Origin of the sequence: Arthrobacter sp. Soil761 (assembly GCF_001428325.1) — a bacterium.
In the GTDB taxonomy this organism is placed as follows: Bacteria; Actinomycetota; Actinomycetes; order Actinomycetales; family Micrococcaceae; genus Arthrobacter.
Genome location: NZ_LMSF01000029.1, coordinates 56,319 through 113,989, shown reverse-complemented (window position 1 = coordinate 113,989; position 57,671 = coordinate 56,319). Strand labels below are relative to the sequence as shown.

The window sequence follows — 57,671 nt, the reverse complement described above, 5'->3', positions numbered from 1 at the left end:
GCCGCCAGCTGCTCAAGGACGGACGCGGAAACGTCCCAGTCCATGCACGCATCCGTGACGCTTTGCCCGTACACCAGCTCCGCGCGTCCGGCCGCGTGCTCGGCAACATCCAGGTTTTGCGCGCCGCCCACCAGGAAGCTTTCCAGCATCACGCCGGCCACGGCCCGCGCGGCAGCCCCGCCCTGCTCCAGCTGCGCGCCAATCTCCAGGGCCACCTCAGCCTGCCGGTGGTGGCTCTTGCCGCTGTTGGCATGGCTGGCATCCACGATCAGCCGCGGGTTCAGCCCCTTGCCTGCCAGTTCACCGGAGGCGCGTTCCACATCGGCCGCTGAGTAGTTGGGTCCCTTGCGGCCGCCGCGCAGGATCACGTGGGTGTCCGGGTTTCCAGCCGTTGCCACCAGCGCAGCCCGGCCGTCGCCGTCGATCCCCAGGAAGGCCTGCGCCGCCGCCGCAGCACCGCATGCATCGATGGCCACCTGGAGGCCGCCGTCGGTCCCGTTCTTGAAGCCGATGGGCATGGACAGCCCGGACGCGAGCTGGCGGTGGATCTGGCTCTCGGTGGTGCGGGCACCGATGGCACCCCACGAGATCAGGTCCGCCATGTACTGGGGGCTGATCGGTTCGAGGAACTCCGTTGCCGTGGGGAGGCCCAAGGCGGTGACCTGCTGCAGGAACAGCCGGGCGGTGCGGAGGCCGGTGACCATGTCATGGGTGCCGTCCAGCCGTGGATCGTTGATCAGGCCCTTCCAGCCCACGGTGGTGCGCGGCTTTTCGAAGTACGTCCGCATGACGATCAGCAGGTCTTCCTTGTGCTTCTCCGCCTGGCTGACCAGCCGGCGGGCGTATTCCAGCCCTGCCTTGGGGTCGTGGATGGAGCAGGGACCCACGATGACCAGCAGGCGGTCGTCCACGCCGTCCATGATGGCGCGCACTTCATCGCGGCCGCGTTCGACGACGGCAGCGGCCCGGGCGTCCAGCGGCAGTTCCGCGAGGAGGTCGGAAGGAGTGGGCAGCGGAGTGAACTCGCTGACGCGCAGGTTGGACGTGGACTTGGTGTCGCTGGCGCGCTGGTTTGAGGTGGTTTGTGCCGGTGCTGTTGCGGTGCTCATGTTCGGGTCCTGTTCCAGATGGGAAGCGGGCCCGGATTTCAGAACCCGCCGGAGAAACGGCGAAGGGCAGAGAATAATCTCTGCCCTGTTGGCTCTGAAGGAATGCTGGATGCGTGTCAGTTAGACGCGGGCCCCTCCAGAGCCAACGAAAAATACGCATACCAACGGTTAGTCATGGAAAAGACCATAAACCCGGGCCGCCGCGGGAGCAAAATCAGCTTCCGTCACATTCCATCCCGGGCTTGTTCGCGGATCCGGACGCACAAGGTGCGGATCCGCGAACAAGCTTAGGCTTTACCGGCCCGCTGCCCGGGCTCAGCCGAGGAGTTTGCGGAGGTACTGGAGCTGCCGGATCCAGTGATGTTCCTGGCCCCCTTCATGGTTGTTGAACCGGTACACCTCGATCTCCTTGTCCGCCCCGCTGGCGGAGGAGGCGCCCGATCCGGAACCGTAGGCGTTGAAGCTGGCGAAAACGGTGGACGGCGGGCAGATGTCGTCCATCAGCGCCGCGGAGTACAGTGCCGGGGCGGTGGCGCGGCCGGCCAGGTTGACGCCGTCGAAGTAGTTGAGGACGGCAAGGGTGGACTCATAGCGGTCCCGGTGGCGTGCCAGGAACTGGGCAATCTCCGGGTACGGCCCGCGCGGGGTGATGTCGATGGCGCGGGGAAAGTCCTGGAGGAAGGGGACGTCGGGCAGCGCGGCGATGACGCCGTCGAGCCGTCCCGCGGTAAGCCCTGCCGTGGCCACCACCAGGCCGCCGCCCTGGCTGACTCCGGCCAGCACCACCTTGGACGGATCGACCGCGGGGTGGGCCTGGGCCGCCTCCACCGCCCGGAAAGCATCCACGTAGACCCGGCGGTAGTAGTAGTCCTCCCGGGCCGCGATGCCCCGGGTCATCAGGCCTGCGTGCGCCACATCCCCCGCCGAGGGGTGGGGATCCGCGGTGTGGCCCAGGGTGCCGCCGTACCCCTGGCCGCGGGTGTCCATGATGAAGTGCGCGTACCCGGCCTGCGCCCAGCGCGTGTCCTGGTTGACCAGGCCGCGGCCACCGGAATAGCCGATGTAGTTCACCACCACCGGTAGCCGGGCCCCCTCGTCCCGGTTGGCAGGAAGGTGCAGCCAACCCTTGACCGGTGCCCCGCCGAAGCCGGCGAACGTGACGTCGAAGGTGTCGATCAGCGTCAGGTAGTTCTCCACCGGCTCAAACGCGGGGTTCAACGGGAAGGCACGGGCCTCCGCCAGGGTGGCATCCCAGAACGCATCCAGGTCTTCCGGCGGGGTGACGTCGGAGGTGTAGCTGCGGAGCTGGGCCAGGGGTAGGTCGAAGAGGGGCATCGTTGTCCGTCCTGCTTTCGGTTGTTGGCGCCCCAGCGGGACGCTCCTCTATTTCTAGCGCACGATGACGGCATCCCGCTGCCTGGGCCTGTGGACACCCAGGAGTTCAATTCCTGGCGGCGTTCAGTGTCAGCTCCTGGGGTTCGTACCGTCGAAGGTCCGTTCCGGCGGCGATGGTTCCGCGCAGGAGTGGCAGGCCCCCGGTGGCAGCCCCGGCGGCGCGGGCCTGGATGAGCACGTTTCCCAGGGCGGTGGCTTCGACCGGACCGGCGATGACCGGGCGGCCGGTGGCGTTGGCGGTGAGCTGGCAGAGCAGGGTGTTCTGCGAGCCGCCGCCCACCACGTGCACCACGTCCACCTCACGGCCTGCCAGGCGTTCGGCCGTGGTGATGGTCCTGGCATAAGCAGCTGCGAGGCTGTCCATGATGCAGCGGGTGATCGCCGCGGGCTCGTTGGGCAGGACGTCCCCGGTTCGCCGGACTGCTGCCCGGATGCGCTCGGGCATATCGCCCGGGGCGATGAAGTAGGGGTCGTCGGCGTTGACCTGGGGACCGCCGGCAGGCAGGGCTGCGGCAGCGGAGAGCAGCGCGGCCAGGTCAGGCTGGAAACCCTCGCCCGCCCAGGTCCGCTGGCACTCGCTCAGGAGCCAGAGTCCGCCCACGTTGCGCAGGTAGCGGATGGTGCCGTCCACGCCGCGTTCGTTGGTGAAGTTCGCTTCCCGGCTGGCCTCGGTCAGGACGGGCTGCTGCAGCTCCAGCCCCACCAGGGACCAGGTGCCGGAGGAGATGTAGGCAAAGTTTTCGCCCTGCGCTGGGACTGCGGCGACGGCGGACGCAGTGTCGTGCGAACCTACCGCCACCACCGTGGTTTCACGCGGCAGTCCCAGGGCCGCGGCGATGTCCGGCAGGAGGTACCCGTAGGGTTCCCCGGGCTGGATCAGCGGCGGGAACAGGTCCTTCCGCAGCCCGAGCGCGGTGAAGAAATCGGTGGCCCACTCCCCCGCGACGGCATCGAACAGCCCTGTGGTGGAGGCGTTGGTGGCCTCGGTCCGGCGCACCCCGGTGAGCAGGAACGCGATCAGGTCCGGGATCAACAGGGCCTTCAGCCCGGCCAGGTTACGCTCGGCGGCCAGCTGGTAGATGGTGTTGAACTGGAGGAACTGCAGCCCGGTGGTCCGGTAGAGCCGTGCAGGGTCCAGCTTGGCGTGCACCGGCGCGACGGCGGCCCTGCTCCGGTCATCGCGGTAGCTGAAGGGCTGTGCCACCAACTCGCCGGCCTTGTTCACCAGGCCGTAATCCACGGCCCACGTGTCGATGCCGATGCTGGCAATTGTTTCGCCCTGCGCCGCCGCCGCCGTAGCCGCGGCGCGGAGGCCCGCAAGGACCTCCGCGAACAGGGCGTCGAAGTCCCAGCGGAGGCCGCCGTCGAGCTCCACTACACCGTTGGGGAACCGGTGGACGGTCTCCAGCGATACCCCCGAGTCCGGGGAGACCCGGCCCAGCATGACCCGCCCGGAGGAGGCACCGATGTCGACGGCGGCAAACACAGCCGCACTCATCGGAGGAAGGCTGCGGCTACTCCGGCGTCCACGGGGATGTGCAGGCCGGTGGTGTGGGACAGTTCGTTGCTGGTGAGGACGGCGGCCGCGTTGGCTACGTGCTCGGGCAGGACTTCACGTTTGAGCAGTGTGCGCTGGGCGTAGAATTCGCCCAGTTTCTCCTCGTCAACGCCATAGACCGCTGCGCGCTTGGCGCCCCAGCCGCCGGCGAAGATGCCGGAGCCGCGGACCACGCCGTCGGGGTTGATGCCGTTGACGCGGATGCCGTGCTCCCCCAGTTCGGCCGCGAGGAGCCGGACCTGGTGGGCCTGGTCTGCTTTGGTGGCGGAGTAGGCGATGTTGTTGGGGCCGGCGAACACGGAGTTCTTGGAGGAGATGTAGATGATGTCCCCGCCCAGGCCCTGGGCGATCATCACCCTGGCGGCGGCCTTGGCCACCAGGAAGGAGCCCTTGGCCATGACGTTGTGCTGCAGGTCCCAGTCTTTTTCGGTGGTTTCCAGCAGCGGCTTGGAGATGGACAGTCCGGCGTTGTTGACCACCAGGTCCACGCCGCCGAAGGCCAGCACGGCGGCGTCGATCGCCGCGGCGACCTGGGCTTCGTCGGTGACGTCGGCCTGGACGCCGACCGCGACATCCGGGCCGCCGAGTTCCTCAGCGACCTTCTGCGCGTTCTCCAGGTTCAGGTCGGCGATGACCACGCACGCGCCTTCCGCGGCGAGGCGCGTGGCGATGGCCTTGCCGATCCCGGATGCCGCGCCGGTCACCAGCGCAATGCGGGTGGCGTGCGACTTGGGCTTGGGCATCCGGGCCAGCTTGGCTTCCTCCAGCGCCCAGTATTCGATCCGGAACTTCTCGGATTCCTCGATGGGTGCGTAGGTGGAGATGGCCTCGGCGCCGCGCATGACGTTGATGGCATTGATGTAGAACTCGCCGGCAACCCGGGCGGTCTGTTTGTTGGCACCGAAGGAGAACATCCCCACGCCGGGCACGAGCACGATGGCCGGGTCGGCGCCGCGCAGCGCCGGCGAATCGGCATCCGCGTGGCGGTCGTAGTAGGCCTGGTAGTCCTCGCGGTAGCCGGCGTGGAGCTCCTGCAGCCGGGCAATCGAATCCTCAATGGAGGCGTCGGCCGGAAGGTCCAGGATCAGCGGCTTGACCTTGGTGCGCAGGAAGTGGTCCGGGCAGGAGGTGCCCAGGGCGCCCAGGCGCGGGTGCTCGGCGGCTTCGAGGAAGTCCAGGACGACGGCGTCGTCACTGAAGTGCCCCAGCTGCGGCTTGTCCGTGGAGGCCAGGCCGCGGATCACAGGCGCCAGGGCTGCGGCCTTGGCGCGGCGCTCAGCTTCCGGCAAGGCCGCATATCCGGGCAGCTTGGCACCGAAGGGCTCGGCCGTGCCGTTCTCTGCGATGTACTTTTCGGCCTGTTCGATGATCCACAAGGAATTGGCTTCCGCTTCTTCGCTGGTAGCGCCCCAGGCGGTGATGCCGTGGCCGCCCAGGATGGTGCCGATGGCCTGCGGGTTGGCGTCCTTGATGGCGGCGATGTCCAAGCCCAGCTGGAATCCGGGACGGCGCCAGGGAACCCAGACCACCTTGTTGCCGAAGATCTTGGTGGTCAGTGCTTCCCCGTCAACGGCGGTGGCAATGGCGATGCCGGAGTCCGGGTGCAGGTGATCCACATGCGCGGCGTCCACCAAACCATGCATCGCCGTATCGATCGACGGAGCGGCGCCGCCCTTGCCGTGCAGGCAATAATCGAAAGCCGCCACCATCTCGTCTTCACGCTCAACACCCGGGTACACGTTCTTCAGGGCGGTCAGCCGGTCCAGCCGGAGCACCGCCAGGTTCTGTGCCTTCAGCGTGCCCAGGTCACCACCGGAACCCTTGACCCACAAAAGCTGTACATCCTCGCCCGTGACCGGGTCCTTCTCCGTGCCCTTGGCGGAGGTGTTGCCACCGGCGAAGTTGGTGTTCCGTTTGTCCGCACCCAGGCGGTTGGAACGGGAAATCAGGTCTTCAACAGTCTTGTTGCTCATGGCTGGTTATGCGCCCCATCCGGCTTGCTGGCCGCCAAGGCGGTCCTCGTTGATCTGTTTCTGGTAGCCGCTGGCCTTGAAGGCAGCGATCGGGTCCGCGGGCAGGCCGCGGGATTCACGCCACTCGGCAAGGACCGGGCGGACGTCGGTGTAGAACGCATCGTTGAAGATGCCGTTGGCGGCCAGCACATCGCCGGCGCGCTGCGCCTCGGCCAGCGCCGCGGTGTCCACCAGCAGGGCGCGGGCGGTCATTTCCTGGACGTTCAGGACGGAACGGATCTGGCCAGGAATCTTCTCCTCCAGGTTGTGGCACTGGTCCAGCATGAGGGCCACACCGGAATCCTTGCCGAAGCCGCCACCGCGGATCACCTCGCACATGATGCGGAAGAGCTGGAACGGGTCCGCAGCACCCACGATCAGGTCGTCGTCGGCATAGAAGCGCGAGTTGAAGTCGAAGGAACCCAGCTTGCCCAGGCGCAGCAGCTGCATCACGATGAACTCGATGTTGGTGCCCGGCGCGTGGTGGCCGGTGTCGAGGCAGACAAACGCCTTCTCACCCAGGGCCAGGGTCTGGGCGTAGGAAGTGCCCCAGTCCGGAACATCGGTGTGGTAGAAAGCCGGCTCAAAGAACTTGTACTCCAGTACCAGCCGCTGCCCATCCCCCAGGGCCGCGTAGATTTCCTGCAGGGACTCGGCCAGCCGGTCCTGGCGGCCGCGCATGTCGTCCTGGCCCGGGTAGTTGGTGCCGTCCGCCAGCCAGATCTTCAAGTCCTTCGAACCCGTGGCGTGCATGATGTCGATGCAGTCCAGGTGGTGGTCGATGGCCCGGCGGCGGACCGACTCGTTGGAGGAGGTCAGGGAACCGAATTTGTACTCATCATCCTGGAAGGTGTTGGAGTTGATGGTGCCCAGCCCCACCCCCAGTCCGGCGGCGTAATCCTTCAGTGCGGCGTAGTCGTCCACCTTGTCCCACGGGATATGCAGGGCCACGGTGGGAGCCAGCCCGGTCAACTCGTGGACCTTCGCGGCGTCGGCCAGCTTTTCCTGGACCGTCCGCGGCGTACCGGGTGTGCCAAACACCTTGAACCGCGTGCCTGAATTTCCATAAGCCCACGATGGGACCTCGATGGCAAGCTCCCCGAGCCTGCCCAGCGCCTTTGCTACGTCATTCATGATGGTTCTTTCCGGTGTCTGAGCGTCTGTCTGATGCGTTGTGGATGGGTGCCCCGCTGCTGGAGCCGTGCTGGTGGTGGTGCCCGACGGATTCGACGGCGGGCTGCCTGCTTCAGCCCGTCAGCCCGCCGAGGGCTGTGCGGCCAACTGGCTGTCAAGGTTGAAAACTTCTTCCAGGACCTGGAACCCTTCGTCGGGCGCCTGGCCGGAATCTGCAAAGAGGGTTGCCATTTCCGCCTGCCAACGGGCGTTGACTTCGGTCAGGGCCATGCGGGCGCGGACGGCGTCAAAGTCGTCGCACTCCACGTAGCCCACCAGGAGGCCGTCCTCCGCCAGGAAGAGGGAGTAGTTATGCCATCCCGCTTCCTTGAGCGCATGCAGCATCTCCGGCCACACCGCGGCGTGCCGGCGACGGTATTCATCGATCAGCGCCGGCTGCACCGAGGAACGGAAGCACACCCTCATTGGGACTCCTTTTTCAAACGTTGATCTTTGAATCGTTTCATTAATACGATTCAAAGTACTCTTGGACTTGAGCAGCTGTCAAGCAATGACAGGAACTTTTGATCTCCCGCACGGAACCTCCTGCAGCGGGCAAGTCAGCACGGAGAATCGATGAACCGCACAGCCAGTATCAAGGACGTGGCCAACCATGCAAGCGTGGCCGTGGGGACGGTGTCGAACGTCCTGAATTATCCGGACCGGGTGTCGGCACGGACCAAGGAACGGGTCCTGCGCGCCATCGATGAACTTGGCTTTGTCCGAAACGACGCCGCCCGGCAACTCCGCGCGGGCCACAGCCGCACCATCGGACTCATTGTCCTGGACGTCGGCAACCCCTTCTTCACCTCCGTGGTCCGCGCCGCCGAGGACGCCGCCGCACTGCAGGGAAGCGCCGTCCTGCTGGGCGACAGCGGCCACAACGCCGGCCGGGAGGCCAATTACATCGACCTCTTCCAGGAGCAGCGTGTCCAGGGCCTGTTGATTTCGCCGGTGGGGGACATCACGGAGCGGCTGGACCTCCTCCGCGAGCGCGGGGTGCCCACGGTGCTGGTGGACCGGCTGGCTGACGAATCAAAGTTCAGTTCAGTCGCTGTGGATGACGACGCCGGCGGGTACCTCGCAGCCCGGCACCTGCTGGACACCGGCCGCCGCCGGCTCGCCTTCGTTGGCGGCCCCACCTCCATCCGGCAGGTGGCGGACCGCCTCCAGGGTGCCCGGCGGGCCGTGAAGGAGGAGCCGGACGCCACGCTGGAGGTGCTGGATTCAAAGGGGCAGACGGTCCTTGCGGGACGCAGCGTGGGCGACATGCTGGTGCAGCGCGGCCGGGCGGAACTGCCGGACGGGATCTTCTGCGCCAACGATCTTCTGGCCCTGGGTGTCATGCAGTCACTGACCATGACGCACACGTTCCGCATTCCTGAGGACGTGGCCTTGATCGGCTACGACGACATCGATTTTGCCGTCTCCGCCGTGGTGCCGCTCTCCTCCATCCGCCAGCCCACCGAGCTGCTGGGCCGGACAGCCATCGAGCTGCTGGCCGAAGAAGTGGAGTCCCAGAACCCCGTCCATCGGTCAGTGGTCTTCACGCCTGAGCTTGTCATCCGGCAGAGCACGGCAACGACCGCCGGCTGACAACCCCACCGGCCAGGCTAGTTTCCGCCCTGCTGCAGCCACTTCATGGACTCATCCCGCGAAGTGAAAAAGCGGGTGGGGCAGGGTGGGATGTGGACGCCGAGGAAGAAGTTGGCGATGATCCGGTCCACCGGACTTGCCCCGAGCAGCGCGATGCGGTTGGCCGCACATGGAATGGAGAAGACCGACCGCGCATCCCTGCTGACGGCCTCCGTGGTGGCCATATCCACCAGCATGGGGTAGCTGCCATCCCCGGCTATCCGGTTCACCGTCGCCATGGCCGCCTGCGCATCCTGGAGTTCTATCCGGACACGAGGTTCCCAAATGAGATGGATGATGCCATCGGTGCGCAATTCCACGGTGCCCTTGCCACCGTCGACCGTTACGGGCTCCATGACGCCGCCTCCCTCCAGTGGGCAGTTGCTGAACCCCTCTATCTTGCCCCACGCATGGACAGCCAGGCGCGCGCCACTCCCCGGACCACGGGCCTGCCCTCCGACGGGCTTGACTGATCAGCATGCTTACTAATAGGTTGGTCGACGTGCCCGTGGCCTGGATCACCAGTCAAACGCCACGTGTCGCGGCCCGTCAGGGCTGCATTTGAAATGAACTGCATTTGAAATAAACAGTTCCGCCGGGGTTCTCCATGGGGGCGGAGCCTCGGAGGATTCATTGCGCCGCCACCCGGCGCTGAAAGGATTTACCGAAAATGCGAACCAAGGTCTCAGCTTCAATCACCGCTCTCGCCCTCTCCGGCGCCATGCTCTTTGGCATGGCAGGCCCGGCCACGGCAGCAGCACCCGCGGCTCCTTCTGCCGCCTCCCAGTCATCAAAGGTTGCCGGCGTTACGGGCACCATCAACCAGACCATCGAGGGCGTAGGCAGCTTTGCGGGCTCCTTCACCCCCACCGGCTTCGATGCCCAGGACGGCCAACTCATGGTGACCGGCCTGGTGCAGGGCACCTTCACCGACCTCGCCGGCAAGGCCTCCCAGGTGAGCCAGACGGTAACCACAACCGCCGCTGCTGCACCCACCACCATGGCCGGCGGTGGCGGCTGCGACGTGGTGAACCTTGTCCTCGGCCCGCTTCACCTCGATATCCTGGGACTCAACGTCGACTTGAACCAGGTGGTATTGGACATCGTGGCGCAGTCCGGCGCAGGCAAGCTGGTGGGCAACCTCCTGTGCGCCATCACCGGACTCCTGGACGGCGGGACCGGCCTGAGCGGCCTGGCCAACCTGCTCAACCGGGTCCTGGGACTGTAGTCTGCCAGCACTCCAACAACCAGGTATTGCCAAGAGCGGGCGGCCCTTCGAGGCCGTCCGCTTTTGCGCTGTCCCCCAAGTTCTTGCGCTGTCCCTAAAGCCTCTCCACCACCAGGTTCCGGTAGGCAGCCCGGAGCGGAGCCATCTGCCGGAAGCCGATCCGGCCGCCGCCAAGCACCCTTCCCGAGGGATCGTCCCACTCAAAGAGGAGCAGGCCGTTGATGGAGAATGCCACCCGGGGCCCGTCCTTCACCACCTCCAGCCGGTAGAAGCCGGCGGCATCCTCCGCGGGCGGCAACGGGTCCGCACCCTGCGCCACCAGCTCAAATCCCGCGCTCTTGCGCAGGTTGCAGATACGGAAGGCACGCTCGGACGGGTGCTTGTGCCGGAAGTAGGAGACGTGCAGGGTGTTGATGTCGCCGGAGTGGTACTGGGGATAGAAGCCCGTCCGGGGCGCAAGGGCCGGGCTGAACAGGTCCAGCCCGGCCTGTCCTGTGGCTGCAAGGAACAGCATGGCCAAGCCGGGCTCCGCGAGCGGCCGGAAGTCCCAGCTGATGCGGATGCCGTCCGGGAAGTCCCGGGGGCACCAGACCGTCCAATGCGCGTGGTCGCCGAACTCCTGGTCGTCCAGTGCGCCGGACAGCTCCAGGGCTCCTTCATGGCTCCCCATCCGCAGCGGCCCTTCCGCCACCCAACCGGCCACGTCATCCGGTCCTGCCAGCGGGTTGCTGTAGAGGATGCCCGTCTCCAAGCCCGTCGTGCCCACCTAGCCGCGTCCCGCCGTCGTACTTAACTCTTTGGTGCCGGCCGCGCCGTATCCCAGCGAACCAAGCTGCCGGGCCACTTCCCCCGCCACCAACGCAGCCCCGGACTGGGAAAAATGGGTGTTGTCCGCCAGGCCGGCAGGCCAATGTGCGTGCTCCCCGGGCCCGAAGTGGCAAAAGAGCTCCCGGGATCTGTCCGGCCCCAGCCGGCGGTACAGGCGCCGGGTCCAGGCATTCAGGTCCACGACGGGGACCGCCAGCTCCAGGCCGAGTTCGCGGACCACCTCCGGATAGTCCTCCAGGCTTTCGGCCAGGACAGCGTCCGACGACGGCGCGTCCAGGAAGTGCCGCCGCTCCACGGAGGTGCACAGCACCGCAGCCGCGCCCCGGTCCCGGACCTCCCCCACCATGGCGCGCAGGTTGGCCGCGTAGCCGGTCCGGGCGGCCAGGTGCTGCTTCTTCTGGTCGTTGTGGCCGAACTGGATGAGCACCGCGTCGCCTTCACCGGCCTCCGCCAGCAGCGCCGCCCACAGCCCGTCATCGCGGAAGGACTCCGTGCTGGCCCCGCCCTTGGCGAAGTTGTGGACCGCTCCCCAGGTGTACGTGAGCGGAGGCAGGTGTGCACCCCAGCCGCTCATGGGGAACTCATGGGTGGGACAGTTGGCCACGGTGGAATCTCCGGCCAGCAGGATCTTCATGGTGTCTTTCCTCAACGGGCGGATCAGCCTTTCACGGAACCGATGAGCATGCCCTTGGCGAAGTGCTTTTGCAGGAATGGATAGAAAATAAGGATGGGCAAAGTAGCCACGACGATCACGGCGAACTTGATGCCCTGTTCCGGCGGAATGTAGTTGGGGTCCACGTTGCCGGTTCCCAGCAGGTCCGAGGCGGCGGTGACCTGGCGGAGGTACATCTGGAGCGTCCACTTGGAGTTGTCGCTGAGGTAGAGCAGGGGCGACATGAAGTCATTCCAGATGCCCACGGCGTAGAACAGCGCGAACGTTGCCAGAACCGGTTTGGACAGCGGCAGCAGGATCCGCCAGAGAATCCCAATCTCGGTGGCGCCGTCCATCTTGGCTGATTCCTCAAGCTCCGCGGGGAGTTCCTGGAAGAAGTTCTTGATAATGATCAGGCTGAACGGGTTGATGGCCGCGGGCAGGATCAGGGCCCAGTAGGTGTTGAGCAGGCCCAGGTCCTTGACCAGCAGGAAGGTAGGGATCATGCCGCCGGAGAAGACCATTGCGAAAACCACCAGGGACAGGATGACGTTCCTGCCGCGGAGGGTTTTCTTGGCCAGCGGGTAGGCCATGGTCACGGTGAAGGCCAGCTGGACCAGGGTGCCCACCGCGGTGACCAGGATGGTGGTCACCAGAGCGCGGATGAACGCCGGGGTGGCAAAGATGTATTCGTAGGAGCCCAGGCTGAACTGCTCCGGCCACACGAAAAAGGCCCGGCGGGTGATCTCGGCTTCGTTGGCGAAGGACCCGGCGAAGACGTAGACGAACGGCAACAGCGTGATGATGCCGATCAGGGACAGGAAGACGTAGTTGACGGCATCGAAGACGCGGCCGCCGCGGGTGTTGTGGATTTTCATGGCTAGAACAGTCCGCTCTGGTTGAATCGCTTGGCCAGGGCGTTGGTGCCGAAGATCAGCACGATGCCCACCAGGGATTTGAACAGGCCCACCGCGGTGGAGTAGCTGTAGGCACCCTGGGTGATGCCCACGAAGTAGACGTAGGTGTCAAAGACATCCGCCACTTCCCGGTTCAGGGCATTGGTCATCAGGTAGATCTGCTCGAAGCCCGTGTTGAGCATCTGCCCGATGGCCAGGATCAGCATCACGATGATCGTGGAACGGATCGCGGGAAGGGTGATGTGCCAGACCCGCCGAAAGCGGCCGGCGCCGTCGATGATCGCCGCCTCATACTGGTCCTGGTCCACGGTGGACAGAGCCGCCAGGAAGATGATGGTCCCCCAGCCCGTGTTTTTCCAGATTTCCTGCAGCACGATCAGGGGCCGGAACCACGCGGGGTCGGACAGGAAATCAATGTGGGTGCCCAGGACGGTGTTCAGGAGCTGGAACAGCGGGCCAATATCCAACGCGAACAGCAGGAAACTCAGCGATGCCACGATGGTCCAGGACAGGAAGTGCGGGATATACACCAGCGTCTGGACCGTACGCTTCAGGATGGACAGCCGGACCTCGTTGAGCAGCAGCGCCAGGATGATGGTCAGCGGAAAGGCCACGCCCAGGTTCAGGAAGGCCAGGATCAGGGTGTTGCCCAGCAGCCGGGGAAAGTCGGGGTTCGCGAAGAAGTCCTCGAAGTTCCGGAACCCCACCCAGGGGCTGCCGTTCACGCCAAGGAACGGGACGTAATCCTTGAACGCGATGGACACCCCGTACATGGGGGCGTAGCGGAACACCGCGAAGTACACCACTCCGGGCAGGAGCAGCAGGTACAGCCACTTGTAGTGGGCGAAATGGACAGAGAACCTGCCCCCGGTCCGGGGAGCGGTGGCATTCCCGCGCGTCTGCTCCCCGGCGAGGGTGTCAATGACAGGGGCTGCCATTTACTTGTTGTCCTGCCACAGCTTGTTGATCTCTTCCTTGACCTTGTTGCCGCCGCTGGTGCCCCACAGCTTGATGGCGTCCTTGAGGCCCTGCTCATCGATCTGGCCGGCGAGGTACTTGATGCGCGCATCGGCCACAATGTTGTCCAGCTGCGCACCCTTGGCAACGTAGGTTTCTGAGACGTAGGGGGCGGCCGGGTTGTAGACGGCGCTCTTCAAGTCTTCCGCCATCACTTCGGTGCGCTTGTCGAACACCTGCTGCTCGTAGCCGGTGGGCTGCTTGACCGGGTAGAACTGGTTGCCCGCCACATTCATGCCAAGCTGCGCGTAGCTCTTGATATCGGTGGTCACAGCCTTGCCCTCAGGGGTCTCGGGCTTGATGGTGGCCGCTTTGCCGTCCTGCACCGTGAAGTTCACGCCTTCGATGCCGTTGTTCAGCAGGACGGCCACGTCCTTGCCGTTCATGGTGTTAAGGAATTGCAGGACCTTGTCCAGCTCGGCCTCGCTCTTGACACTGGCCTTGGGAATGGCCAGGAATCCTGAGTAGCCGTCGGTGGGGTGCGCGTGCAGTTCGCCGTCGGGTCCTTCGAGGTTGCCCACGAAGCCCACCTTGTTCTGGAAGTTGTTGGGGTCTGCCTGCTTGAACAGGTTGATCAGCACGCTAACCCGGGAATCGACGTCGACAATGATGCCGCCCTTTCCGTTAAAGAACGGTTCGTTCCACTTGGTGCTGTCAAAGGTGGCGAAGTCCGGGTTGATGAGTTTTTCGTCCACCATCTTCTTGATGAACCGGTCCGCCTCGAGGAATTCGTCCGTTTCGAAGCTGGGGATGAGTTTCCCGTCCCGCTCCGTCCAGCGGTTCCCCGCGCCGTACCACTCCTCAATCACGTCGTAGGGGCTGTTGGTGCCCAGCGCACCCCACTTAGGGATGGTGATGCCATAGGTGTCGTTCTGGCCGTTGCCGTCCGGGTCCTGCTCGGTGAAGGCCTTGGCCACCTTGTACAGGTCCTCCACGGTCTTGGGCGGCTGGAGACCCAGCTTGTCCAGCCAGTCCTGCCGGAACATGACGGCCGTACGCATGGGGGCGCGGCCCCGGAATACCCCAAAGACCTTGCCGTTGACGCTGGCGTTCTTCTGGATGTCCGGAAGAGTTGTCTTGAGGTTGGGGTACTTGTCCAGCTTGTCCGTGAGGTCCCAGAAGGCGCCGGCCTGGGCGTTTTTCACAAAGCCGGGTGTCTTGCCCTGGATCACCATGACCTGCGGGATGTCGGATCCGGCCAGCGTGATGTTGGTCTTGTCCTCATAGGAGGCGTTGGGGGCCCAGTTGATCTTGACCTGTTTGCCGGTCAGTTCTTCCAGCTTCTTCTGGACCGCGCCGTCCGCTGCTGGCGGCTGCGCCTCCAGGAACGGGGCCATGATGGAGACCGAGGTGAGGTCCGCAGCGGGAGTGTTGCTCCCGCTGCAGGCCGTGAGACTCAGTGCCGTGGCGGTGACGACGGCGGCGGCCAGGGAAAGTTTCCTGCGGATCATATTCTTCCTTTTCCACTTCGTTGGGGTACTTGGGGGTTGTTCCGCCCCTTGTTGATACGTTTCAGTCACGCGTCCGGGCAGGTCTGGGCCACATCAATGCAAGCGGCCGGCTGCCCGGGGGAAGTCAGGCAGTCGAGGCCTGCTGGAGGGCTGGCGGGACGGCTGGTTCCGCCACAGCGGCTACGGCCTCGTCATTGGCGGTGAAGAAGCGGTCACACAACCAGCCGGTGAGGTAGAGCCAGACGCCGATACTGAAGAACGGGATCAGGCCCGGAAGGCTGCCGCTGGCATAAACCACCGCGGCCGAAACAAAGAGCAGGATCACCGTTCCCGCCAGGTGCCGCACCGCAAACCGGGAGGACACCAGCAGGTACTGCGCCATTGGGAGCTCATACCGCGCATACATGGGGAACACGTAGCAGGCGGCACCGGCCACGAAGATCGCCGCAACGAAAATGCCGGCCGCCATGAGCTGCGAAAAGAGGCCTGCGCCCCGGGAGAAGTAGTTCCAGTTCAGGACAAGCGCCGCTGCGATGGCCATGACCGGGAGTGAAAGCATGTTCGCCCTGGGGAAGCTCCGGAAGTATGCGGCGGTGAAGCCACGCAGCAGAGGAGCGGCGTCCCCAGCGGCCCGCTTGCGCACCGCAATCTGGGCGGCGGCAGTAGCCGGTCCAGCACCGAAGACCCCCAGACCCAGAACGGTGAAGGCGATCCACAGCAGATTGAGGCAGGCTATCCATACGAGCGTGTCAAAAAATGAGTAGGCGCGCGCACTCAAGGTTCCGGACAGCATGCCGCAATCCCCCTTCTCCATCGTTGCAGAGGCGAAGCGGAAAGTGGTCCGCATCACGCCAGTAATCGGTTCCTCGAAAATCTAGCCCTCCCTCCACACCCGGGTCAAGCGGAATTTTGAATCGTTACATAGCTGGACGGGGGACGCCTGCATACCGCACACTAAAAGGTGGAAAGCGCTTGCTGGACTGCTGCGCACCTCGATGCTGGTACCCGCAGGCCGGTGCCCGGGCAGAACGGAGAACCATTGGGAACAGCAACGGAAGCCGCCGGCGGCGGCGCCGGGACAGTCACCGCACCTGCTGCGGCAAGGATTGCCCTGGTGGGGGTGCACGGCTTTGGCACCCATCACCTTCGGAACCTCGAACGCCTCCAGGCGGCCGGGAGCGTTGAACTGGTGGCCGTGGCGGACCCGCAGCCGCCGGCACCCGGCGCCGTCCCGCCGTCGGCCGCTGTTTACCAGGGGCTCGATGACCTCCTCGAGGCGACCCGGGACCTGGACCTGATCATTGTGGCTACGCCCATCCAGACCCATGCCCCGCTGGCCCTGGCCGCCCTCTCAACGGACGCTGAGCTGTACCTGGAGAAGCCTCCCGTGGCCTCCCTCGTGGACTTCAACCGGCTGTGTTCGGCGGCATCGCAACCGCGCCGGGAGGTACAAATCGGCTTTCAAAGCCTCGGCTCGCACGCCCTGAAAGCCATCGAAGAACTGGTTGCCGCCGGAACCATCGGAACCCTGGAAGGCATCTCCGCCACCGGCCGCTGGGTGCGGGACAAGGCCTACTTCAAGCGCTCCCGCTGGGCGGGAAAACGGAGCATCAATGGGGTGGACGTGGTGGATGGTGTTGCCACCAATCCACTTGCGCACGCCGTGGCAACCGCGCTGCGGATTGCCGGGGCGCGCACCACCGCGGACCTCGCTTCCGTGGAGACCGACCTGTACCGTGCCAACGACATCGAGTCGGATGACACGTCCGTGATCCGGATCCGCACCGCTACGGGCCTGCCGATCACCTGCGCCCTGACCATCTGCGCGTCGGAATCCGTGGAGCCCTATGTCACCCTTCAGGGCTCGGCCGGCAGTGCGGTGTTCCACTACACCGAGGACCGGCTCACCATCGAGACGGCGTCCGGGCGCACGGAGGAGACCTACGGCCGCGACGACCTGACGGAGAACCTCCTGGCCCACCGGGCCCACGGCGTTCCGCTGATCAGCAGCCTGCTGGACAGCGGGGCGTTCATGCTGGTGCTTGAGGCCGTCAGGACAGCACCGCGTCCCGTTCCCATCGATCCAGCGCATGTCCGGTGGGAAGGCGAAGGCGATGCAGCCCATGCCGTGGTGGTTGGCATCGAGGACGCCCTGGAGCGCGCCGGCCGGCAGCATGCCACGTTCAGTGAGCTTGGCCTCCCCTGGGCTGCCGCCAAACCAACTTCCTTCGAAATCCCGGCCTCATGAGGGGCGTGGAGGAAGCCCCAGACCGCGAGGCCGCAGCGATTTCGGAAGACGCAGGGCAGCTCCACGCCATCAACCTCCTGACGGACGGGCTTGCCTCGTGCCTGACCGCCGCACTGTCACCTCAGTTCAGCTGGCAGCTGGGGCAGGACGACGACGGCGACCCCGCCCTTGCGCGGCAGACCGGCTACGAGCTTGAGGTCCAGGATGCCCCGGGCGCCGTGCTGTGGAACTCGGGGCAGGTGCCGGCCTCCTCCCAGCGTGGCGTTCCGTACGGCGGTTCCCGCCTTGACGAGGACAGCGACTACGCCTGGCGCGTGCGCATCCGGGACGCCACCGGTGTCCCCGGTCCCTGGTCCGCCCTCCAGCCCTTCAGCACCGGCCTCACGGACAGTTCGTGGCGGGCCGGCTGGATGGGACGGGCCCCGGGTGGACGGGCCCCGCTGGAAGTGCTCGACCACGCACTCCGGGTGGCAGGTTCCCCCTTCCTCCCTGTTCCCTGCCCTGCGCTGCCCAGCTTCCGGATTGACGCCCGAGTACGCCCCGTGATGGGCCGGGCCGGCCTGCTCCTGCGCAGCAGCGGCCCCGGCACCGGCCTGCTGCTGGAACTGGGCGCCACGGGGGAAGTGGTGCTCCGCCACGCCCCTGCATGGGAGATCCCCTCCCCCGCGGCTCCGGAGACGGAATTAATAGCCAGCGCCCAGGCCACCAACGCGGCGTCCGGCGCCTGGCGGAACCTTGCGGTCAGCGATGATGGCCGGATCATCCGCGTCGCCGTGGACGGCGCCGAACTGCTGGCGGTTGACGTCCCTGTTGACGAGGGCGGCGCAGCCATGCTTGCGCTGCACCAGGGCCCGCGGAGCCAGGCCGAGTACGCCTCCCTGCGCGTCGCCGGGACTGCCGGCGGACGCGAAAACCTGCTGCTGGACCACCGTTTCGACACGGACGCTGACCAGGCCCTGGCATGCCTGGCGCACTGGCCCCGAACCACCCTTCACCGCCAGCCGGATGAGTGGACCCTGTTCCGGACCACCTTCACACTCGGCGGGACCGTGCGGCGTGCCCGGCTCTACGCCGCAGCCCACCATCACGCCCAGTTCTCCGTGGCAGGAACGCACTGCCTCAGCACCACCTCGTTCGGCTACCCCGGCGAGGGCTATTACGACGCCGCCGACCTTACGGAGCTCCTCGCCGGACACCCCACGGACACGCCCGTGCCGGTGACGGCCCTGCTTCACTGGTACGGCCCGGGCCAAGGCCGCGCCGCCGGCATCCCCGGCCTCCTGGTCCGGCTCACCGTGGACTACGACGACGGGCGCCGGGAAATCCTTGCCTCGGGCCCTGGCTGGTCCGCCGGCGAGGCGCCGTACCGCCAGGCCGGCTACCGCAACGACGAGGGCGATCCCGTCGAGCACCTCGACGGACAGGCAGCCGCGTCCCTTGACGCGGCTTTTGACCTGCCGGCCGCCATCCCCATTGCCGGCCACCCGTCGTCGGACTTTCCCCGGCTGCACCCCCGCAGGACCTTCCTTGCCGGCGGGTTCGTGGCGCCACGGCAGTTCCTGACGGCCGACGACGGCACAATGGTTGCCGACTTTGGCCAGGTCATCGCCGCGCGGCCGGAGGTGGACTTCCTGGACGGGGTGCCCGGGCGCACCGTGATGCTCCGGGCCGGCTACGTCCTGCGCCCCGATGGCAGGCTGGACGCCGGGAAGACCGCCAGCCAGAACACCGACATGTCCTTCCCATACACCCAGGCTTCCGGGCCCCAGCAGTACCGGGCCTCAGTGCATCTGGGCTTCCGCTACCTGGAGCTTCCCGGCGTGGATGCCGCGGAAGTCTCACGCGTTGGCGCCGCCATCGTCCATGCCAGCCACCCCGCCGAGGGCAGCTTCAGCAGTTCGGACCCAACCCTGGACGCGGTGTTCGGCCTGCTCCGCGATTCTGCGCTGCATGGCATCCAGGAACAGTTCGTGGACACTCCCACCCGGGAAAAAGGCCAGTTCCTGGCCGACGCCGCGAACATTTCCTATGCCACCATGGCGCTGTTCGGCGAACACGCCTATACGGCGCAGGCGCTCCGGGAGTTCGCCTGGTCAGCCTGGCGCTACTGGCATGACGGGGAGGGGAAGGGGCGCTACAACGCTGTCTATCCCAACGGCGACGGGAAGCGCGACATCCCCGATTTTTCCCTGATGCTGCCGGAATGGGCGGAGGAGTACCACCTGCGCACGGGTGACCTTGCCCTGGTCCGGGAGTTGCTGCCGCACCTGCGCGACACGGCCGACTATGCGCTCCGGTACATTCCTGCGGAGGGCCCGACGGCGGGACTGGTCACCAGGCTGGGCGGCGGCTCCGGACCCTACCTGCACGGCATCGTCGACTGGCCGGCGCCCGGCCGGTTCGGCTACGACATGCACTGCGCGGCCAAAACCACCGTCAACGCCCAGGCCTACTCGGCCCTGGTGTCCACCGCCCGGCTCTGCGGCGCGGCCGGCGAACAGGACGCGGCGGCCCACTATGCCGGCATGGCCCGCACCCTGGCCGGCGCGATCCGCAGCCGGCTGCGCGTTGGCGGGGTGATGGTGGACGGGCTCCACGAGGACGGGACACCCAGTTCCCACGCTTCCCAGCACGCCACGTCCTTCCCGCTGTCGCTCGGCATCACTGACTCCGCCTATGCGGCTGCGGATGCCGCCCGGATTGCCGGAATGGGAATGCGGCAGGGACCCATGACGGTCCACCGACTGGTCCGCGCGCTGGTGGACCAGGGCATGACGGACGCCGTGCTGGACCTGCTCACCGGCAAGGGGCAGCCCGGCTGGGCACGGCTCCTGGACCGCGGGGCCACCTTCACGTGGGAGGCGTGGGACCTGGTTGACGGCAGCGACTACAGCCAGTCGCATGCCTGGTCCGCGTCCGTGCTCAAGGAGATCCTTGAGCACCTGCTCGGCATCCGGTACGCCGTGGCCGGCGGCACCGAAGTAGTGGTCGAACCACCGCTCTGCCGGCTGGAGCATGCCCGCGGCAGCGTCCCTACCTGCAACGGATACGTTCAGGCCGGCTGGCACCGGCGCGGCGGCCTGGTGGAACTGGAATGCACCATTCCACCCGGAACCACGGCAATCGTCCGGCTGCCCGACGGCGCCTACGGGGTGAAGGGGCCCTCCGCGGATGCCGTCGTCGTACCTTCCGTCCCGTTGCGCGCAGCGGCCGGCGCCGCCAGGGAATTCCGCGTGCACACCGGCACCTGGACGTTTACGGCCCGGTAGTTGCCACGGGAGGACGGGTGCGCCGCCCGTGCCGCCAGAGCAGGAAGCCGATGACCACGGCGGACAGCATGCCCAGGCAGCCGGTGACCACCAGCCCGGCCCGGACACCGAACTGCTCGGTCAGCCAGCCGGCCAGGAGGCCGCCGCAGGCATGGCCGCCCAGCAGGAGCGGCAAATACAGGGCCATCACCCGGCCGCGGATAGCGGGACCGGCTTCGAGCTGGACGGCCGTGGCGGCGGAGGTCAGGAACAGCAGCGTCATCACACCCACCACCAGCAGCATCGCCACGAACAGCACCAGGGTGGGCATGAGCGCGGCCACCAGCTGGGACAACCCGAAGAGGGCCGCCGCGGCCACGATGCCCTTTCGGCCCATGCTGCCCAGCCGTGCCGCCAGGAGTGCGCCTGCCAGTGCGCCCAAGGCGCTGACCGTGTTGAACAAGCCAAAGCCTTCCACCCCGTTGTGCCACACCCGCTCGGCAAAGGCGGCAAGGACCACCGGCCCGTTCATGCCAAAGGCGCCCAGCAGCCCGGCCAACACAATAAGGAGCAGCAGGCGCGGCCTCTCCCGGACATACCGGAAGCCGGCAAGGACCTGGCCCCGGCCCCTTTCGGCCGGTGCGCCGGGGTGCAGTTCGTGCAACCGGATGCCGGCAATCAGGCCGAGCACCACAACCCCGATCAACGCATTCAAAGCGAACGCGGCCGCCGGTCCTGCCTGCGCAATCACGATGCCGCCCAGCGCAGGCCCGGCCATGGCGCCCAGTTGGGACAGGGCGTTGTTGAGTCCGATCGCCGGGCGCAGGGCGGCATCGCCCACCACTTCATTGACGAAGACCTGGCGGGTGGGCTGGTCCACTGCGGCGGTGACGCCCAGGGCGATACAGCTGCCGTAGACCACCCAGACGGTCAGGGTGCCGCTTGCCGCCCATGCCGCCAGCCCAAGGCCCAGGAGCACGATGACGGACTGGCACACCATCATGATCCGGCGCTTGGGGAAGAGGTCCACCACCAGTCCGGCCAGCGGGCCCACCACCAGCATGGGCAGGAACTGCAGGGCGACGGCGGCCCCCACCGCCGCGGGGCTTCCGGTCAGCTGCAGCACCAGCCAGTCCTGCGCCAGCCGCTGCATCCACACGCCAAGGCTCCCGGCCAGCTGCATGGCCAGGAACAGACGGTAATTGTGTTGGCTGAGGGGGTGGTACCAGCGGGCCCGGGTGGTACCGGGACTGGCGGCGGGTTCGGAACGGGTTCGTCGGGAAGCCACAGCTACCGGAGGGTGCGGTGGGAACGGAGTTTGACTGCGGCCGCGGCGAGGATCAGGGTGCCGGGGACTACCACGAAGAGCGCCGCGAGCATCCAGACGAACACCACGGCGCAGAACAGCGCGGCCGCGAGGAGCAGCGAACCGGTCCAGTCGCGCAGGGAGATGTCCTTGCCGGTACGGAGGGCCTGGTGCCACATGTTGTTGCCGGTGGCGCCGGTGGGCTGTCCGTCGGACCAGGCGGAGGCGGTGCGGAGCAGCACGATCGCCGCCCCGGCCGCCAGGACCAGGGTGGCAGGCAGCACCACACCACGGCCGGGAAGCTGCCCCACCCAGGCCAGCAGGAGGTTGAGGACAATCACGACGGCGGCAGCCGCCGTCGTGAGGCCCAGCTTCCAGCTGCCCGGCAGGGCCTCCTTGAAGAGGCTCCAGAGTCCGCGGACCGAATCATCCCGGCCCGCCAGGTGGCGTTTCAGGTGGGCGATGCCGGCGGCGTAGGCGGCGGGGATAGTGACCAGCGGGATGGACAGCACCAGCACCAGCAGTCCTGCCAGGAGGGTTTCGGAGAACAGGGCAAACCTGTTCACCGGGATGGGCTCGTGCTGGTGGGCTGCCGGTGTGGTGCTGTCCATGATGCTCATTTTTCTCTCCGTTGACCGTTAGCCCTTGAGGCCCTGGGTGGAAACGCCTTCGACGATGTACCGCTGGAAGATCAGGAAGAAGATCAGCACGGGGAGCAGGGCCAGGACGGACATGGCGATCATGGCGCCGTAGTCCGAAGACTGGGTTTGGTCCACGAAGAGGCGCAGGGCCAGGGGCAGCGGGTATTTGTCGGGGGTGTTCAAGTAGAGCAGCGGGCCCAGGAAGTCGTTCCAGCTCCAGATGAAGGAGAAGATCGAGGTGGAGATCAGGGCCGGTTTCATCAGGGGCAGCATGATGGAGGTGAAGATCCGGACGTGCCCTGCGCCGTCGATGCGGGCTGCTTCGTCGAGTTCGGCGGGAAGGTTTCGCATGAACTGGACCATGAGGAACACGAAGAACGCGTCTCCGGCGAGGAACTTGCCGATGAGCAGGGGAACGTAGGTGTCCACCAGTCCGAGCTGCTGGAAGATGATGTACTGCGGGATGATCACCACGTGGAACGGCAGCAGCAAGGTGGCGATCATCATGCCGAAGAACACGCTGCGGCCGGGGAACTTGATCCGGGCGAAGGCGTAGGCGGACACGCTCGCTGAGAGGATGGTGCCCACGACGGCGCCGACGGCCAGGATCAGCGAGTTGGTGAAGAACTGCAGGGTGGAGACCCCGCCGATGCCGTCCATCGCGGTGGCGAAGTTGTCAAGGCTGAAGTTGTTGGACCACAGCGAGGTGTTCTGGCCGCCGATTTCCGAGTTGGGTTTGAACGCGGAGGCGATCATCCACAGGGCCGGGTAGAGCACCACGCAGGTCAGCACGAGCGCTGCGGCGTGGAAGATGGTGCTCTTGGCGCGTTTTGCGCTGCTGGATTCGGATTTCGGGTTGTAGGCCGGGGCGGTGGCGCCCGGGGCCGGCTGGACGGGGGTTGCCGTGGTTGTCATTTTGCATCACCGCTGTAGTGGACCCAGGACTTGGACGTGCGGAAGAAGATCAGGGTGATGATGCCTACCACGATCACCAGCAACCATGCCATGGCTGAGGCGTAGCCCATCCGGAAGTCGCTGAAGCCCCGCAGGTACAGGTAGAGGGTGTAGAAGAGGGTGGATCCGGCGGGGCCGCCTTCACCGTTGGAAATGATGTACGCCGACGCGAAGATCTGGAACGCGTGGATGGTTTCCATCAGGAGGTTGAAGAAGATCACCGGGGAGAGCATGGGCCAGGTGATGTTGAAGAACTTCCGCACCGGACCGGCACCGTCCATCGATGCTGCTTCGTAGAGTTCGCCCGGAATCTGCTTCAGGCCGGCCAGGAAGATCACCATCGGGGCGCCGAACTGCCACACGGTCAGCAGGATCATCATGGGCATGGTCATGGACGGATTCCCCACCCAGCCGCCGATGTTGATCCCGAAGAAGGACAGGCCCTGGTCAACGGGTCCGGAATCGCCGAACATGGCCTTCCAGACGATCGCGATGGACACCGAGGCCCCAATCAGGGACGGGGCGTAGAAAGCCGACCGGTAGAAGCCCTGGCCGCGGCGCTTGCTGTTCAGCAGCATCGCCACCGCCAAGGCCGCGGCGAGCTTGAGCGGGGTGCCGAAGACCACGTAGGACAGGGTCACGCCCACGGACTGCAGGAACCGCTCGTCCTGGAAGAGGGTGGCGTAGTTGTCGAAGCCGATCCACTTGGGCGGCTCGAACAGGTTGTAGTTGGTGAACGACAGGTACAGCGAGGAGATCATCGGCCCGACCGTCAGGGCGATGAAACCCAGCAGCCAGGGCAGCAGGAAGGTGTAACCGGCGCGGGCATCCGCCCCGCGCTGCCGCGACTTGCGCGGCAGCGCGGTACCGGAGTGCCCCTGGCGCCTGCTCAGGGTTGGGCTTTGAGTCACGAGTTCAATCCGTCAGTCGTGAACACTCGATCGGCACTGGCCGGATCAGGCATTCTGCTTGATGAGGTCTTCGGCTTCCTTGAACCACGCGTCGACGGCACCGTCAACGGTGAGCTTGCCGTAGTTGAGGTCGGAGGCGATCCGGCCGAACGACGCTTCGAGCGTGCCGAAACCGACGATGGGCGGCTCGGGTGCGTCCTTGAGGTACTGCTCGATGGACTTCTCGTAATCAACCACCAGCTTGTCGGCGCCATCGAACGTGGTGCCGTCGCGCTGGGTCTTGGAGGCCGGAACGCCGCGGGAGGTCTTGAAGATCTGGCCCACCTCGGGGTCGTTGACCATGAAATCGATGAAGCGTGCGGCAGCGTCCTTGAACTTGGTCTTGGCGCTGGCCACCATCAGCATGGACGGCTTCAGGAACAGGCCCAGGTTGTTCGGGTCGTCCGAGGGTACCGGTACCAGCTTGAGTTGCTTGGCACCGCTGTCGGCCAGGTATCCGGCCATGAAGTTGTCCCAGGTAACCTCGGCGGCACTGACGTTGGAGCCGAACGGCGACTTGGGCTTGAGCTGGGTTACCCGGTCTTCCGGCACGAGGGCCTGGGTGCCGCGCAGCTTCGAGTTGAGGTTCCACCAGGTCTTCAGGTCGTCCTTGCTGAATCCCAGCTTCCCGTCGCTGGTGAAAGCCTGGATGTTCTTCTGCCGGAGCCAAATGTTGAACTGCCACCACACGCCGGTGAAGTCCGTGGAGCCGTACAGGGTGCCGTTGCCTTTGTCCCCAACTTCCTTCAGGAATGCCTGGAATTCGGACCAGGTCCACTTACCGGTGGGTTCGGCGATGCCCAGGGAGGCCAGCTTGGCGGGATCGTAGTAGACCGCGAAGGCGTTGGTGCTGGTGGGGATGCCGTAGGTCTTGCCCTTGATCTGGCCGGACGGCAGGAGTGATTTCTCGAACGCGGAGGTATCGATCTTCACTGTGCCCAGGTCCAGGAGCTGGTTGCGCTGGCCGTAATCGCGCAGGTAGGACAGGTCCCACTGCATCACGTCAGGCAGGCCACCGCCTGCCGCTTCGGTGGCGCGCTTCTGCCAGTAGCCGGCAAAGTCCGTGAAGTTGCCGTTGACCTTGATGTCCGGGTTCTTCGACTCGAACAGGGCGATGGCTTTGCGGGTCCGCTCGGCGCGGTCGTCGTTGCCCCACCAGGTGTAGTTGATGGTCACGGGTTTTTCAGCGGATCCGGTCTGGCCGGACGAGCTGCCTCCGTTCCCACAGGCTGCCAGGGCTGCGGCAGATGCGGTGCCGATGGCCACGGTTGTGAGGAAATGCCTTCTGTTGATCACGGGAGCCTCCTTGCTCTACGGGTGCCTGGCCTGGCTCGGTCTACAACGTAAGTAGTGAGCTGGCTAACATGGCGTCTGAAACGATACAATAGCTGCATTAGGATCAATGGGCAAGCGTTTTCCAGGCCCTCAGGCAAGCGTTTTCCAAGAAAGCGTTTCCTTACTGTAAGGCAGCACCTCAGTCGACAAAGGAGTCCCATGACACAGCAGGAAAGCACCCGCCCGTCCAAAGTTTGGAGCAACGTCGGGGGCATCGCATTCGGGGGCGACTACAACCCCGAGCAATGGCCCGCGGGTGTCCGGCTGGAGGATCTGGAACTCATGCAGGAAGCGGGCGTGAATTTCCTCAGCGTCGGCATCTTCTCCTGGGCCCTGCTGGAACCCGCGGAAGGGCACTACGAGTTCGGCTGGCTGGACGAAGTCATGGACAACCTCGCCGGGGTCGGCGTTAAAGTGGCCCTGGCCACCGCCACCGCCGCGCCTCCCGCCTGGCTGGTCCGCAAACACCCGGAAATCCTGCCGGTAACGGCTGACGGGACCGTGCTGGGACCAGGCTCACGGCGGCACTACACGCCGTCGTCGGCCGTGTACCGCCGCTACGCCGCCGGGATCACGCGCGCACTCGCCGAACGGTACAAGAACCACCCCGCGCTGGCGCTGTGGCACGTTGACAACGAACTGGGCTGCCACGTCTCGGAGTTCTACGGGGAAGAGGACGCAGCCGCCTTCCGCGCCTGGCTCGAACGCCGGTACGGGAGCATCGATACCTTGAACGCCTCCTGGGGCACGGCATTCTGGTCCCAGAACTACGGCTCCTTCGACGAAATCCTGCCGCCCGCCGTCGCCCCGTCCACCCTGAACCCGGGCCAGCAACTGGATTTCCAGCGGTTCAACTCGTGGGCGCTGATGGACTACTACCGGGACCTGGTGGCCGTCCTTCGCGAGGTGACCCCGGACATCCCCTGCACCACCAACCTGATGGCCTCAAGTGCCACCAAATCCATGGACTACTTCAGCTGGGCCAAAGACCTGGACGTCATCGCCAACGACCACTACCTTGTGGCCGCGGACCCGGAACGCCACCTGGAACTCGCGTTCAGCGCGGACCTCACCCGTGGTATCTCGGGGGGCGACCCGTGGATCCTGATGGAGCATTCGACGTCGGCCGTTAACTGGCAGCCGCGCAACCAGCCCAAGATGCCCGGCGAGATGCTGCGCAATTCACTGTCGCACGTGGCACGCGGGGCCGACGCCGTGATGTTCTTCCAGTGGCGGCAGAGCTATGTGGGCTCCGAGAAATTCCATTCAGCGATGGTCCCGCACGGCGGACGGGACACGCGGGTGTGGCGTGAGGTGGTGGAGCTCGGTGCGGCACTGAAACGCCTCGAACCCGTGCGCGGTTCGCGGGTCCAGTCGCGTACCGCCATTGTGTTCGACTACGAGGCCTGGTGGGCCACTGAGATCGACTCCAAGCCGAGCGTCGACGTGAAGTACCTGGACCTGCTGCGGGCGTTCCACCGGTCGTTGGTCCTGCGCGGAGTCTCCGTGGACCTGGTGCATCCGTCAACGTCACTGCAAGGCTACGACCTGGTGCTGGTGTGCACGCTGTACGCCGTGTCCGATGAGTCCGCTGACAATGTCGCCGCTGCGGCCGACTCCGGCGCAACGGTGCTGGTCAGCTACTTCAGCGGGATCGTGGACATGCAGGACCATGTGCGGCTGGGCGGCTATCCGGGCGCCTTCCGTGAGCTCCTGGGCGTAAGGGTGGAGGAGTTCCATCCGCTGCTGGCCGGGGCGCAGCTGAAGCTGGGCGACGGCACTGTGTCATCCGTCTGGAGCGAACACCTGCACCTTGCCGGCGCCGAGGCCATCCAGACCTTCACCGAATACCCGCTGGAGGGCGTCCCTTCCCTCACCCGCCGGCCCGTGGGTTCCGGGGCTGCCTGGTACTTGGCCACGTTCCCCGATGCCGACGGGATTGAGGCCCTGGTTGACAAACTGCTGGCCGAATCAGGCGTATCCCCCGTTGCCACTGCCGATCCCGGGGTGGAAGTGGTGCGACGCCGGTCCGCCGACGGGCGCAGCTTCCTCTTCGCGATCAACCACACGCGGGCGGATGCCGCCGTCACAGCCGCCGGTGTGGACCTGCTGACCGGTGAGCAGTTTCCGGGTACAGTTCCTGCCGGCGGCGTCGCAGTGGTGGCTGAAAGCCAGGCGCAGCAAGCCGGCAGCCGTACAACTGCGCTTTAAACAACTCCGCCCCGGAAAGGAACCATCGGTTCCCGCCGGGGCGGAGCTGCCACCCGCCGTCGGACATCCGGGTGGGGAGGCACCCACCCATGTTGTCCGGAGCCGTGTTGGCGGTGTGGAGTCCTACTTGCTGATGGCCGACTTCATCTCGTCGGTGGCCTTCTTGCCGGCATCATCCGGGGACAAGCGCTCGAAGAGGACCTCAGAGGTGTAACGCTTGATGATCTCCTGGATGGCACCGGCTCCCTTCGGCGGCGGCGCCGGCGCCTCGCCGAGCTCGTCTTTGATCTGGTCGATGAACTTGACCACCTTGACATCGGCCGGGGTGAGTTTCGGCTGGATCGCGGCCCGCACGTCGGAGTTGGGGTAGACACCCCGGTCAGCGAGGAGGGCCTCGCCGGCTTTGACATTGTTGGTCAGGAAGTTGATGAACTTGGCCGTTTCCTGCGGGTGCTTGGTGCGCGAGGAAGCTGACCAGAACTGCGACGCTTTGTACCAGAGGCCTGCATCAGCGGCAGAGCCGGTCTTGGTGGGGAACCGCAGGATCTTCAGGTCCCCGCCGCTTGCCTTTTCCAGGGCCGGCGCCTGGTTGGACCACCAGAAGGCCATGCCGTTCTTGCCTGTTGCCAATCCGCTCTGGTCAAGCGGGGCAGCCTCGGCTTCCACTACCTCGGACGCGGATGGGACTGCTTTCTTCTGGCTCAGCTGCTTCAGGAATGCCCACCACTCGGCGATATCGCTCGGCTCGAAGCCCAGCTTTCCATCGGAGGTATACAGGGATTTGCCGTTCTGCCGAAGCCAGACACCCAGGGACGCCTCGTCAGTTCCATAGGCTGCAGCGCCGTAGGTCCCCTTGGGCGACTTGGCGGTGATCTCAGCGGCAATGCGGCCAAAGTCGTCCCAGGTCCACTTGCTATCGTCCGGGAGCGGAACCCCGGCCGCCTGGAAGACGGCAGGATTGGCCAGGATGGTGGCCGCGTTAATGCCGGCGGCAATCCCCGTCAGCCCCTTCTCGCCCTTGCCTGCGTTGAGTGCTGCCTCGTCCAGCTTGGAGGTGTCGATGTCGTACTTGGACAGGTCAAGAAGGGCGCCGCGGCTGGAGTACTCCGTGATGTACTTCTCGTCCATCTGAATGATGTCCGGGGCATCGTTGGCTGCCACCTGCGTGGCCAACTTGTCCCAGTAGCCGCTCCAGTCCCCAAACTCCGGCTTGATCTTGATCTTGGGATTTTCGGCTTCGAACTGCTTGATGGCTTCCTGCGTCAGTTGGGCGCGTTTGTCGCCGCCCCACCAGGAGAAGCGAAGCTCAACGGTTCCGTCAGCGTTCTGCGGAGCGGCTCCCGCGCCGCAGGCGCTGAGGGCAAGGACGGCGGCGACGGCAGCGGCGACCGCACCTGCTGTACGGGTTCGGCGCAATGGGCGTGAAGGTGGTACCCCTGCCGGCTGCTTGGCAGCGGATGCAGGACGGGGAAATAGCGGCACTGTGTAACTCCGATCTTCTTTGATCCAGGTGCGGTGATGTTGGGGCTGGCCGGTGGCATGGCCGTCGAGGTTTCGAAGGCCGGCCACAGTCCGCGAAAGCGCTTTCTGTACCTAATGCTACAAGTTCATTACTTGTATTACAAGATGCGAACGAAATGCGCCCGTCCCGTGACACACGAACGGCCCGTCGCTGGCGACGGGCCGTTCGAACAGATAGTGCAGGGTGGTACCGCGGCGACGGGCGAGGCCTGCCGTTATTTGATTCCGGTGGTGGCGATGCCCTTGATGAGGAACCGCTGACCGAAGAGGAAGACCAGGAAAACCGGCAGCAGGGACACGATGGACATGGCAAACAGGGAGCCCCAGCTCGTGGCCGACTGCGAATCCACGAAGGCCCGCAGGGCCACCGGAACCGTGAACATGTCCGGGTCCGTGAGGTAGATCAGGGCGCCGAAGAAGTCGTTCCAGGTCCAGATGAAGGTGAAAATGGTGGTGGTGGCCAGGGCCGGCACCATCAGCGGCAGAATCACGCGAAGGAAGATGCGCGGGTGGCCGGCTCCATCGATTCTGGCGGCCTCGTCAAGCTCCTTGGGGATGCCGCGGATGAACTGCACCATGAGGAAGACGAAGAACGCATCCGTGGCGAGCAGTTTGGGGACGATCAGCGGCCAGAAGGTGTTCACCCAGCCGATCTGCGAAAACAGGATGTACTGCGGAACGATCACCACGTGGAACGGGAGCATGATGGTCAGCAGCATGATGCCGAAGAACAGCTTCTTGGCGGTGAACTGCAGGCGGGCGAACGCGTAGGCAGCCATCGAGCATGAGACCAGGTTGCCCAGGATCGATCCAATCACCACGATCGCGGAGTTGATCATGTAGTGGCCGAACGGATGGGTCAGGGCCGACCATCCGGACGTGTAGTTGCTCATTTCCAGGCCGTTCAGCCACAGGCCCGGTTCACGGAAGATCATCTCGTTCGGGCGCAGCGAGGACACCACCATCCACAGCAGCGGGTAGATCATCAGCGTGCCGGCGAGGATCAGAATGCCGTGCTTCATCAGCGATTTGCTGCGCTGGGCACGGCTGAAGGCCAGGGTTCCCCGGGACTCGCGGACCCTGGGCTTGCGGTTCGTAGGCTTGCCGGCGCCCCCGGACTTCTTCTCCGGGGTGGGCAGCGTCTCAAGCTTAGTCGTCATAGAAAACCCAATACTTAGAAGCGATGAAGTTGATGGCGGTGAAAACGCCGATGATAAGCAGCAGCACCCACGCCATGGCTGAGGCGTAGCCCATGTCGAACTGGCCGAAGCCCTTTTGGTAGAGGTACAGGGTGAAGAACATCGTCGAGTCGGAAGGTCCGCCGTTGCCGCCGGAGACGATGAACGCCTGGGTGAAGGACTGGAACGAACCGATGATCTGCAGCACCAGGTTGAAGAAGATAATCGGGCTCAGCATCGGCATGGTGATCCGCCAGAACTGCTGCAGCGTGGTGGCACCATCCACCCTGGCCGCCTCATAGTACATATTTGGGATCTGTCGCAGCCCCGCGAGGAAGATGATCATGGGAGCGCCAAAGGTCCAGACGTGCAGCAGGATGATGGATCCCAGGGCGGTGCTGGGATCCGAGATCCAGCCGGGACCCTGGATCCCGAACATGGCCAGCACCTGGTTGACCAAGCCCGTGGTACCGAAGATCTGCTTCCACAGGATGGCGACGGCCACCGAACCGCCCAGCAACGACGGAAGGTAGAACACCGAGCGGTAGAACGGAAGGCCGCGGAGCCCCTTATCCAGGACGAGCGCGATCAGCAGTGCAACAGCCAGCTGCAGTGGAACACCCACCAGGACGTACGTGAACGTAACCCGCAACGAGTTGTGCAGCCGGGCATCGCTGAGCATCCTGGTGAAGTTGTCCAGCCCCGTCCATTCAGGCGGCTGCAGCAGGTTGTAGTCCGTAAAGGACAGGTAGAGGGACATCAACATGGGGCCGATGGTGATGGCCACCAGGCCCACCAGCCACGGGAGCAGGAAGATGTAGGCGGCCTTGTTGTCCCGCCTGTTGGCCTTCTTCTCCTCAGCGGTGGCTTTGCCCTTCCGCCGGCTCAGCGAAGACAGTTCGCTGATGGCGCTCACGGTTGCTGCTCCGTCACGGACAGCAGGCACGCTGCGGCCGGCAACTGGGCCGGACGGCGCGTCCTGGGAATATGTTTTGCGGCCATGTGGTCTCCTTCGGTCATCGTGGCCTCCACGTTTCGGTCATCGCCAGGCGATGGGGGATCGGGACTCCCTTTGCGTGCCCGCTGCATGCCCGCCAGGGCTGGAGCGGTTCCGCCCGCCGGGAGCGTCGTTTTAGAAAGCGGCTCCGTACCAAAGTAAACGGTTTCTTGACTCCTGTACAGCCCTTTGTTAGTTTTTGAGAAAACGTTTTCTGTTACATGTGGCAGGGGGACGTGACTACCAAATATGAGGGGACAACAATGAGGTTTGGTCTCAGGAAACCGGTAATGGGAATCACCGGCGCCGCCGCCGCACTGGCTATGGTTCTTACCGGCTGCGGCAACAGCCCGCAGGCCGGGAAAGTAGGGACTGCGGAGGATCCCGTCACGATCCGGTTCGCATGGTGGGGCAACGACTCCAGGGCAAAGACCACCATGGAGGTCATCAAAGCCTTCGAAGCCGCCAACCCCACCATCAAGGTCCAGGGCGAGAACACCGAATTCAGTTCCTACTGGGACAAGATGGCCACCCAGATCGCCGGCGGAACCACCCCGGACGTGATCGCCATGAGCGGCGCCTACCCCAGCGAATACTCCAGCCGCGGCGTCCTCCTGGACCTCGACAAGGTCAAGGACCAGATCGACACCTCGAAGTTCGCCGACGGGACCGTTGACCTGGGCAAGATCAACGGAAAGCAGTACACCATTACGGCGGGCGTCAACTCCATGTCCATGGTCCTGGACCCCAAGGTCTTCGAGGCCGCCGGGGTGCCGCTGCCGGACGACGAAACCTGGACCTGGGACGACTACGCGCGGATCGCCGCGGAAATCACCAAAAAGTCGCCCGCCGGCACCTTCGGCACGACCCCCATGGCCAACGACTCCTTCCTTGCCGTCTGGGCGCGCCAGAATGGCCAGGAGCTCTACACGGACGACGGCAAGAAAATGGGCATCAGCGAGGACACGCTCGCCAAGTGGTTTGAGCTCAACAAGAAGCTGATGGAAACCGGAGGTGCCCCCTCCGCGTCCCAGACCGTTGAGGACGGTTCCGCGCAGCCGGAACTGACGCTGATGGGACAGGGGAAACAAGGCATGAAGATTTCCTGGAGCAACCAGATGACGTCCTACTCGGGTGCACCCCTGGTCATGGCCAAGCTGCCGGGTGAGAGCAAACAGCCCGGCGCCTGGCTGCGGTCCTCGATGGAATACGCCATCTCGTCCAAGTCCGCGCAGCCCAAGGAAGCGGCCCTTTTCATCAACTACCTGGTCAACAACATGGATGCAGCGTCCAAGATCAAGAGCGACCGGGGCATGCCTGCCAACACCGAACTGAAGGCGGTCATCACTCCACTGCTGAAGGAAACACAGCAGAAGGAGGCAGCGTACCTGGACCGCATCGCCGCCCTGAAGGTCGAGGCCCCCAAGCCCTTCCCTGCGGGATCGTCCGCAAGCCTGGAAGTTTTGAACCGTTACAACACGGATGTACTCTTCGGGAAGATCTCCCCAAGGGACGCAGCCAAGGGCATGATCTCCGAGGTTAATCAGAACCTCGCGTGAACCGGACCGACCGCGCTGTAATAGCAGAAGCACCGCCGAAAGGAGGCAGGCTGGATGACCCCGACAGTACGCCCCAGTGCCATTGCCGGCTATGAAGACTGGCCTGCCTACGTCCGGAACCATCCACGGCATCAGGCCTCCGCCCCTCCTGCGCAGGAGTTCTCGGACGCCTTGGGTGTTCCCGGCGCATGCGCACCTTCCGGACTAACCGTGCACTGGGAGGAAACGCACGACGGCGCCACCACCTCCCAGCTCAGCTGGCAGTTGGGCTTCGGCCCACGGACCACGGGCTGGCTGGTCCGGCCGGCCGGAAGCTCCGGGCCCCTGCCGGGGGTCCTGGCGCTGCACTGCCACGGCGGCAACAAGTTCGGCGGCGCCGACCGGCTGGTGGAACTGCCGGACAACCATCCGTCGGCGGCGGCAGCCCGCGCCGGCCACTACGACGGCCACGCCCTGGCCACCGACACCGCTCGCCGCGGCTTCGCTGTGCTGGCCCATGACTCTTTCGCCTGGGGCAGCCGCAAATTCGACCTTTCTGCTCCCCCCTGGCGCACTTCCGCCGCACTGGACGCGCGGCGGGCACAATGGCGGGAGGACGGCGTCGTACCTTCCGACGCGGACGATTACAACGCTGCTGCGGGCTTTCACGAGGACACGGTGGCCAAGGCCGCAGGGCTGCTCGGCAGCAGCCTGGCAGGCATGGTGGCACACGACGACCTCGCCGCGCTGGACATCCTGGCGTCCCTGCCGGACGTCGACCAGGACAGGCTGGGCTGCATCGGATTCTCCGGCGGCGGCGGCCGTTCCCTGGCCCTGGCAGTCCTTAGTCCGCGTATCCGGGCCGCCGTGGTGTCCTGCATGATGACCACCTTCGAGTCCCTGCTCCCGGCCTACCTGGACGCCCATTCGTGGCTGCTGCAGACTCCCGGGCTGTGGAAGCTGGGCGACTGGCCCGAACTCACCGCCCGCGCAGGAGCCGCCCGGTTCCTGGTGCAGTACGCCCTGGCCGACGATCTCTTTCCGGAAGACGGAATGCGCCAGGCGCACCGGATACTGGAATCCCTGTACGGGGGCACCGACAGGTACACGGGCAGCTTTTGGCCCGGCGGGCACGTCTTCACCGCGCCCATGCAGGACGAAGCCCTTGAGTTCCTGGCCAAGACGCTGGCCTTCTGACCCTCTTCCACAACCTCCCCAAGGACCCACGTGACCACACAGCATTCGGCGGAATCCCCACACCGGCAGCCCCCGTCCACAGACCTCCCCAGGGTGGCCCTGGTGGGCGTGCACGGCTTCGGCGAGCGGCACCTTGCCAACCTGGCCCGCCTTGAACAGGCAGGCGCCCTTGAACTGGTGGCCGTCGCCGATCCCAACCCGCCGCAGCCCGGCAGCCTGGCCGGTTCGGTGGCTGTGTACCCGGACATGGACGGGCTGCTGGCCGCCCAGCCGGGCGTCGACGTCGTCATCATTGCCACCCCCATCCAGACCCATGCTCCCCTGGCCCTCGCCGCCCTGTCAGCGGGCAAGGACGTGTATGTGGAAAAGCCGCCGGTAGCATCCCTCGCCCAGTTCCAGGACGTGCTGGCAGCCGCCGGGAAAGCGGGCCGCCTGGTCCAGGTCGGCTTCCAGAGCCTGGGATCGCACGCCCTGCCCGCCATCAGGGACCTGGTGGCCGCCGGGGACATCGGCACCGTCCTGGGCATCAGCGCCACCGGCCAGTGGCTCCGGACCACGGCATACTTCAAGCGCTCGCGCTGGGCCGGGAAGCGCAGCCTCGACGGCGTGGACGTGGTGGACGGCGTGGCCACCAATGCCCTGGCTCACGCAGTGGCCACCGCCCTGCATCTGGCCGGGGCACACACCCTGGCGGACATTGCCTCCGTGGAAACGGACCTGTACCGGGCCAACCAGACCGAAAGCGACGACACCTCCGTGCTGCGCGTCCGCACTTCCCAGGGAACCACGCTGCTGTGCGCCCTCACGCTCTGCGCCCCGGAACAGCTGGACCCCACCGTGACCGTGCACGGAACCCTGGGTGACATCACCCTTTCCTACACCAGCGATGAGGTGGTCATCACCACGCCCGACGGCGAGCGCCGGGAGACCTACGCGCGGACGGACCTGCTGGAGAACCTGCTCGAGGCCCGGGCCACGGGGGCTCCCCTGCTCTGCGCCCTTGAGGACACCGGCGCGTTCACTGCCGTCCTGGAGGCCATCCGCACCTCTCCGGCACCGGCCCCGATCGACGCCCGGTACGTCTCCTGGGAGGGCGGGGGCGACGACGCCCACCCCGTGGTCCCGGGCATCACCGACCTGATGGCCCGCGCCGTCAAGGCGCAGGCAACCTTCGCCGAACTCGGCGTCCCCTGGGCCCGCACCCTGCCGCCCGCCCGCACCCTGACCCTGGACGGCCACCCGGTGGCGGACTACCAGGACGGCAGCCACATCCGCACAGTGTCCTCCCCCCGCCCCTACCTGCACCCGGTCCGGACACTGGCCGGAACCGTGGTGACGGACCACCAGCCGCTGGACCATGTGTGGCACCTGGGGGTTGGGGTGGCGCTGCAGGACGTGGACGGGGTGAATTTCTGGGGCGGCCGCACCTATACCCGGGAAGCCGGGCAGTACGTCTGGCGTCCTGACCATGGCAGCATCGTCAGCACCGCCACCACGGCGGCGCAGGCCGACGCCGGCGAAGGGCGTGCAGGCAAGCTCCAGGAAACCCTGGACTGGAACGGGCCCGACGGTGCCCCCATCCTAGTGGAGGAGCGCTCCTGGGCGTGGTCCGGCGTCGCGCCCTCCATCTGGCGGCTGTCCCTCGACTTCGCGCTGTCCCCCGCCGGTGACAAGCCGGTCAGCCTGGGCAGCCCGGGATCGAACGGACGCTTCGAGGGCGGTTACGGTGGCTTCTTCTGGCGCCTGCCCCCTTGCGGTGACGCCGCGGTCTGGACCACCGCCGGTTCCGGCGAGGCGGAGGCCCACGGAAGCGTCACGCCGTGGCTCGCTTGGTCAGGAAAGTTCGACGGCGGGCCCGCCACCCTGGTGTTCGTCGCACCGGAAGGGTCCACGGATCCCTGGTTTGTCCGGGTGGACGGCTACCCCGGAGTGGGCCAGTCCCTGGCATGGGACGCCCCCGTGACGGCCCGGCCGGGCAGTCCCGTGCGGCGGCGCGTCACCGTCTTTGTGGCCGACGGAATCCTGTCCACAACCGACATCGAAGATTTGACCAACCAGCAGGGGGAGCCGTCATGAGCCAAACAACAACATCAGCCGTTTCCGGGCGGGAGGCGCGGGTGGCTCCCGGGTCCAGGACGGACCGGGCCATCAAGCGCCAGCGTGTCCTGGACATTCTCGACGCCGCCGGGCATGACTCCGTGCTTCTCACCACGAACACCGCCCTGACGTGGTACCTGGACGGCAGCCGCGTCCACATCAGCCTGGCCGGCGATCCCATCGCCGCCCTGCTGGTGGACCGGGACGGCGACCACCTGGTCACGTTCAACAACGAAGCCGGCAGGATCGCGGCCGAGGAGCTTCCCGGCGGCGTCAACCTGCACACCGTGCCCTGGTACGGGAACCTGCACCAGGCCGCGGCCGCCGTCGGAAACGGCTCCCGGCCGCTGGCGGAAGCGGACGTCTCTTCGCAGCTGCGGGCCGCCCGCCAGCGGCTCCTTCCCGCTGAAAGCGCCCGCTATTCCACCCTCAGCGCGGAACTGGCCGCCATGATGACCGATGTCCTGTCTGCCGCCCGCCCCGACACCACGGAATTCGAGCTGGTTTCGGCCCTGGCGGGCCGGGTGGTGGCCGCCGGCGCGGAGCCGCTGGTCCTGCTGTGCAACGGCAGCTCCCGCACCACCTTCCGGCACCCGTTGGCCACGCACTCCCCCCTCGGCAGGCGTGCCATGGCCGTCGTGTGCGCCCGCCGCGACGGCCTGGTTGCCAACATCACCCGCTGGATCAGGTTCGACGCCGGCACCCCGGAAGAGCGCGACGCCGAGGCGCGCATCGCGGCAGTGGAAGCGGATGTTTTTGACGCCACCGTCCCGGGAGTCGGGCTGGACAGGATTTTCGCCGAGATCCAGGCATCCTACGTGCGGCACGGTTTCGGGGCGGACCAGTGGGAGCAGCACCACCAGGGTGGTCCGGCCGGCTACGCGGGCCGTGACCCGCGGGTGACATCCGAAGCCACCGACACTGTGGTGCTGGACCAGGCCTTCACTTGGAACCCTTCCGGCCCCGGCGTCAAGATCGAAGACACGGTACAGCTCACGGAATCCGGACTTCGAGTGCTCACCGTGGACCCGCGCTGGCCTGTGGCCACCGTGAATGGGCTGGACCGGCCGGTGACGCTGCAGCTGTAAGGCGCTTCTGCAGGCATCACGTAAGCCCCGGGACCTTGGGGTCCCGGGGCTTAGTTGATGGTCCTGCCGGCCCTTGGCTTACGGAAGCTGCAGTTCACCGTCCACGCGGCGCGGGATGCCCAGGGGGTTGTCCTCACGCAGTGCCGGGTGCAGCACTGCCTCCGGGGCGTCCTGGTAGGCCACCGGCCGTTGGAACCTGCGGACCGCCGTCGCGCCCACCGAGGTGAACAGTGACGTGGTGGCCGGGTACGGGCCACCGTGCTGCTGGGCCCAGTTGACGGCCACGCCCGTGGGCCAGCCTTCGAACAGGACGCGTCCTGCAAGTCCGGACAGCTGCTCCACCAGGCCTGCGATGTCCTCACCGGGCTGGGCGTGCAGGGTGCCGGTCAGGCTCCCCGGGACCTTGGCCAGGACGGCGGACAGTTCGTCCTGGCCCGTGTATTCGATGAGGATGGTGGTGGGGCCGAAGCACTCCTCCAGCAGCTGCTCCGGGCGTTCCAGCACCCTGGCGGCGGTGGTGGAGAAGACCACCGGAGCGGCGCCGTTGGCGGCGGCGTCCTGGTCCACGGTGCCGCTGACCACCTCCACGCCGTCGACTGCCGCGAAGGCGCGCAACCCGTCCGGGTAGGCTTCCGCGATCCGGCTGGTGAGCATGCCCAGGGCCGGCTTGTCCTTGCTCGCCTCCGCCACGGCCCCGGCAAACTGCGTCCCCGCGGGGATGAACACCAGGCCCGGCTTGGTGCAGAACTGGCCCGCCCCAAGGGTGAAGGAGCCCGCCAGTCCGGCGGCGAGTTCCGCGGAGCGTGCCTCCAGTGCCGCCGCGGTGATGACCACGGGGTTCAGGCTCCCCAGTTCCCCGTAGAACGGGATGGGGTCGGGGCGGGAGGTGGCAAGGTCGAACAGGGCCCGGCCGCCGGGGATGGACCCGGTGAAGCCCACGGCCTTGATGGCGGGGTCCTGGACCAGGGCTGTTCCCACTTCACGGCCGTGGACCAGGGCGAACAGGCCGCCCGGTGCACCCGCGCCGTGAAGCGCCTCCGCCACGATCTCCGCGGTGCGTTCGGACAGCCGCAGGTGGCCTGAGTGTGCCTTGACGATGACCGGGCACCCGACGGCGAGGGCCGAGGCGGTGTCACCGCCTGCCACGGAGAAGGCAAACGGGAAATTGGAGGCGGAAAAGACGGCAACAGGGCCGATGGGCTTGAGGATCCTGCGGAGGTCAGGCCTGGGCGGGGTGGCAGCGGGATCCGCGTGGTCGATGATCGCTTCAAGATAGGAACCCTCGGTGATCACCCGGGCGAACAGGCGCAGCTGGCCGGTGGTGCGGGCCACCTCCCCCGTCAGCCGCGGGGCACCCAGGCTGGTCTCGGCGTCCGCGATGTCCACCAGTTCAGCAGCATTGGCGTCCAGGGCGTCAGCCACCGCGTTCAGCCAGCCGGCGCGCTCTGCGTCAGGGGCTGCGGCCGAGATCCTGGCTGCTGCTGTGGCCGCAGCGGTGAGCTCTGTCAGGGAAAGCGTTGCAGTTGTCACGTCAGGTACCTGTTCGTCGTATGGAAGTTCATGGCTGCGGGGTGTCCCGGAAGCGGAAGCCCAGTCCGGGCCGGTCCGCCAGGGCCACCCTGCTGTTGGCGAACCGCACCGGCGACGGGCCGGCCAGGATCCCCAACTGTTCGAAGGATGCCTCCTCGACGTCCTCCACCATGGTGGGCTCCGCCAGGGTCAGGGCCAGCTGCCCGGACAGTTCGGGCAGCAGGTGCGGCATGACCTTGATGCTGTTGGTCCGTGCCAGCTCAACGATCCGCCGGAACGGGGTAATGCCGCCCACCCGGATGATGTTGGGCTGGATGATGTCCACCGCCTCCGCCTCTATGAAATCGCGGAACCGGTAGATGGTGTGCAGGTTTTCGCCAAGGGCGATGGGCACGGGCGAGTGCTTCCGGAGCCTGCGGTAGGCCCAGAGATCGTCCGCGCGGATGGGTTCCTCCAGCCATTCCAGCCCGAATTCGGCCAGCACATCGAGGGCCCGGAAGGTGGCGGGCAGGTCCCAGCGCTGGTTTGCGTCGATCATGAGCCTGCGGTCCGGGCCCAGGACGGAGCGGACGGCGGCAACGCGTTCGCGGTCCTCGCGGAGGTCCGGTTTGCCCACCTTGATCTTCACTGCCTGGTGGCCGGCGGCAACCCAGCGTTCAGCCTGCGCCACCAGCTCGTCCAGGGTGTAGTGCAGGTTCACGCCGGAGCCGTAAACCTCGGCTGATTCCTGCCGCTGGCCCAGCAGGCCGGTGACCGACGTCCCGGCACGGCGGGCCTGCAGGTCCCACAGCGCCAGGTCCACACCAGCCATGGCGATGGTGGTGAGCCCTCCGCCGCCGGCCTCGTGCAGCCGCTTCCAGAGCACGTCCCACACCCCCTCGGGGGTGGCGGGCAGACCGGCGATGAAAGGGGCGATGTCGTGATCAAGCAGCGCCTTGACTGCCTGGGGACCGATGGTGGGCGTCCAGGAGAAACCAAAGCCCGTGCCGCCGTCGTCCGTGTGAACCTCCGTGGCGATCACGTGGTTCTCCGGCGCCTCTGCGCCCCAGCTGCGGCGCAGCGGAACGGTGAGGAGCCGCGTCGACAGGCCGGTGATGCGCGGAACGGTACGGACGGCTTCGGCCGCCGGTGCGCCCATCAGTGCCCGGCCAGCTCGTAACCCTTGGCCAGGATGGCCTTGAGCTCCACGAGCTGTTCCTCCGTGGGGTCCACCAGCGGCGGGCGGACGGAACCCACCGGCATTCCGCCCAGCCGGAGGCCCGCCTTGATCAGGGAAACGCCGAAGCCGGGGGTCTGGTCCCGCAGGCGTACCAGGGGTGCGTAGAAACCCTCAAGGAGGGCGTTGCGCCGTTCCTCGTCTCCGGCAGCGTAGGCGTCATAGTAGGCCTTGGCGATCTCCGGGGCCATGGCGAAAGCCGCCGAGGAGTACAGCGGGATGCCCAGACCGCGGTACGCGCCCTGCGTCAGTTCGGCGGTGAGCAGGCCGTTGAAGAAGGCGAAGTCCTTGCGGCCCGTTGCCTTGACCGCGGACACGATTTCCTGGGCGAGGCCCACGTCGCCAAGACCATCCTTGAAACCGATGACCTTGGGGTTGGCGGCGAGCTTGGCCATTGACGCCGCGGTGAATTTGGCGTTGCCGCGGTGGTACACGATGACCGGCAGGCTGCTGGCGTTGGCCACGGCCTCGATGTAGGCCACCAGCCCGTCCGCGGGGCCGGTGACCAGGTACGGCGGAAGCACCAGCAGCGCGTCGGCGCCTGCTTCCTCGGCAGCCCGGGCGGCTGCGAGGGCGTGGCCCAGGGGTCCGCCCGCACCGGCCACCACAGGGACTCGCCCGGCAACGACCTCGACGGCGGCCGCCACCACGGTGCGGACCTCCCCGATGCTGAGGGCGTGGAATTCGCCGGTGCCGCAGGCGGGGAAGACGCCGCCCGGGCCGAAAGGCAGCCGGGAGCTGATGTGTTCCTTGAGCAGTTCCACGTCAACGGCACCTTCGGCCGTGAACGGGGTGACGGGGAAGAACAGTACGCCGTCGAATTTCATGATGTCTCCTTGCCTCCGGCGCTGGCGGTAACCAGCGTGGAAGCCTCGTCGTTGAGGGTTGGGTGGGACTTGAGTTCTGTGCGCCAGCTGCGCTTGGGCTGCCAGCCGAGCAGTTCCCGGGCCTTGGCAATGGAGAACGCCGGGTTGGTTCCGGTGAGGCCGGCGCTGAGCGCTTCGCTTCCCGGCAGGAATTTTGGCATCAGCTCCGCCAGGGGCGCGGTGGCCAGTGCGTCGGCTGCCCCTACGAAGAAGGTTTCCCCGTTCGGAATGTCTGCCATTTTCTGCAGCAGCAGGTCCAGGAAATCAGCCACATCCCGGGCGTCCACGTAGTTGAACAGCGCCGGAGCGGAGAGGGCTGGGTCGGCCAGGCGTTCGGCGAGCGTGTGCCCCTGCTGGGTGGGGGCACCGTCCCATTCCTCCGGCGAGATGACAAAGCAGGGGCGAAACGCCGCGTACCGGATCTTCTCTCCCTGCGCCGTGGCGAACATCTGCATGGTCTGCTCGGCGATGAGCTTGGACAGCGCGTAGGCGTTCCAGGGCTTGGGCGGCGTGCGCTCGTCCAACGGGAACGACGGCGGCAGCCACCCTGCCGGGCATCCGTAGCCCAGGACCGTGGGGCTGCTGGCGGTGACGATTTTGCCAACGCCCAGTTCCGTTGCGGCGCTGATGACCGCGAAGGCGAGCCGGGTGTTGGTGGCGAAAATGACGTCCTCGGGTGCGCTGAACGGTACCGCGATCGCCGCAAGGTGGATGACGGCGTCGGGCCTTGCAGCCCGAAGGAGGCGCAGTGCCTCGCCCGGCGCCAGGAGGTCCGCGGTCTCCTGGACGACGCCGGCCGGCAGGAGCCCGGCGGGGACGGCGTCACGGTCCACCGAGACCACCTCATGGCCCGCCTGGGCCAGCCCCGCCACCACGCTGCGGCCAAGGCGGCCCGCGCCGCCGGTCACGAATATCCTGCTCATGGTTTTTCCTCTACTTGGCGCGGCGAAGGTCGACGCCGAGGTCCAGGTCCTCGACCCGGACGGGCAGGGACGATTCCAGGGAGCGGTTGCCTGCGATGCCCACGGACACTGAACGCAGGCCGTCCAGGTAACCGGAGGGACGGCCCAGGGGGTCCTCGCCCGGTCCGTTGAAGAGGTCCGACAGCAGCAGTTCGTCACCGCCGCCGTGCCCGCCTTCGCCGTTGACGATCGGCACCTCGTAGGCGGCCTCCCAGTGGCGCTGGACCACCAGCCGCTCGCCGTTGCGGCGCACGGCGTCCTCTTCCTCCACCGGGGTCGCGGAAGGGTCCACGACGGTTTTCTGGTCGGTGCTGTGCAGGACGGCGGCGCGTTCCACCACTTCAAGCTCCGCCCGGCCCTCGGTGCCGTTGACCGCCACCCGGTAGCCTTCCCAGGGGCTGTGCGCGTTCAGCGAGTAGCTCAGGCGCGGCCCACCCTGGTACTCCACCACCAGGGCCAGGTTGTCCTCAATGGTGATGCCGGCGGTGAAGACATCCTGGTCGCGGCGGTAGCCGTCGTAGTGTTCGTTGTCCAGGAACAGTGCCTTGAGCCGCTCGTCCTCGCGCAGGTCCAGCGCGAAGGGGTCCTTCGCGCCGGCGGGGGCATCGGCGTCGGGCGTTCCCCGTTCCGGGCGTGGGCCAAGGCCGCGCTCGGCAGCGTTCTTGTCGCCATAGAACTTCAGGCCACCGGAAGCGAAGACCCGCTCCGGGACGTCGTCGATCCACCAGTTGACCAAGTCAAAGTGGTGCGACGCCTTGTGGATGAGCAGCCCGCCGGAGTTCTTCTTCTCACGGTGCCAGCGGCGGAAGTAGTCCGCGCCGTGGACGGTGTCCAGGACCCAGCTGAAGTCGACGGACGTGACTTTGCCGATCACGCCGCTCTGGATGATTTCCTTGAGCGCGCTGTTGCGGGGCGAGTAGCGGTAGTTGAACGTGACCACCACGTTCCGGCCGGTTTCCTGGACGGCCTGGGTGATGCGGCGGCAGCCTTCGGCATCGATGGTCAGTGGCTTTTCGACCACGACATCCGCTCCGGCACGAAGACCCTCAACAATATAGTCCGCATGGGTGTAGTCCGGGGTAGTGACAATAATCCGGTCGATGCCGTTGGCCTGGATAAACGCTGTCAGGTCCGCGGGATCAAAGGACGCCACCGGTCCCGGCGCGCCCAGTTCCTGGATGAGCTTCTGGTAAAACTCCACGCGTCCGGGATTCACGTCGGAGAACGCCACCAGTTCGGCGGTGTCGGCGTGCTTGCCGAAGATGGCCCGGATGTACATCTCGGAGCGGCCACCGGTGCCGATCAGGGCGATGCGGGTCTTCCCGCCGTCCTTGGCAGTGGCCTGGGCGGCAGCTGCGGCCGACGTCGTCTCGGCTGTGTTGACCATGGGGGTCCCTTTCGAAATCTCATTAAACGGCCGTGGGAACGGCGGCTGTGGATCAGCGGCGGCACTCTGCTGCACCCGTTGGAAAAGCAGGCGAGAAAGCGTTTTCTCAGTTGTCTATAAAAGTTGTACCAACCCCGCGGGGCATTCGTCAACCATTTCCCGCGCTGAGGGAAAGCGCTTTCTTCGCTCCCGGCGCAGGACATCTGCCGGCGGTCCGGGAAAACGGCTGGGAAAAGCATAGAAATCGCTTTCCTACGCCCGTATATGCTGTCTTTCAAAGCAGGTTGCCATCACGGCCGGCCGCCCGGGCACCAACCGGTCGCGGCAGCTCCGGCGGATGGCGCAAACGAAGGGTTCCCCATGGCCAGGAAATCGGCAAGCGGCAGGATCGGCATCGCAGATGTCGCCGTGAAGGCGGGAGTCTCCCATGCCACCGTTTCGCGTGTCATGAACGGAAACTTCACCGTGGACCCGGACATTGCCGCCAGGGTCCGTGCAGCGGCCGCCGAACTGAAGTACCAGCCCAATCCCGTGGGCCGCAGCCTGGCCCTGGGCAAGACGGACACCATCGGCATTGTGGTGCCGGACCTGGCCAACCCCACCTTCCAGGCGATCCTCCGCGGCCTGAGCCGGGCAGCCGCCCAGGACGGTTACCGCGTGCTCATCGCGGACTCATTCGAAGTGTCCAGCGAGGAGTCCATCCTCGCGGGCGAGGCGCGCCGGCGCTGCGACGGGCTGGTCCTGTGCGCCCCGCGCATGTCCGATGCGGAACTGGAGGAGATCGCACCCTCGCTGCACCCGCTGGTGCTGATCAACCGCACCACCTCCACGCCGAACGTGCCCAGCTTGGTGGTGGACTACGGCCAGGGCGTCCAGGACATCGCGGGGCACCTTGTGGAATTGGGCCACACCCGCCTGGCCTTCCTCGCGGGCCCGCCCCGCAGCGCCTCCAATGAGATGCGGCTCAAGGGCCTGGAGGCCTTCAGGGCCGCCCACCCCGAGGTGGAGGTGACCATGCTGGAGGGCGGCTCCGACTTCGACACCGGGCACGAAGCGGTGGATGCCGTCCTGGCGAGCGGGGCCACAGGCATCCTGGCCTTCAATGACCTGGTGGCAATGGGCCTGATGAGCGGACTGCATGAGCGCGGCCTGGACGTCCCCGGGGACATTTCCGTGACCGGCTTCGATGACATCCCCTTCGCCAGGTACACGACGCCGGCCCTCACCACCGGCGCGGTCCCCATCACCGAACTGGGCGAGCAGGCCTGGCACCAGCTCCGGGCGCTGATCCGGAAGGAAGGCAATGCGTCCACGGGCGGCCGCTACCAGCCGAGGCTGGAAGTGCGGGCCAGCACCGGGCCGGCCAAGGCGCCGCGCAGCACGGTCCACGGCTGAGCCTTTCTCTACGCTGCGCCCAGGTTTATCCCTCGCCCAGCCCGGCCTCTTTGTAGAATCCCTCGATGTGGGCCGCCACGAGTTCCGCGGCCCGGGCGCCGTCGCCATTCCTGACCGCAGCGAGGATGGCGTGGTGTTCGGTGCGCAGGCGCGACGCTGTGGCTTCCCAGTCCGGCAAGGTGGCCGTGAGTTCGGCAGCGTAGCCTTGGATGGCTTCCCGGAGCGACCCCATCATGGCACTGACCACCGCATTGCCGGCGGCGTTGGCCAGGGCCAGGTGGAACCGGACATCGAGGGCCAGGAAATCGCTGGCCGAAAGCCCGTCCGGGGCATCCATGGCCGCCAGGAGCGCGGCCGCCCCGTCAAGTTCGGGTGCGTCCTGCGGGGCTTTCGCCGCAGCCCATGACTCCAGCAGGACCCGCGTTTCCACGATGTCCGCCACGGGCAGGTGCTGGGTGGCCACGTGCAGCCGCAGGGCGGATCCCAGCGCCGCGGTGGGGTCCGAAATCACCACCGTCCCGGCTTCCGGCCCGGACCCGACGCCCGCGCGGACCACTCCCATTGCCTCCAGAATCCGGATCGCCTCGCGGACCGATGTGCGGGAGACCTTGAGCTGTTCGGCCAAGGTGCGCTCCGCCGGCAGCCTTCCACCCACGGCCAACCGGCCGGCCGAGAGTTGGTCCTCGATCCAGGACAGGACCAGCTGATGGGTACGCATAGGCCAATGGTACTTGATGTGGTTGGACCACATCACCTAGAGTGTGGTTGGACCATAGGAGGACCCATGACGCATACCATCCAGCCCAACAACCCTGAGGCGACCCCGGCGCCGGACACCACCGACATCCCCGCAGCGCCGGCACCCGCCCCGGCACCGTCGTCGTCCGCGCTGCCCGCAGCCTTGAAGCGCCGCATTCCCAAGTACTCGGACCTGGCGCCGCTGATGCAGTTCAAGAAGCCGGAGTTCAGCAAGGAGGCGCGGCTGAAGCGGGCCAGCACCATCTGGGAACTCCGCGACATCGCCAAGCGCCGCACCCCCAAGGCGCCTTTCGACTACACCGACGGCGCGGCTGAAGAGGAGATCACGCTCCGCCGCGCCCGCCAGGCCTTCCTGGACATCGAGTTCCGGCCGGGCATCCTGCGGAACGTCTCCGCCATCGACCTCAGTACGGAGATCCTGGGAAAGCCCTCGCGGCTTCCCGTTGGCATCGCACCGACAGGGTTCACCCGGATGATGCAGTCCGAGGGCGAATACGCAGGGTCGCAGGCAGCGGCGGCCGCAGGCATCCCCTACACCCTGTCCACCATGGGCACCGCCTCGATCGAGGACGTCGCCGCTGCCGCACCCAACGGGCGCAACTGGTTCCAGCTGTACCTGTGGACGGACCGGGACCGGTCGCTGGAACTGATCGAGCGCGCAGCCAGGGCGGGCAACGACACCCTCATGGTGACCGTGGACACTGCCGTGGCCGGCGCCCGCCTGCGCGACGTCCGCAACGGCATGACCATCCCGCCGGCGCTCACGGTGAAGACCGTCCTGGATGCCTCCTACCGGCCGGCCTGGTGGTTCAACTTCCTCACCCACGAGCCGCTCACGTTCGCCTCGCTCTCCCGCTACACCGGCACCGTGGCCGATCTCATCAACTCCATGTTCGATCCCACCCTCACGTTCGAGGACCTGGACTGGCTGCGCGAAACCTGGAAAGGCAAGCTGGTGGTCAAGGGCATCCAGACCGTTGAGGACGCCCGCAAGGTAGTGGACCACGGCGCCGACGGCGTGGTCCTGTCCAACCACGGCGGCCGCCAGCTGGACCGGGCCCCCATCCCGTTCCACCTGCTGCCCGGGGTCAAGGAGGCCTTCACGGCGGACAACACCGATGCCGCCATCATCCTGGACACCGGGATCATGAGCGGCGCGGACATCGTGGCCGCCCTGGCCCTGGGCGCGGACTTCACCCTGATCGGCCGCGCCTACCTCTACGGCCTGATGGCCGGCGGACGGGCGGGAGTGGACCGCACCCTGCAGATCCTCGAGAAGGACATGGCGCGGACCATGGCGCTGCTGGGCGTCAGCAAGGTGTCCGAACTCACCCCGGACCACGTGCGCCTGCTGGCCAAGTAGGCTGCGCTTACCGCTCCGCGGGGATTACTTCTTGCGGCCGAACTTAGGGAGGTTGGGCAGGTTCGCCAGCAGGTCGGCGGCCTTGGTGGCAGCGCGGCCAACAGTCCTGCCGATTTGCTGGGGCACGCTGTCATCGCTCAAAGGGGCGGCCGTCCCGCCGGGAATCACGACGGCGGGGCTCAGCTCGGCGCCTTCGCGCACCAGGACGGGCGCCGGGACTTCCTCCCGGGTCTGCGACGCGCCTGGCCCGGCAGCGCCGGCGGCCCGGGACAGGGAGGGGGCCGCGGCGGCGACGCCTTCGGTCAGGTGGGCAGCGCCCGCTGTGGCACTGCCCGCCTGGGCCGGGACTGCCTGACCCGGGATTTCCTGATGATGGCCACGCGGTGCCGTGGCGGCTTTGGTGCCAGGGCCGACGTCGAACGTCTCCAGCCAGCTGGCGATGCCCTCCAGCGGCCCGCGGTTCAACGCGTAGTACCGCTTCTGGCCTTGGGCCCGCATGCTGACCAGCTGTGCTTCACGAAGGACTTTCAGGTGCTTGGAAATGGTGGGCTGGCTCGCCGCCAGTTCCTCCACCAGCTCCCCCACGGCCTTGTCTCCTGCCCGGAGGGCCACCAGGATATCCCGCCGGGTGGATTCCGCTATGACGGCAAATACGTCGTCTGTCACCATGCCTCCCACCCTAGCGACATATGCCCCGAAAGGCATCAACTATTTCGGCCGCCAGGGAACCTAGTCGAACCATGGGTCCAGCCCATGCAGCGGGAACACTGCCTTGCGGGTGGCCATGACAGTGCGGTCCACGGCGTCGTTGGGGTCGAAGCCCACTTCCCAGGACCGCCACCACAGCTCCACGTCATCCCCCATGAGGGCCGGCGCCTCCCTGCCGAACTTCTCCGTCACATACTGCCGCCAGTCCCCGGGCACGGGCGTCCGCAGCGGCACGGGCCGTCCGGCGGCGATGGCCACCAGGTGGCTCCAGGCCCGCGGCACCACGTCCAGCACGTTGTAGCCGCCGCCGCCGGTGGCGATCCACCGGCCACCGCAGTAGCGCTCGGCCAGATGCCCGACGGCGTTCGCTGCCTCCCGCTGTCCGTCCACGCTGAGGTTGAGGTGCGTCAGGGGATCGCTGCGGTGTGAATCGCAGCCGTGCTGGCTCACGATCACCTCGGGCTCGAAGGCGCCCACCAGTTGCGGCACCACGGCGTAGAAGGCGCGGAGCCACCCGGCGTCACCGGTGCCCGCAGGCAGGGCTACATTCACTGCGGTTCCTTCTGCCGCCGGGCCGCCGATCTCGTTGGCGAACCCGGTCCCGGGAAAGAGGGTCAGCCCTGTCTCATGCAGCGAGAGGGTGAGGACCCGGGGATCATCCCAGAAGATGTTCTGGGTGCCGTCCCCGTGGTGGGCGTCGACGTCGATGTAGGCCACTTTGCGTACGCCGCCGTCGAGCAGCTTCTGCACCGCAACCGCTGCGTCGTTGTAGATGCAGAATCCGCTGGCACGGTCCCGGGACGCGTGGTGCATGCCGCCGCCGAAGTTGACGGCGTGGACGGCCGACCCCTCCAGCACGCGCGATGCCGCCAGCAGGGAGCCGCCCGCCAGGCGTGCCGCGGCCTCATGCATGCCGGCGAACGCGGGATCGTCCTCAGTTCCCAGCCCCCGGGACTCGTCCGGCCGGGAGGGGTCCGTGCTGACACGGCGGACCGCCGCCACGTATTCCGGCGAGTGAACGGACTGCAGGTCGGCGTCCGAGGCCACCTCCGGCGCCGCGACGTCAACATGGTCCAGGTCGAACAGACCCAGGCTGCGGGCAAGGCGGGCCGTCAGGTCCATCCGCTCCGGCGCCATGGGGTGGCCCGGACCAAAGTTGTAGGCTGTCATGTCAGGACTCCACGCCACCATCGTTGGCGGCGCGGGCTGGCTGAGGCCGGGCAGGTATGTCATCAATCACAGGCTACCCGAGCCCGCACGGCCGCCCACCCGGCCATGACGCGGGCTTTAGTGGTTTACTACTGGGGGAAGCCGTTACAACCGAGGAAAAGCCACACATGACCCAGAGCCAGTCGAGGCCCCGGACGCCGGCCACCTGGCACCCCCCGGCGCAGGAGCGGGAGGGCCTCCGGGTCCTCACGCGGCTGCGCGACTTCATTGACGACATTGCCAACACCACACCCGCACGGCTGGCGCTGACGGCGTTCGCCGCCGTCTGCACGGTGTTCACGTTCCTGCTGTCCCTGCCGGTCTCCTCAGCTGACGGAACCCCCACGCCTATCCACCAGGCGCTGTTCACCGCGGTCTCTGCGGTGTGCGTCACGGGGCTCACGGTGGTGTCGACGGCGGTCCACTGGTCCTTCTTCGGCCAGCTGGTGATCCTGGTGGGCATCTTCATCGGCGGCTTGGGCACCTTGACGCTGGCGTCGTTGCTGGCACTGATGGTGAGCAAGCGGCTGGGTGTCCGGGGCAAGATCATCGCGGCGGAGTCCATGAACAACGCCGGGCGCCTGGGCGAGGTGGGCACCCTGCTGCGGATCGTCATCACCACGTCCGTGGTCATCGAGGGTGTCCTGGCGCTCGCGCTGGTCCCCCGGTTCCTCACCCTGGGTGAGCCCTTCTGGCAGTCGGTGTGGCACGGTATTTTCTATGCCATCTCGTCGTTCAACAACGCCGGCTTCACGCCGCACTCGGACGGGATCGTGCCCTACGAGACGGACCTCTGGATCCTGATCCCCCTCATGGTGGGGGTCTTCATGGGCAGCCTGGGATTCCCCGTGGTGATGGTCCTGCAGCAGAACGGCCTGAACTGGAAGAAGTGGAATCTCCACACCAAGCTCACCATCCAGGTTTCCCTGATCCTCCTGGCGGCAGGGGCGTTCCTGTGGGCGCTGATGGAGTGGGACAACGCCCGGACCATCGGCACCATGAGCGTGGGCGACAAGATCACCCACGCGCTCTTCGCGTCCGTGATGACGCGTTCGGGCGGATTCAACCTGGTGGACCAGAACCAAATGGACCCCACCACCATGCTGCTGACCGATGCCCTGATGTTTGCCGGCGGCGGCTCCGCCTCCACGGCCGGCGGCATCAAGGTGACCACCATCGCCGTCATGTTCCTGGCCATCGTCGCCGAGGCCCGTGGCGACGCCGACGTCAAGGTCTACGGCCGGACCATCCCGCAGGGCAGCATGCGGGTGGCCATCTCTGTGATCGTCGCCGGCGCCACCCTGGTTTCCGTGTCGGCTTTCCTGCTGCTGCACATCAGCGGCCAGTCACTTGACCGTGTGTTGTTCGAAACCATCTCCGCGTTCGCCACGGTGGGACTCAGCACCAACCTCAGCGCGGAGGTGCCGCCCGCCGGCGTCTACGTCCTCACGGCGCTGATGTTCGCGGGCCGCGTGGGTACCGTTACCCTCGCCGCTGCCCTGGCCCTGCGCCAGCGCAGCCAGTTGTACCACTATCCCGAAGAGAGGCCGATCATTGGCTAGTTCCACAGACGCCCCCCGGCGCCCCGCCCACAATGCCCCTGTACTGGTGATCGGGCTGGGCCGCTTCGGATCATCCACGGCTGAACAGCTGGTGAAGCAGGGCCGGGAAGTCCTCGCGATCGAACGGGACCGGAACCTGGTGCAGAAATGGGCGCCCCTCCTGACCCACGTGGTGGAGGCGGACGCCACCAACATCGATGCGCTCCGCCAGCTCGGCGCCCAGGAGTTCAGCTCCGCCGTCGTGGGTGTGGGCACCTCCATCGAATCCTCCGTGCTGATTACCGTCAACCTGGTGGACCTCGGCATCGAGCACCTGTGGGTGAAGGCCATTACGCCCTCCCACGGCAAGATCCTGACCCGCATCGGCGCCAACCACGTGATCTACCCGGAAGCCGACGCCGGTGTCCGCGCCGCGCACCTGGTCTCCGGGCGCATGCTGGACTTCATCGAGTTCGACGACGACTTTGCCATCGTGAAAATGTACCCGCCGCGCGAAACCGTGGGTTTCACCCTGGACGAGTCAAAGGTCCGTTCCAAGTACGGCGTGACCATTGTGGGCGTGAAGTCCCCCGGCGAGGACTTCACCTATGCCCGGCCCGAGACCAAGGTGTCCTCCCGCGACATGCTCATCGTCTCCGGCCACGTGGACCTGCTCGAACGGTTCGCCGCGCGGCCCTAGCCGAGCTGCCTGGTAATCTCCGCTGCCCGGTCGGCTGCCGCGCGGGCACCGGCCGCAATGATGGCCGGGATGCCCTGTTCGTCGAAGGTGGCGATGGCGCGTTCGGTGGTGCCGTTGGGGCTGGTCACGGCTTTGCGCAGCGCTGCCGGGTCCGCTCCGGGCTGGGCGAGCATGAGGCCCGCACCGGCAACCGTTTCGCGCGCCAGCAACAGGGACAACTCCCGGTCCAGGCCCAGTTCCTCCCCGGCGGACGCCATGGCCTCTGCGAGGTAGAAAGCGTAGGCCGGGCCGGACCCGCTGATGGCGGAGAGCGCGTCCACCTGCTCCTCCGGGACCTCCACCACGGTGCCTGCTCCCTGGAGGATGTCCTTGACCTTCTGGAGCTGCCCAGGGCTGCAGTGGGTTCCTGGCGAGACGGACACGACGCCGCGCCCCAGTTTTGCCGGCGTGTTGGGCATGGTCCGGATGACCGGCTGCCCTTCCGGGAGGGCGGCCTCGAGTTGGGCGATCGAGACCGCGGCGGCGACGCTGACCACCACGGTGTCCGGCGAAAGTGCCGGGCTGATCTCCCGGGCAAGGTCCGCGATGCCCACCGGCTTGACGCCAAGGACGACGACGGCGGACCCCTTGGTGGCTTGCCTGTTGTTGTCAGGTTCCTCCTCGCCGGCAATGGCAGTGATCCCCGGGTAGCGCTCGGCCAGCTCGGATGCACGCTCCGCGCGGCGGACAGTGGCCACCACATCCCCGGGATCCGTCCCTGCCTCCAGCAGGCCGCCAAGAATGGCCTCGTTCATGGATCCACAGCCAAGGAATGCGATTCGGTTGCTCATGCCTCCATCATTGCAGGAGGCAGGCATTCACAGGCAACTCCCATCTTCACCGCAGGCAGCACACAACTTGCGGTCCTAACGTAGTTATTACCTCATTGAGGGTGCGAGTGATGCGGCAGGCATGGGGATGCCTGCCAGGGCACCGGCGGCGCGGCGACAGGTTTTCCCCCATTTTCCTGTTGCCCGCCCCGGTGCTTCCGCTTTTAACGGCCGCGGCAGCGGGGGCGTTGGGCCCCTAGACCGGTGCTTCCACCGGCCGGGAAGCGGCCACATGCGGTGCCGGCTCCAGCGGACCGGAAAATACCAGCTGGTCCAGGCGCCGGAGGATGAGGCCTTCACGCAGTGCCCAGGGGCAGATGCGGAGCTTCTTGAACTTGAACATCTCAAGGGCGGCTTCGGCCACCAGCGCGCCGGCCAGGAGCTGATGGGCCCGCGCCTCGGAGACGCCGGGAAGGTGCAGCCTGTCCTCCGAGCTCATGGCCGAGATCCGCTGGGTCCAGATCCCCAGGTCCGAGGCGTGCAGTTCCCGTTTGACGTACGGGCCCTCAGCGCTGGGGGCAGCCCCGGCGATCCGGGCCAGGGAGCGGAAGGTCTTGGAGGTGCCGGCCACCACATTGGCCCGGCCCAGGCCGTCGAACCCGCGGACGGCGGGCTTGAGCGTCGCCCTGATATAGCGCCGGAGTTCCTTGACGCTTTTGGCCGACGGCGGATCCTCGGCGAGCCAGTCCCGGGTGAGGCGGCTTGCGCCGAGCGGCACGGACGTGGCCACTTCGGGGAGCTCGTCCTGGCCGAAAGCCATTTCAAAGGAACCGCCGCCGATGTCCAGGTTCAGGATGGGTCCGGCGCCCCACCCGTGCCAGCGCCGCACCGCGAAGAACGTCATGGACGCTTCCTCGCTTCCGGTGAGTTCCTGGAGGGTCACCGTGGTTTCGTGCTTGACCCGGGCCAGCACTGCCGGGCCGTTGGTGGCCTCGCGGATGGCTGACGTACAGAAGGCCAGCAGGTCCTCGGCCTTGTGCCGGGCAGCAAATTCCCACGCTTCCAGCACGAACTCGGTCAGCTCGTGCTGGCCCTCGTCGCTGATGCTGCCGTCCGGCTCCAGGTACTGGACCAGGGACAGCGGCCGCTTGTGGGACGCGAACGGGACCGGCTGCGCGCCGGGGTGGGCATCCACCAGGAGCAGATGGACAGTATTGGAACCGATATCGAGGACGCCTAGACGCATGGGGACATTATTGCTCGTCAGCGCGCTTGAAGTCGCGCCTGATGTTGGCCACGCCTTCGGGGTTGATCTCGAAACCATAGGCAGCACCGGGGTTGATCACCATGCCGAGTTCATCGCCAAGGTTGGCGATGATGGCGGCGCCCTGGGTGCCCAGCACGTTGGGTGCAGCTTCAAGGTACTGCTGGTCCACCCGGCTCGGGTGCGAGAACACGGCAAGGACGGGGTCGCCGTCGGCGTTGGCAAGGACCAGGGGCTCCACCTGGGAGTCGATGCCCTCAACCGTGTCCGAGCTGATGATGTAGACCTCGCTGTTCAGGAACGACAGGATGACGTCCACGGGGTTCGCGTCGGGTTGTCCGCCGGTGGCGAGCTTCTCTTCGAGGTCGTTGAGCGGCTGGAGGTCCGTGTGCGCTGGCTGTTCAGTCATACGACTAGCCGATCACGATCCGGTGGCCGGCGCAAACGCGCCGGCCACGGGCTACTTCTTCGCCGTTGCCTTCTTCTTGGCCGGAGCCTTGCGGGTGGCGGTCCGCTTGACCGGACCCTTGGCGCGTTTCTCGGCCAGGAGTTCCACGGCCTGTTCGCGCGTCAGTTCCTCGAGGGGCGTGGCCCGCGGAACCGTGATGTTGGTGATCCCGTCGGTGATGTAGGGGCCGAACCGGCCTTCCTTCACCACGATGTTCTTCTCGGACACCGGGTCCGGGCCGAACTCTGCCAGCGGCGGAACCGCGGCGCGGGCGCCCCGCTGCTTGGGCTGGGAGTAGATCTCCAGCGCCTGCTCCAGCGTGATGGTGAAGATTTCCTCTTCCGAGCCGATGGACCGGGAGTCGGTTCCCTTCTTCAGGTACGGGCCGAACCGGCCGTTCTGCACCGTGATGAGGTTGCCCTCGGCGTCCTCGCCCAGGACGCGGGGCAGGCTCATGAGCTGCAGTGCCTCGTCCAGCGTGACCGATTCGACGGTCATGGATTTGAACAGCGAACCGGTGCGCGGCTTGGCCTTGACCGGCTTCTTGGGCGGCTTGGGCTTGCCGTTCTTGTAGTACTCCACCGGCTGCGCCGCAATTTGTTCCTCGGTCATCTCCGGGATGATTTCGGTGACGTAGGCGCCGTAGCGGCCGTTCTTGGCAACAACGGTGTGGCCCGTGTGCGGGTCGGTGCCCAGCACACGTTCCTCCGGCGCCGCCGTCTCCATCAGTTCGATGGCCTTGGCGGCGGTGAGCTCGTCGGGGGCCAGGTCCTCGGGCACATTGGCGCGCGCCGATTCGACGATTTCGCCGGTCTTCGGGTCCACCACTGCCGCCGAGCTTTCCAGGTAGGGGCCAAACTTGCCCACCCGGAGGGTGATGTCGTCGGTGATGGGGATCGAGTTGATTTCCCGGGCATCGATCTCGCCCAGGTTGTTCACGATGCTCAGCAGGCCGGGGTCGGAGTCCTCGCCGAAGTAGAAGTGCCGCAGCCATGACGCGCCGGCTTCCTGGCCGTTGGCGATCTTGTCCAAATCGCCTTCCATGTCGGCGGTGAACTCGTAGTCCACGTAGTCGGAGAAGTGCTGCTCCAGGAGCCGGATGACCGAGAAGGCGATCCAGCTGGGCACCAGCGCGGAGCCCTGCTTCCGGACGTAGCCGCGGTCCTGGATGGTGGAGATGGTGGAGGCGTAGGTGGACGGGCGGCCGATGCCCTTCTTTTCCAGTTCCGCGGTCAGGGATGCTTCGGTGTAGCGCGGAGGCGGGGAGGTCTCATGGCCCACGGCCTGGATGTCCGCAGCGGTGAGGGAGTCGCCCTTGGCCACGTTGGGCAGGCGGCGCGCTTCGTCGGAGTCGTCGTCGCCGCGCGTCTCGTCCTTGCCTTCCTCGTAGGCGGCGAGGAAGCCGGGGAAGGTGATCACGGTGCCGGAGGCGGAGAATTCCGCGTCCCGCCCGTCGGTGGCCACGGCACCCAGGCGGATGGTCGCCGTCGAACCCTTGGCGTCGCCCATCTGGGAGGCGACGGTGCGCTTCCAGATCAGTTCGTACAAACGGAATTCGTCGCCCGACAGCTGCTTGGCCACCTGGGCCGGGGTGCGGAACGAGTCGCCGGCGGGGCGGATGGCCTCGTGTGCCTCCTGCGCGTTCGCTGCCTTGCCGGTGTACACGCGCGGTGACTGCGGGATGTACTCGGGGCCGTACAGCTCCGAAGCCTGCCGGCGGGCAGCGGTGATGGCTTCGTCACTCAGCGCGGAGGAGTCCGTACGCATATAGGTGATGTAGCCGTTTTCGTACAGCCGCTGGGCGATCTGCATGGTGCTCTTGGAGGAGAAGCGCAGCTTCCGGCCCGCCTCCTGCTGCAGCGTGGAGGTGGTGAACGGCGCCGCGGGACGCCGGGTGTACGGCTTGGTGTCAACGGAGCGGACCCGGAACTCCGCATCCTGCAGCCCTGCCGCCAGGGACGTCGCCAGTTCCTCGTTGAGGTGGGCCACGTTCCGGGAAGTGAGTTCGCCGTTGTCGTTGAAATCGCGGCCCGTGGCCACCTTGGCGCCGTCAACGGCGGCAAGCTTGGCCTTAAAGGAGCCGGAGTCGGCACCGAACTGGCCGGTCAGGTCCCAGTAGGAGGCTGCCTTGAAGGCCATGCGTTCGCGTTCACGGTCCACCACCATGCGGGTGACCACGGACTGCACGCGCCCGGCGGACAGTCCCCGCGCCACCTTGCGCCACAGCACTGGGGAGATTTCGTAGCCGTAGAGCCGGTCAAGCACGCGGCGGGTTTCCTGGGCATCCACCAGGTCCTGGTCCACGTCGCGCAGGTTGCCCATGGCGCGCTGGATGGCTTCCTTGGTGATTTCGCCGAACGTCATCCGGTACACCGGGACCTTGGGCTTCAGCACTTCCAGCAGGTGCCACGCGATGGCTTCGCCTTCGCGGTCCCCATCGGTTGCGAGATAGAGTTCGTCGGCGTCCTTGAGCGCAGCCTTGAGCTCGGTCACCTTTTTCTTCTTGTCCGGGGACACCACGTAGTACGGCTTGAAGTCGTGCTCAATGTCCACGGCGAACTTGCCCACCGAGGTCTTCTTCAGCTCGGCAGGGAGTTCGGACGGCTGCGGCAGGTCGCGGATGTGACCAATGGAGGCCTCAACGATGAAGCCCTCGCCGAGGTACTTGGCGATGGTCTTGCTCTTGGCCGGAGACTCCACAATCACGAGCTTCTTGCCGGTTTTGGCCTTGCTTGGCACTGTGCTCCTACAGAAAAAGGTTGCTGGGGCAGATGAGCCCATGTTCGCCTAGTTCACCATATTTTGGGGAATCGTGCGCATTCATGTGGAAAAGACGGGGTTCCGGCGAGCGTCTTAGGGGGCCTCCCGTCAGGCTGGGCTCCCTGCCGGAATGAGGAAGCCGTCGCGGACCAGGTTGGCCACGTCGGCGAGCAGCGCACCCTGGAAGGATCCGGCGTCGGACCCTTCCTCCCCGTCCCTGCCGGCGTCCACGGCCCCACCCAGGAGGGCCTCCAGGGCACCGGCGATCTGACCGGCGGTGAGGTCGCCGTCGCACGCGGACACGAAGCCCGCCAGCTCGGTGCTCATCAGGTTGGTGCGCCGAAGCCCGGCACCCTGCCGGAGCAGGATCACGCCCGGGTGTTCGGCGCCGGGGCGCTGGTGGCGCTCCTCGGTGACGTCGTCGGCCACCAGCAGGTGCGTGCCGGCAAGATCATGCGCGGCCAGCCAGTCGCTGCGTTCGACGGCGGCACCCAGGTGGGGTCCGATGGGCTGCTCGATGGGGTAGCTGATTTCCTCGAAACGGCTGATGGCGGGCGGGCCGCCGTGGGCGGGGCGCCGCAGCCACACCATGCCGAAACCGATCCCTGCCACGTTCCGGGAGGCGAAGTCGTCAAGGTAGGCGGCGTACGCGTCCCGGTAGTGCTGCCGGTCCCGGGATTCCGAGGCGTCCTGCAGCCAGGTTTCGGCATATTGTTCCGGGCTGACCTGCTCGCGCTGGATAAACCATGCGTCAGTTCCCGCCCGCACCCATGACTTTGGCCGCTCGTCCCAACCAGAGCCGGCCGGGACTTCCCAGTTGCCCAGCATCTGTGCCGAACCGCCGGGGGCCAGGATCCCGGGCAGGTCTGCCACCAGGGAGGCGACGATGTCATCGCCCGGGAGGCCGCCGTCGCGGTAGGTGAACTGGTCCGCGGCATCCTCGCCGGAACTGCGCGGGGTGATGACGAACGGCGGGTTGGAGACCACCAGCCCGAATTCCTCACCGGTTACAGGCTCCAGGAGGGAACCCAGGCGCAGGCTCACCCGGTCCTCGAGCCGGTCGGGATCGACGGACAGCGCCTCTGCATTGAGCAGGATGTTGAACCGGGCGTAGGCCAGGGCTCGCTCGGAGATGTCGGTGGCGGTCACGTGCTGGCAGTGGTGGAGCAGGTGGAAGGCCTGGATGCCGCAGCCGGTTCCCAGGTCCAGGGCGCGCTCGGTGTGGCGGCGGATGGTGGTCTGCACCAGGGTGGTGGAGGCCTGCCCGATG

The 57,671-nt window shown here is 66.5% G+C and carries 47 protein-coding genes (2 of these 47 cut by a window edge); 13 read left to right on the top strand and 34 right to left on the bottom strand.

The annotated features are described in order from the left end of the window. The 6 genes from ASG79_RS16910 to ASG79_RS16885 all read right to left on the bottom strand — a co-directional run. Nucleotides 1–1,109: the 5' portion of a 3-deoxy-7-phosphoheptulonate synthase gene (locus ASG79_RS16910; protein ID WP_018768903.1), read on the bottom strand. The gene continues 31 nt to the left of window position 1, outside the view; 1,109 of the gene's 1,140 nt are visible here — the first part of the coding sequence; it begins with the start codon at nucleotides 1,107–1,109; the stop codon falls past the left edge of the window. A gap of 315 nt (nucleotides 1,110–1,424) precedes the next feature. Further along, on the bottom strand, nucleotides 1,425–2,444 hold the full coding sequence (locus ASG79_RS16905; RefSeq protein WP_056392665.1) for an acetylxylan esterase: 1,020 nt from the start codon (nucleotides 2,442–2,444) through the stop codon (nucleotides 1,425–1,427). A gap of 106 nt (nucleotides 2,445–2,550) precedes the next feature. Next, entirely contained in the window at nucleotides 2,551–4,002 is a 1,452-nt protein-coding gene (locus tag ASG79_RS16900; RefSeq protein ID WP_056392664.1) for a rhamnulokinase, read from the bottom strand. Further along, the gene (locus tag ASG79_RS16895) at nucleotides 3,999–6,035 is read right to left on the bottom strand and encodes a bifunctional rhamnulose-1-phosphate aldolase/short-chain dehydrogenase (RefSeq protein ID WP_056392661.1); all 2,037 of its coding nucleotides are present in this window, start codon (nucleotides 6,033–6,035) and stop codon (nucleotides 3,999–4,001) included. Before ASG79_RS16895 ends, ASG79_RS16900 begins: the two co-directional genes overlap by 4 nt. 6 nt (nucleotides 6,036–6,041) lie before the next feature. Continuing rightward, on the bottom strand, nucleotides 6,042–7,208 hold the full coding sequence (rhaI, locus tag ASG79_RS16890) for an L-rhamnose isomerase (protein ID WP_056392660.1): 1,167 nt from the start codon (nucleotides 7,206–7,208) through the stop codon (nucleotides 6,042–6,044). 120 nt (nucleotides 7,209–7,328) lie between these two features. Then, nucleotides 7,329–7,673 carry an L-rhamnose mutarotase gene (locus ASG79_RS16885; RefSeq protein ID WP_018768908.1) on the bottom strand — a complete coding sequence of 115 codons (345 nt, stop codon included), beginning with the start codon at nucleotides 7,671–7,673 and terminating at the stop codon, nucleotides 7,329–7,331. 150 nt (nucleotides 7,674–7,823) lie between these two features. On the opposite strand from ASG79_RS16885, the gene ASG79_RS16880 reads away from it, so the two are divergent. Further along, nucleotides 7,824–8,843: a LacI family DNA-binding transcriptional regulator gene (locus tag ASG79_RS16880; RefSeq protein ID WP_018768909.1), complete on the top strand. Its 1,020-nt coding sequence runs from the start codon at nucleotides 7,824–7,826 to the stop codon at nucleotides 8,841–8,843. 17 nt (nucleotides 8,844–8,860) lie between these two features. Here the strand turns inward: ASG79_RS16880 and ASG79_RS16875 are convergent, their stop codons facing one another. Then, a complete protein-coding gene (locus ASG79_RS16875; RefSeq protein ID WP_043424831.1) occupies nucleotides 8,861–9,238 on the bottom strand; it encodes an STAS/SEC14 domain-containing protein in 378 nt (125 codons plus the stop codon). Nucleotides 9,239–9,552: 314 nt separating this feature from the next. On the opposite strand from ASG79_RS16875, the gene ASG79_RS16870 reads away from it, so the two are divergent. Next, on the top strand, nucleotides 9,553–10,110 hold the full coding sequence (locus tag ASG79_RS16870) for a hypothetical protein (RefSeq protein ID WP_056392658.1): 558 nt from the start codon (nucleotides 9,553–9,555) through the stop codon (nucleotides 10,108–10,110). Between the two features lie 94 nt (nucleotides 10,111–10,204). Here the strand turns inward: ASG79_RS16870 and ASG79_RS16865 are convergent, their stop codons facing one another. The 6 genes from ASG79_RS16865 to ASG79_RS16840 all read right to left on the bottom strand — a co-directional run bounded on the left by ASG79_RS16865 (nucleotide 10,205) and on the right by ASG79_RS16840 (nucleotide 15,822). Then, a complete protein-coding gene (locus ASG79_RS16865) occupies nucleotides 10,205–10,876 on the bottom strand; it encodes a DUF1961 family protein (RefSeq protein ID WP_056392652.1) in 672 nt (223 codons plus the stop codon). Next, nucleotides 10,877–11,572, bottom strand: coding sequence for a rhamnogalacturonan acetylesterase (locus ASG79_RS16860; protein WP_056392649.1), 696 nt, complete (start codon nucleotides 11,570–11,572; stop codon nucleotides 10,877–10,879). Nucleotides 11,573–11,595: 23 nt separating this feature from the next. Further along, nucleotides 11,596–12,468, bottom strand: coding sequence for a carbohydrate ABC transporter permease (locus ASG79_RS16855; protein WP_056392647.1), 873 nt, complete (start codon nucleotides 12,466–12,468; stop codon nucleotides 11,596–11,598). A gap of 2 nt (nucleotides 12,469–12,470) precedes the next feature. Then, nucleotides 12,471–13,445, bottom strand: a complete 975-nt coding sequence (locus tag ASG79_RS16850) for an ABC transporter permease (protein WP_082581799.1) — start codon at nucleotides 13,443–13,445, stop codon at nucleotides 12,471–12,473. After that, complete coding sequence (locus ASG79_RS16845) at nucleotides 13,446–14,975, bottom strand: extracellular solute-binding protein (RefSeq protein WP_056392646.1); 1,530 nt, start codon at nucleotides 14,973–14,975, stop codon at nucleotides 13,446–13,448. Nucleotides 14,976–15,099: 124 nt separating this feature from the next. Then, nucleotides 15,100–15,822, bottom strand: coding sequence for a YesL family protein (locus ASG79_RS16840; RefSeq protein ID WP_235509858.1), 723 nt, complete (start codon nucleotides 15,820–15,822; stop codon nucleotides 15,100–15,102). Between the two features lie 192 nt (nucleotides 15,823–16,014). Here ASG79_RS16840 and ASG79_RS16835 point away from each other — a divergent pair, with 192 nt between their 5' ends. Further along, nucleotides 16,015–17,223, top strand: coding sequence for a Gfo/Idh/MocA family protein (locus ASG79_RS16835; protein ID WP_056392644.1), 1,209 nt, complete (start codon nucleotides 16,015–16,017; stop codon nucleotides 17,221–17,223). 5 nt (nucleotides 17,224–17,228) lie between these two features. Further along, nucleotides 17,229–20,492, top strand: coding sequence for a family 78 glycoside hydrolase catalytic domain (locus ASG79_RS16830; RefSeq protein WP_082581798.1), 3,264 nt, complete (start codon nucleotides 17,229–17,231; stop codon nucleotides 20,490–20,492). Here ASG79_RS16830 and ASG79_RS16825 read toward each other — a convergent pair. The 5 genes from ASG79_RS16825 to ASG79_RS16805 are packed head-to-tail and all read right to left on the bottom strand — an operon-like array spanning nucleotide 20,479 to nucleotide 25,618. Beyond that, entirely contained in the window at nucleotides 20,479–21,759 is a 1,281-nt protein-coding gene (locus tag ASG79_RS16825; RefSeq protein WP_056392640.1) for an MFS transporter, read from the bottom strand. The two genes, ASG79_RS16830 and ASG79_RS16825, sit on opposite strands and share 14 nt — an antisense overlap. A 2-nt stretch (nucleotides 21,760–21,761) precedes the next feature. After that, entirely contained in the window at nucleotides 21,762–22,397 is a 636-nt protein-coding gene (locus tag ASG79_RS16820) for a hypothetical protein (RefSeq protein WP_018768922.1), read from the bottom strand. An 18-nt stretch (nucleotides 22,398–22,415) separates the two neighbouring features. Next, nucleotides 22,416–23,333, bottom strand: a complete 918-nt coding sequence (locus ASG79_RS16815; protein ID WP_056392638.1) for a carbohydrate ABC transporter permease — start codon at nucleotides 23,331–23,333, stop codon at nucleotides 22,416–22,418. Continuing rightward, on the bottom strand, nucleotides 23,330–24,283 hold the full coding sequence (locus ASG79_RS16810) for a carbohydrate ABC transporter permease (RefSeq protein ID WP_018768924.1): 954 nt from the start codon (nucleotides 24,281–24,283) through the stop codon (nucleotides 23,330–23,332). The genes ASG79_RS16815 and ASG79_RS16810 overlap by 4 nt, the downstream gene beginning before the upstream one ends. Nucleotides 24,284–24,328: 45 nt before the next feature. Continuing rightward, nucleotides 24,329–25,618 (bottom strand): ABC transporter substrate-binding protein, encoded by a 1,290-nt coding sequence (locus tag ASG79_RS16805; protein ID WP_056392636.1) that lies wholly within the window; start codon nucleotides 25,616–25,618, stop codon nucleotides 24,329–24,331. Nucleotides 25,619–25,816: 198 nt separating this feature from the next. On the opposite strand from ASG79_RS16805, the gene ASG79_RS16800 reads away from it, so the two are divergent. Next, nucleotides 25,817–27,868 (top strand): beta-galactosidase, encoded by a 2,052-nt coding sequence (locus ASG79_RS16800; protein WP_056392634.1) that lies wholly within the window; start codon nucleotides 25,817–25,819, stop codon nucleotides 27,866–27,868. Nucleotides 27,869–27,991: 123 nt separating this feature from the next. On the opposite strand, the gene ASG79_RS16795 is transcribed toward ASG79_RS16800, so the two are convergent. The 3 genes from ASG79_RS16795 to ASG79_RS16785 form a co-directional block, all read right to left on the bottom strand. Further along, nucleotides 27,992–29,350: an ABC transporter substrate-binding protein gene (locus tag ASG79_RS16795; RefSeq protein WP_056392632.1), complete on the bottom strand. Its 1,359-nt coding sequence runs from the start codon at nucleotides 29,348–29,350 to the stop codon at nucleotides 27,992–27,994. 254 nt (nucleotides 29,351–29,604) lie between these two features. Beyond that, on the bottom strand, nucleotides 29,605–30,549 hold the full coding sequence (locus tag ASG79_RS16790) for a carbohydrate ABC transporter permease (RefSeq protein WP_056392630.1): 945 nt from the start codon (nucleotides 30,547–30,549) through the stop codon (nucleotides 29,605–29,607). Beyond that, the gene (locus tag ASG79_RS16785) at nucleotides 30,539–31,483 is read right to left on the bottom strand and encodes a carbohydrate ABC transporter permease (RefSeq protein WP_018761806.1); all 945 of its coding nucleotides are present in this window, start codon (nucleotides 31,481–31,483) and stop codon (nucleotides 30,539–30,541) included. The genes ASG79_RS16790 and ASG79_RS16785 overlap by 11 nt, the downstream gene beginning before the upstream one ends. A 371-nt stretch (nucleotides 31,484–31,854) precedes the next feature. Between ASG79_RS16785 and ASG79_RS16780 the strand changes: the two genes are divergently transcribed. Genes ASG79_RS16780 through ASG79_RS16765 form a run of 4 tightly spaced genes read left to right on the top strand, consistent with a single transcriptional unit; the run spans nucleotide 31,855 to nucleotide 37,484 of the window. Next, nucleotides 31,855–33,123 carry an ABC transporter substrate-binding protein gene (locus ASG79_RS16780; protein ID WP_056392629.1) on the top strand — a complete coding sequence of 423 codons (1,269 nt, stop codon included), beginning with the start codon at nucleotides 31,855–31,857 and terminating at the stop codon, nucleotides 33,121–33,123. Nucleotides 33,124–33,177: 54 nt separating this feature from the next. Then, the gene (locus ASG79_RS16775; RefSeq protein ID WP_056392626.1) at nucleotides 33,178–34,299 is read left to right on the top strand and encodes an acetylxylan esterase; all 1,122 of its coding nucleotides are present in this window, start codon (nucleotides 33,178–33,180) and stop codon (nucleotides 34,297–34,299) included. Nucleotides 34,300–34,329: 30 nt separating this feature from the next. Then, nucleotides 34,330–36,375: a DUF6807 family protein gene (locus ASG79_RS16770; protein ID WP_056392624.1), complete on the top strand. Its 2,046-nt coding sequence runs from the start codon at nucleotides 34,330–34,332 to the stop codon at nucleotides 36,373–36,375. Continuing rightward, on the top strand, nucleotides 36,372–37,484 hold the full coding sequence (locus tag ASG79_RS16765) for a M24 family metallopeptidase (protein WP_056392622.1): 1,113 nt from the start codon (nucleotides 36,372–36,374) through the stop codon (nucleotides 37,482–37,484). Before ASG79_RS16770 ends, ASG79_RS16765 begins: the two co-directional genes overlap by 4 nt. Before the next feature lie 78 nt (nucleotides 37,485–37,562). Here the strand turns inward: ASG79_RS16765 and ASG79_RS16760 are convergent, their stop codons facing one another. Genes ASG79_RS16760 through ASG79_RS16740 form a run of 5 tightly spaced genes read right to left on the bottom strand, consistent with a single transcriptional unit; the run spans nucleotide 37,563 to nucleotide 43,445 of the window. After that, nucleotides 37,563–39,014, bottom strand: a complete 1,452-nt coding sequence (locus ASG79_RS16760; protein WP_056392620.1) for an aldehyde dehydrogenase (NADP(+)) — start codon at nucleotides 39,012–39,014, stop codon at nucleotides 37,563–37,565. Between the two features lie 28 nt (nucleotides 39,015–39,042). Next, a complete protein-coding gene (locus ASG79_RS16755) occupies nucleotides 39,043–40,152 on the bottom strand; it encodes a mandelate racemase/muconate lactonizing enzyme family protein (RefSeq protein ID WP_056392618.1) in 1,110 nt (369 codons plus the stop codon). Next, entirely contained in the window at nucleotides 40,152–41,057 is a 906-nt protein-coding gene (locus ASG79_RS16750) for a 5-dehydro-4-deoxyglucarate dehydratase (RefSeq protein WP_056392616.1), read from the bottom strand. The genes ASG79_RS16755 and ASG79_RS16750 overlap by 1 nt, the downstream gene beginning before the upstream one ends. Further along, the gene (locus tag ASG79_RS16745; protein WP_056392614.1) at nucleotides 41,054–42,019 is read right to left on the bottom strand and encodes an NAD-dependent epimerase/dehydratase family protein; all 966 of its coding nucleotides are present in this window, start codon (nucleotides 42,017–42,019) and stop codon (nucleotides 41,054–41,056) included. Before ASG79_RS16745 ends, ASG79_RS16750 begins: the two co-directional genes overlap by 4 nt. 10 nt (nucleotides 42,020–42,029) lie before the next feature. Further along, nucleotides 42,030–43,445, bottom strand: a complete 1,416-nt coding sequence (locus tag ASG79_RS16740; protein ID WP_056392612.1) for a Gfo/Idh/MocA family protein — start codon at nucleotides 43,443–43,445, stop codon at nucleotides 42,030–42,032. A 360-nt stretch (nucleotides 43,446–43,805) separates the two neighbouring features. On the opposite strand from ASG79_RS16740, the gene ASG79_RS16735 reads away from it, so the two are divergent. Further along, entirely contained in the window at nucleotides 43,806–44,840 is a 1,035-nt protein-coding gene (locus ASG79_RS16735; RefSeq protein WP_056392610.1) for a LacI family DNA-binding transcriptional regulator, read from the top strand. Nucleotides 44,841–44,865: 25 nt separating this feature from the next. Here ASG79_RS16735 and ASG79_RS16730 read toward each other — a convergent pair whose 3' ends face one another. Beyond that, nucleotides 44,866–45,558, bottom strand: coding sequence for a FadR/GntR family transcriptional regulator (locus ASG79_RS16730; protein ID WP_056393107.1), 693 nt, complete (start codon nucleotides 45,556–45,558; stop codon nucleotides 44,866–44,868). 66 nt (nucleotides 45,559–45,624) lie between these two features. Between ASG79_RS16730 and ASG79_RS16725 the strand changes: the two genes are divergently transcribed. Next, nucleotides 45,625–46,962 carry an alpha-hydroxy acid oxidase gene (locus ASG79_RS16725; RefSeq protein WP_056392608.1) on the top strand — a complete coding sequence of 446 codons (1,338 nt, stop codon included), beginning with the start codon at nucleotides 45,625–45,627 and terminating at the stop codon, nucleotides 46,960–46,962. Between the two features lie 24 nt (nucleotides 46,963–46,986). Here the strand turns inward: ASG79_RS16725 and ASG79_RS16720 are convergent, their stop codons facing one another. Continuing rightward, nucleotides 46,987–47,631: an ArsR/SmtB family transcription factor gene (locus tag ASG79_RS16720; RefSeq protein ID WP_056392605.1), complete on the bottom strand. Its 645-nt coding sequence runs from the start codon at nucleotides 47,629–47,631 to the stop codon at nucleotides 46,987–46,989. Between the two features lie 60 nt (nucleotides 47,632–47,691). After that, nucleotides 47,692–48,903 (bottom strand): acetoin utilization protein AcuC, encoded by a 1,212-nt coding sequence (locus ASG79_RS16715; RefSeq protein WP_056392604.1) that lies wholly within the window; start codon nucleotides 48,901–48,903, stop codon nucleotides 47,692–47,694. Between the two features lie 104 nt (nucleotides 48,904–49,007). Here ASG79_RS16715 and ASG79_RS16710 point away from each other — a divergent pair, with 104 nt between their 5' ends. Together ASG79_RS16710 and ASG79_RS16705 are read left to right on the top strand one after the other, a co-directional pair. Further along, nucleotides 49,008–50,441 (top strand): TrkH family potassium uptake protein, encoded by a 1,434-nt coding sequence (locus tag ASG79_RS16710; RefSeq protein WP_056392602.1) that lies wholly within the window; start codon nucleotides 49,008–49,010, stop codon nucleotides 50,439–50,441. Further along, nucleotides 50,434–51,120: a potassium channel family protein gene (locus ASG79_RS16705; protein WP_026265713.1), complete on the top strand. Its 687-nt coding sequence runs from the start codon at nucleotides 50,434–50,436 to the stop codon at nucleotides 51,118–51,120. Before ASG79_RS16710 ends, ASG79_RS16705 begins: the two co-directional genes overlap by 8 nt. On the opposite strand, the gene proC is transcribed toward ASG79_RS16705, so the two are convergent. The 5 genes from proC to ASG79_RS16680 form a co-directional block, all read right to left on the bottom strand. Next, nucleotides 51,117–51,950 carry a pyrroline-5-carboxylate reductase gene (gene proC / locus ASG79_RS16700; RefSeq protein WP_056392600.1) on the bottom strand — a complete coding sequence of 278 codons (834 nt, stop codon included), beginning with the start codon at nucleotides 51,948–51,950 and terminating at the stop codon, nucleotides 51,117–51,119. The two genes, ASG79_RS16705 and proC, sit on opposite strands and share 4 nt — an antisense overlap. A 235-nt stretch (nucleotides 51,951–52,185) precedes the next feature. Further along, nucleotides 52,186–53,175 carry a Ppx/GppA phosphatase family protein gene (locus tag ASG79_RS16695; RefSeq protein ID WP_018768946.1) on the bottom strand — a complete coding sequence of 330 codons (990 nt, stop codon included), beginning with the start codon at nucleotides 53,173–53,175 and terminating at the stop codon, nucleotides 52,186–52,188. A 7-nt stretch (nucleotides 53,176–53,182) separates the two neighbouring features. Then, nucleotides 53,183–53,602 carry an SseB family protein gene (locus ASG79_RS16690; RefSeq protein WP_018768947.1) on the bottom strand — a complete coding sequence of 140 codons (420 nt, stop codon included), beginning with the start codon at nucleotides 53,600–53,602 and terminating at the stop codon, nucleotides 53,183–53,185. Between the two features lie 51 nt (nucleotides 53,603–53,653). Continuing rightward, on the bottom strand, nucleotides 53,654–56,380 hold the full coding sequence (gene topA, locus ASG79_RS16685) for a type I DNA topoisomerase (RefSeq protein WP_018768948.1): 2,727 nt from the start codon (nucleotides 56,378–56,380) through the stop codon (nucleotides 53,654–53,656). A 129-nt stretch (nucleotides 56,381–56,509) separates the two neighbouring features. After that, a protein-coding gene (locus ASG79_RS16680; protein ID WP_056392598.1) for a N5-glutamine methyltransferase family protein crosses the window boundary here: on the bottom strand, nucleotides 56,510–57,671 show its 3' portion. 506 nt of this gene lie beyond the right edge of the window; 1,162 of the gene's 1,668 nt are visible here — the last part of the coding sequence; its start codon lies off the right edge, out of view; the stop codon is at nucleotides 56,510–56,512.

Bases quoted from the DNA above. Each gene is read 5' to 3' on its own strand.
- ASG79_RS16860 (WP_056392649.1), bottom strand. From the start codon at position 11,572: ATGAAGATCCTGCTGGCCGGAGATTCCACCGTGGCCAACTGTCCCACC.
- ASG79_RS16800 (WP_056392634.1), top strand. From the start codon at position 25,817: ATGACACAGCAGGAAAGCACCCGCCCGTCCAAAGTTTGGAGCAACGTC.
- ASG79_RS16745 (WP_056392614.1), bottom strand. From the start codon at position 42,019: ATGAGCAGGATATTCGTGACCGGCGGCGCGGGCCGCCTTGGCCGCAGC.
- ASG79_RS16695 (WP_018768946.1), bottom strand. From the start codon at position 53,175: ATGCGTCTAGGCGTCCTCGATATCGGTTCCAATACTGTCCATCTGCTC.
- ASG79_RS16905 (WP_056392665.1), bottom strand. From the start codon at position 2,444: ATGCCCCTCTTCGACCTACCCCTGGCCCAGCTCCGCAGCTACACCTCC.
- ASG79_RS16690 (WP_018768947.1), bottom strand. From the start codon at position 53,602: ATGACTGAACAGCCAGCGCACACGGACCTCCAGCCGCTCAACGACCTC.
- ASG79_RS16755 (WP_056392618.1), bottom strand. From the start codon at position 40,152: ATGGGCGCACCGGCGGCCGAAGCCGTCCGTACCGTTCCGCGCATCACC.
- ASG79_RS16840 (WP_235509858.1), bottom strand. From the start codon at position 15,822: ATGCGGACCACTTTCCGCTTCGCCTCTGCAACGATGGAGAAGGGGGAT.
- ASG79_RS16895 (WP_056392661.1), bottom strand. From the start codon at position 6,035: ATGAGCAACAAGACTGTTGAAGACCTGATTTCCCGTTCCAACCGCCTG.
- ASG79_RS16735 (WP_056392610.1), top strand. From the start codon at position 43,806: ATGGCCAGGAAATCGGCAAGCGGCAGGATCGGCATCGCAGATGTCGCC.
- ASG79_RS16880 (WP_018768909.1), top strand. From the start codon at position 7,824: ATGAACCGCACAGCCAGTATCAAGGACGTGGCCAACCATGCAAGCGTG.
- ASG79_RS16780 (WP_056392629.1), top strand. From the start codon at position 31,855: ATGGGAATCACCGGCGCCGCCGCCGCACTGGCTATGGTTCTTACCGGC.
- ASG79_RS16875 (WP_043424831.1), bottom strand. From the start codon at position 9,238: ATGGAGCCCGTAACGGTCGACGGTGGCAAGGGCACCGTGGAATTGCGC.
- ASG79_RS16765 (WP_056392622.1), top strand. From the start codon at position 36,372: ATGAGCCAAACAACAACATCAGCCGTTTCCGGGCGGGAGGCGCGGGTG.
- ASG79_RS16885 (WP_018768908.1), bottom strand. From the start codon at position 7,673: ATGAGGGTGTGCTTCCGTTCCTCGGTGCAGCCGGCGCTGATCGATGAA.
- ASG79_RS16750 (WP_056392616.1), bottom strand. From the start codon at position 41,057: ATGAAATTCGACGGCGTACTGTTCTTCCCCGTCACCCCGTTCACGGCC.
- ASG79_RS16870 (WP_056392658.1), top strand. From the start codon at position 9,553: ATGCGAACCAAGGTCTCAGCTTCAATCACCGCTCTCGCCCTCTCCGGC.
- rhaI (WP_056392660.1), bottom strand. From the start codon at position 7,208: ATGAATGACGTAGCAAAGGCGCTGGGCAGGCTCGGGGAGCTTGCCATC.
- ASG79_RS16730 (WP_056393107.1), bottom strand. From the start codon at position 45,558: ATGCGTACCCATCAGCTGGTCCTGTCCTGGATCGAGGACCAACTCTCG.
- ASG79_RS16775 (WP_056392626.1), top strand. From the start codon at position 33,178: ATGACCCCGACAGTACGCCCCAGTGCCATTGCCGGCTATGAAGACTGG.
- ASG79_RS16900 (WP_056392664.1), bottom strand. From the start codon at position 4,002: ATGAGTGCGGCTGTGTTTGCCGCCGTCGACATCGGTGCCTCCTCCGGG.
- ASG79_RS16790 (WP_056392630.1), bottom strand. From the start codon at position 30,549: ATGACGACTAAGCTTGAGACGCTGCCCACCCCGGAGAAGAAGTCCGGG.
- ASG79_RS16720 (WP_056392605.1), bottom strand. From the start codon at position 47,631: ATGGTGACAGACGACGTATTTGCCGTCATAGCGGAATCCACCCGGCGG.
- ASG79_RS16725 (WP_056392608.1), top strand. From the start codon at position 45,625: ATGACGCATACCATCCAGCCCAACAACCCTGAGGCGACCCCGGCGCCG.
- ASG79_RS16740 (WP_056392612.1), bottom strand. From the start codon at position 43,445: ATGGTCAACACAGCCGAGACGACGTCGGCCGCAGCTGCCGCCCAGGCC.
- ASG79_RS16710 (WP_056392602.1), top strand. From the start codon at position 49,008: ATGACCCAGAGCCAGTCGAGGCCCCGGACGCCGGCCACCTGGCACCCC.
- ASG79_RS16815 (WP_056392638.1), bottom strand. From the start codon at position 23,333: ATGACAACCACGGCAACCCCCGTCCAGCCGGCCCCGGGCGCCACCGCC.
- proC (WP_056392600.1), bottom strand. From the start codon at position 51,950: ATGAGCAACCGAATCGCATTCCTTGGCTGTGGATCCATGAACGAGGCC.
- ASG79_RS16845 (WP_056392646.1), bottom strand. From the start codon at position 14,975: ATGATCCGCAGGAAACTTTCCCTGGCCGCCGCCGTCGTCACCGCCACG.
- ASG79_RS16820 (WP_018768922.1), bottom strand. From the start codon at position 22,397: ATGAGCATCATGGACAGCACCACACCGGCAGCCCACCAGCACGAGCCC.
- ASG79_RS16715 (WP_056392604.1), bottom strand. From the start codon at position 48,903: ATGACATACCTGCCCGGCCTCAGCCAGCCCGCGCCGCCAACGATGGTG.
- ASG79_RS16850 (WP_082581799.1), bottom strand. From the start codon at position 13,445: ATGGCAGCCCCTGTCATTGACACCCTCGCCGGGGAGCAGACGCGCGGG.
- ASG79_RS16855 (WP_056392647.1), bottom strand. From the start codon at position 12,468: ATGAAAATCCACAACACCCGCGGCGGCCGCGTCTTCGATGCCGTCAAC.